This window comes from Nocardia sp. NPDC004415 (assembly GCF_053602435.1).
This window is the reverse complement of the sequence record NZ_JBSGDP010000029.1, coordinates 1-55748: the sequence shown is the minus strand read 5'-3', so window position 1 is coordinate 55748 and position 55748 is coordinate 1. Positions and strand designations below refer to the sequence as shown.

Annotated in this window: 54 protein-coding genes, 1 tRNA gene and 1 riboswitch (1 of these 56 running past the window's edge); of the genes, 38 read left to right on the top strand and 17 right to left on the bottom strand. The window is 69.8% G+C overall.

All coding sequences use genetic code 11. The features are described 5' to 3' along the window. Positions 1 to 1316 carry the 5' portion of a DEAD/DEAH box helicase gene (locus ACWEMY_RS16005; protein ID WP_452390616.1) on the bottom strand. The gene continues 1075 nt to the left of window position 1, outside the view, so only the first 1316 of its 2391 coding nucleotides appear in the window; the start codon lies at positions 1314 to 1316; the stop codon falls past the left edge of the window. A gap of 433 nt (positions 1317 to 1749) precedes the next feature. On the opposite strand from ACWEMY_RS16005, the gene ACWEMY_RS16000 reads away from it, so the two are divergent. The 6 genes from ACWEMY_RS16000 (at position 1750) to ACWEMY_RS15975 (ending at position 7995) form a co-directional block, all read left to right on the top strand. After that, positions 1750 to 1956: a cold-shock protein gene (locus ACWEMY_RS16000; RefSeq protein WP_019044597.1), complete on the top strand. Its 207-nt coding sequence runs from the start codon at positions 1750 to 1752 to the stop codon at positions 1954 to 1956. Positions 1957 to 2193: 237 nt separating this feature from the next. After that, positions 2194 to 5118 carry a type I DNA topoisomerase gene (gene topA / locus ACWEMY_RS15995; RefSeq protein ID WP_452390615.1) on the top strand — a complete coding sequence of 975 codons (2925 nt, stop codon included), beginning with the start codon at positions 2194 to 2196 and terminating at the stop codon, positions 5116 to 5118. 160 nt (positions 5119 to 5278) lie between these two features. Continuing rightward, a complete protein-coding gene (locus ACWEMY_RS15990) occupies positions 5279 to 6478 on the top strand; it encodes a DNA polymerase III subunit delta' (RefSeq protein ID WP_452390614.1) in 1200 nt (399 codons plus the stop codon). Between the two features lie 57 nt (positions 6479 to 6535). Beyond that, positions 6536 to 6611 (top strand) — tRNA-Thr (locus ACWEMY_RS15985). A gap of 156 nt (positions 6612 to 6767) precedes the next feature. Beyond that, complete coding sequence (locus ACWEMY_RS15980; RefSeq protein ID WP_452390613.1) at positions 6768 to 7205, top strand: DUF6228 family protein; 438 nt, start codon at positions 6768 to 6770, stop codon at positions 7203 to 7205. Beyond that, positions 7192 to 7995: a HEAT repeat domain-containing protein gene (locus ACWEMY_RS15975; protein ID WP_452390612.1), complete on the top strand. Its 804-nt coding sequence runs from the start codon at positions 7192 to 7194 to the stop codon at positions 7993 to 7995. The genes ACWEMY_RS15980 and ACWEMY_RS15975 overlap by 14 nt, the downstream gene beginning before the upstream one ends. 55 nt (positions 7996 to 8050) lie before the next feature. Here ACWEMY_RS15975 and ACWEMY_RS15970 read toward each other — a convergent pair whose 3' ends face one another. The 3 genes from ACWEMY_RS15970 to ACWEMY_RS15960 all read right to left on the bottom strand — a co-directional run bounded on the left by ACWEMY_RS15970 (position 8051) and on the right by ACWEMY_RS15960 (position 10706). After that, complete coding sequence (locus ACWEMY_RS15970) at positions 8051 to 8572, bottom strand: hypothetical protein (RefSeq protein WP_452390611.1); 522 nt, start codon at positions 8570 to 8572, stop codon at positions 8051 to 8053. Positions 8573 to 8669: 97 nt separating this feature from the next. Beyond that, the gene (locus ACWEMY_RS15965; protein WP_452390610.1) at positions 8670 to 9515 is read right to left on the bottom strand and encodes an alpha/beta fold hydrolase; all 846 of its coding nucleotides are present in this window, start codon (positions 9513 to 9515) and stop codon (positions 8670 to 8672) included. A 102-nt stretch (positions 9516 to 9617) separates the two neighbouring features. Beyond that, positions 9618 to 10706: an alpha/beta fold hydrolase gene (locus ACWEMY_RS15960; protein ID WP_452390609.1), complete on the bottom strand. Its 1089-nt coding sequence runs from the start codon at positions 10704 to 10706 to the stop codon at positions 9618 to 9620. A 216-nt stretch (positions 10707 to 10922) separates the two neighbouring features. Here ACWEMY_RS15960 and ACWEMY_RS15955 point away from each other — a divergent pair, with 216 nt between their 5' ends. Beyond that, the gene (locus ACWEMY_RS15955) at positions 10923 to 11384 is read left to right on the top strand and encodes a DUF2752 domain-containing protein (protein ID WP_452390608.1); all 462 of its coding nucleotides are present in this window, start codon (positions 10923 to 10925) and stop codon (positions 11382 to 11384) included. Between the two features lie 38 nt (positions 11385 to 11422). Further along, positions 11423 to 11608 carry a hypothetical protein gene (locus tag ACWEMY_RS15950; protein WP_452390607.1) on the top strand — a complete coding sequence of 62 codons (186 nt, stop codon included), beginning with the start codon at positions 11423 to 11425 and terminating at the stop codon, positions 11606 to 11608. Here ACWEMY_RS15950 and ACWEMY_RS15945 read toward each other — a convergent pair. From ACWEMY_RS15945 to ACWEMY_RS15935, 3 genes are all read right to left on the bottom strand, one after another. Then, positions 11593 to 12948: a M1 family metallopeptidase gene (locus ACWEMY_RS15945; RefSeq protein WP_452390632.1), complete on the bottom strand. Its 1356-nt coding sequence runs from the start codon at positions 12946 to 12948 to the stop codon at positions 11593 to 11595. The two genes, ACWEMY_RS15950 and ACWEMY_RS15945, sit on opposite strands and share 16 nt — an antisense overlap. Beyond that, complete coding sequence (locus tag ACWEMY_RS15940; protein ID WP_452390606.1) at positions 12948 to 16829, bottom strand: Pls/PosA family non-ribosomal peptide synthetase; 3882 nt, start codon at positions 16827 to 16829, stop codon at positions 12948 to 12950. The genes ACWEMY_RS15945 and ACWEMY_RS15940 overlap by 1 nt, the downstream gene beginning before the upstream one ends. A 151-nt stretch (positions 16830 to 16980) precedes the next feature. Next, complete coding sequence (locus ACWEMY_RS15935) at positions 16981 to 17415, bottom strand: MarR family winged helix-turn-helix transcriptional regulator (protein ID WP_452390605.1); 435 nt, start codon at positions 17413 to 17415, stop codon at positions 16981 to 16983. A gap of 183 nt (positions 17416 to 17598) precedes the next feature. Continuing rightward, positions 17599 to 17713: riboswitch (SAM riboswitch) on the top strand. 48 nt (positions 17714 to 17761) lie between these two features. On the opposite strand from ACWEMY_RS15935, the gene ACWEMY_RS15930 reads away from it, so the two are divergent. Continuing rightward, positions 17762 to 19078 (top strand): aminotransferase class V-fold PLP-dependent enzyme, encoded by a 1317-nt coding sequence (locus tag ACWEMY_RS15930; protein ID WP_452390604.1) that lies wholly within the window; start codon positions 17762 to 17764, stop codon positions 19076 to 19078. 66 nt (positions 19079 to 19144) lie between these two features. On the opposite strand, the gene ACWEMY_RS15925 is transcribed toward ACWEMY_RS15930, so the two are convergent. The 4 genes from ACWEMY_RS15925 to ACWEMY_RS15910 all read right to left on the bottom strand — a co-directional run bounded on the left by ACWEMY_RS15925 (position 19145) and on the right by ACWEMY_RS15910 (position 20816). Further along, complete coding sequence (locus ACWEMY_RS15925) at positions 19145 to 19414, bottom strand: Txe/YoeB family addiction module toxin (protein WP_452390603.1); 270 nt, start codon at positions 19412 to 19414, stop codon at positions 19145 to 19147. Continuing rightward, on the bottom strand, positions 19407 to 19664 hold the full coding sequence (locus tag ACWEMY_RS15920) for a type II toxin-antitoxin system Phd/YefM family antitoxin (RefSeq protein ID WP_452390602.1): 258 nt from the start codon (positions 19662 to 19664) through the stop codon (positions 19407 to 19409). The genes ACWEMY_RS15925 and ACWEMY_RS15920 overlap by 8 nt, the downstream gene beginning before the upstream one ends. A 48-nt stretch (positions 19665 to 19712) precedes the next feature. Beyond that, entirely contained in the window at positions 19713 to 20180 is a 468-nt protein-coding gene (locus ACWEMY_RS15915; protein WP_452390631.1) for a flavin reductase family protein, read from the bottom strand. A gap of 159 nt (positions 20181 to 20339) precedes the next feature. Beyond that, a complete protein-coding gene (locus ACWEMY_RS15910) occupies positions 20340 to 20816 on the bottom strand; it encodes a YbaK/EbsC family protein (protein WP_452390601.1) in 477 nt (158 codons plus the stop codon). Between the two features lie 105 nt (positions 20817 to 20921). Here ACWEMY_RS15910 and ACWEMY_RS15905 point away from each other — a divergent pair, with 105 nt between their 5' ends. From ACWEMY_RS15905 to ACWEMY_RS15890, 4 genes are all read left to right on the top strand, one after another. Next, the gene (locus tag ACWEMY_RS15905; RefSeq protein ID WP_452390600.1) at positions 20922 to 21743 is read left to right on the top strand and encodes a crotonase/enoyl-CoA hydratase family protein; all 822 of its coding nucleotides are present in this window, start codon (positions 20922 to 20924) and stop codon (positions 21741 to 21743) included. A gap of 88 nt (positions 21744 to 21831) precedes the next feature. Beyond that, positions 21832 to 22329, top strand: coding sequence for a MarR family winged helix-turn-helix transcriptional regulator (locus ACWEMY_RS15900; RefSeq protein ID WP_375933001.1), 498 nt, complete (start codon positions 21832 to 21834; stop codon positions 22327 to 22329). Beyond that, positions 22326 to 24029, top strand: a complete 1704-nt coding sequence (locus ACWEMY_RS15895) for an MDR family MFS transporter (RefSeq protein WP_452390599.1) — start codon at positions 22326 to 22328, stop codon at positions 24027 to 24029. Before ACWEMY_RS15900 ends, ACWEMY_RS15895 begins: the two co-directional genes overlap by 4 nt. 113 nt (positions 24030 to 24142) lie before the next feature. Next, positions 24143 to 24370 carry a hypothetical protein gene (locus ACWEMY_RS15890; protein ID WP_452390598.1) on the top strand — a complete coding sequence of 76 codons (228 nt, stop codon included), beginning with the start codon at positions 24143 to 24145 and terminating at the stop codon, positions 24368 to 24370. 62 nt (positions 24371 to 24432) lie between these two features. On the opposite strand, the gene ACWEMY_RS15885 is transcribed toward ACWEMY_RS15890, so the two are convergent. Continuing rightward, complete coding sequence (locus tag ACWEMY_RS15885; RefSeq protein ID WP_278260571.1) at positions 24433 to 24921, bottom strand: inorganic diphosphatase; 489 nt, start codon at positions 24919 to 24921, stop codon at positions 24433 to 24435. A 207-nt stretch (positions 24922 to 25128) separates the two neighbouring features. Between ACWEMY_RS15885 and ACWEMY_RS15880 the strand changes: the two genes are divergently transcribed. The 4 genes from ACWEMY_RS15880 (at position 25129) to hpt (ending at position 29496) form a co-directional block, all read left to right on the top strand. Next, positions 25129 to 26625, top strand: coding sequence for a D-alanyl-D-alanine carboxypeptidase/D-alanyl-D-alanine-endopeptidase (locus ACWEMY_RS15880; protein WP_452390597.1), 1497 nt, complete (start codon positions 25129 to 25131; stop codon positions 26623 to 26625). A 14-nt stretch (positions 26626 to 26639) separates the two neighbouring features. Then, positions 26640 to 27704, top strand: coding sequence for a zinc-dependent metalloprotease (locus tag ACWEMY_RS15875; RefSeq protein WP_452390596.1), 1065 nt, complete (start codon positions 26640 to 26642; stop codon positions 27702 to 27704). Between the two features lie 71 nt (positions 27705 to 27775). Beyond that, positions 27776 to 28897 carry a tRNA lysidine(34) synthetase TilS gene (tilS, locus tag ACWEMY_RS15870; RefSeq protein WP_452390595.1) on the top strand — a complete coding sequence of 374 codons (1122 nt, stop codon included), beginning with the start codon at positions 27776 to 27778 and terminating at the stop codon, positions 28895 to 28897. A gap of 47 nt (positions 28898 to 28944) precedes the next feature. Continuing rightward, positions 28945 to 29496 carry a hypoxanthine phosphoribosyltransferase gene (gene hpt, locus ACWEMY_RS15865; protein WP_278260567.1) on the top strand — a complete coding sequence of 184 codons (552 nt, stop codon included), beginning with the start codon at positions 28945 to 28947 and terminating at the stop codon, positions 29494 to 29496. On the opposite strand, the gene ACWEMY_RS15860 is transcribed toward hpt, so the two are convergent. Then, complete coding sequence (locus ACWEMY_RS15860; protein WP_452390630.1) at positions 29493 to 31805, bottom strand: serine/threonine-protein kinase; 2313 nt, start codon at positions 31803 to 31805, stop codon at positions 29493 to 29495. The genes hpt and ACWEMY_RS15860 overlap by 4 nt on opposite strands. 273 nt (positions 31806 to 32078) lie before the next feature. On the opposite strand from ACWEMY_RS15860, the gene ACWEMY_RS15855 reads away from it, so the two are divergent. Further along, positions 32079 to 33428, top strand: a complete 1350-nt coding sequence (locus ACWEMY_RS15855; protein WP_452390629.1) for an amidase — start codon at positions 32079 to 32081, stop codon at positions 33426 to 33428. Here ACWEMY_RS15855 and ACWEMY_RS15850 read toward each other — a convergent pair. The 3 genes from ACWEMY_RS15850 to ACWEMY_RS15840 form a co-directional block, all read right to left on the bottom strand. After that, the gene (locus ACWEMY_RS15850; protein ID WP_452390594.1) at positions 33425 to 34321 is read right to left on the bottom strand and encodes a LysR family transcriptional regulator; all 897 of its coding nucleotides are present in this window, start codon (positions 34319 to 34321) and stop codon (positions 33425 to 33427) included. The two genes, ACWEMY_RS15855 and ACWEMY_RS15850, sit on opposite strands and share 4 nt — an antisense overlap. Positions 34322 to 34713: 392 nt before the next feature. Beyond that, positions 34714 to 36264 (bottom strand): aldehyde dehydrogenase family protein, encoded by a 1551-nt coding sequence (locus ACWEMY_RS15845; protein ID WP_452390593.1) that lies wholly within the window; start codon positions 36262 to 36264, stop codon positions 34714 to 34716. 125 nt (positions 36265 to 36389) lie between these two features. Then, complete coding sequence (locus ACWEMY_RS15840; protein ID WP_375933022.1) at positions 36390 to 36671, bottom strand: DUF2277 domain-containing protein; 282 nt, start codon at positions 36669 to 36671, stop codon at positions 36390 to 36392. Positions 36672 to 36795: 124 nt separating this feature from the next. Between ACWEMY_RS15840 and ACWEMY_RS15835 the strand changes: the two genes are divergently transcribed. Then, entirely contained in the window at positions 36796 to 37653 is an 858-nt protein-coding gene (locus ACWEMY_RS15835; protein WP_278260563.1) for a DUF1266 domain-containing protein, read from the top strand. 3 nt (positions 37654 to 37656) lie between these two features. On the opposite strand, the gene ACWEMY_RS15830 is transcribed toward ACWEMY_RS15835, so the two are convergent. After that, on the bottom strand, positions 37657 to 38655 hold the full coding sequence (locus ACWEMY_RS15830; protein WP_452390592.1) for a hypothetical protein: 999 nt from the start codon (positions 38653 to 38655) through the stop codon (positions 37657 to 37659). A gap of 214 nt (positions 38656 to 38869) precedes the next feature. Between ACWEMY_RS15830 and ftsH the strand changes: the two genes are divergently transcribed. The 19 genes from ftsH to ACWEMY_RS15735 form a co-directional block, all read left to right on the top strand. Next, the gene (gene ftsH, locus ACWEMY_RS15825) at positions 38870 to 41197 is read left to right on the top strand and encodes an ATP-dependent zinc metalloprotease FtsH (RefSeq protein ID WP_375933028.1); all 2328 of its coding nucleotides are present in this window, start codon (positions 38870 to 38872) and stop codon (positions 41195 to 41197) included. Positions 41198 to 41225: 28 nt separating this feature from the next. Then, positions 41226 to 41924, top strand: coding sequence for a GTP cyclohydrolase I FolE (gene folE / locus ACWEMY_RS15820; RefSeq protein WP_452390591.1), 699 nt, complete (start codon positions 41226 to 41228; stop codon positions 41922 to 41924). Then, positions 41921 to 42790, top strand: coding sequence for a dihydropteroate synthase (gene folP / locus ACWEMY_RS15815; protein WP_452390590.1), 870 nt, complete (start codon positions 41921 to 41923; stop codon positions 42788 to 42790). Before folE ends, folP begins: the two co-directional genes overlap by 4 nt. Then, complete coding sequence (folB, locus tag ACWEMY_RS15810) at positions 42787 to 43209, top strand: dihydroneopterin aldolase (RefSeq protein ID WP_375933037.1); 423 nt, start codon at positions 42787 to 42789, stop codon at positions 43207 to 43209. The genes folP and folB overlap by 4 nt, the downstream gene beginning before the upstream one ends. Beyond that, the gene (folK, locus tag ACWEMY_RS15805; RefSeq protein ID WP_452390589.1) at positions 43206 to 43745 is read left to right on the top strand and encodes a 2-amino-4-hydroxy-6-hydroxymethyldihydropteridine diphosphokinase; all 540 of its coding nucleotides are present in this window, start codon (positions 43206 to 43208) and stop codon (positions 43743 to 43745) included. Before folB ends, folK begins: the two co-directional genes overlap by 4 nt. Next, entirely contained in the window at positions 43739 to 44212 is a 474-nt protein-coding gene (locus ACWEMY_RS15800) for a DUF3180 domain-containing protein (protein ID WP_375933042.1), read from the top strand. Before folK ends, ACWEMY_RS15800 begins: the two co-directional genes overlap by 7 nt. A 68-nt stretch (positions 44213 to 44280) precedes the next feature. Beyond that, positions 44281 to 45315 (top strand): DUF6779 domain-containing protein, encoded by a 1035-nt coding sequence (locus tag ACWEMY_RS15795; protein WP_452390588.1) that lies wholly within the window; start codon positions 44281 to 44283, stop codon positions 45313 to 45315. A 116-nt stretch (positions 45316 to 45431) separates the two neighbouring features. Next, entirely contained in the window at positions 45432 to 46385 is a 954-nt protein-coding gene (locus ACWEMY_RS15790; RefSeq protein ID WP_452390587.1) for a Rossmann-like and DUF2520 domain-containing protein, read from the top strand. Then, positions 46385 to 47341 carry a pantoate--beta-alanine ligase gene (gene panC / locus ACWEMY_RS15785; RefSeq protein WP_452390586.1) on the top strand — a complete coding sequence of 319 codons (957 nt, stop codon included), beginning with the start codon at positions 46385 to 46387 and terminating at the stop codon, positions 47339 to 47341. Before ACWEMY_RS15790 ends, panC begins: the two co-directional genes overlap by 1 nt. A 14-nt stretch (positions 47342 to 47355) precedes the next feature. Further along, the gene (gene panD / locus ACWEMY_RS15780) at positions 47356 to 47775 is read left to right on the top strand and encodes an aspartate 1-decarboxylase (RefSeq protein ID WP_375933053.1); all 420 of its coding nucleotides are present in this window, start codon (positions 47356 to 47358) and stop codon (positions 47773 to 47775) included. Positions 47776 to 47795: 20 nt separating this feature from the next. Next, the gene (locus ACWEMY_RS15775) at positions 47796 to 48578 is read left to right on the top strand and encodes a type III pantothenate kinase (RefSeq protein WP_452390585.1); all 783 of its coding nucleotides are present in this window, start codon (positions 47796 to 47798) and stop codon (positions 48576 to 48578) included. A gap of 159 nt (positions 48579 to 48737) precedes the next feature. Next, the gene (locus ACWEMY_RS15770) at positions 48738 to 49334 is read left to right on the top strand and encodes a cysteine dioxygenase (protein WP_375933059.1); all 597 of its coding nucleotides are present in this window, start codon (positions 48738 to 48740) and stop codon (positions 49332 to 49334) included. After that, the gene (locus ACWEMY_RS15765) at positions 49334 to 49765 is read left to right on the top strand and encodes a rhodanese-like domain-containing protein (RefSeq protein WP_375933062.1); all 432 of its coding nucleotides are present in this window, start codon (positions 49334 to 49336) and stop codon (positions 49763 to 49765) included. Before ACWEMY_RS15770 ends, ACWEMY_RS15765 begins: the two co-directional genes overlap by 1 nt. A 294-nt stretch (positions 49766 to 50059) precedes the next feature. Beyond that, positions 50060 to 51526, top strand: a complete 1467-nt coding sequence (gene lysS, locus ACWEMY_RS15760; RefSeq protein ID WP_375935643.1) for a lysine--tRNA ligase — start codon at positions 50060 to 50062, stop codon at positions 51524 to 51526. 115 nt (positions 51527 to 51641) lie between these two features. Next, a complete protein-coding gene (locus ACWEMY_RS15755) occupies positions 51642 to 52004 on the top strand; it encodes a histone-like nucleoid-structuring protein Lsr2 (protein WP_375933065.1) in 363 nt (120 codons plus the stop codon). A gap of 192 nt (positions 52005 to 52196) precedes the next feature. After that, complete coding sequence (locus ACWEMY_RS15750) at positions 52197 to 52820, top strand: FHA domain-containing protein (protein WP_375933068.1); 624 nt, start codon at positions 52197 to 52199, stop codon at positions 52818 to 52820. A 125-nt stretch (positions 52821 to 52945) separates the two neighbouring features. Continuing rightward, complete coding sequence (locus tag ACWEMY_RS15745; protein WP_452390584.1) at positions 52946 to 53500, top strand: anthrone oxygenase family protein; 555 nt, start codon at positions 52946 to 52948, stop codon at positions 53498 to 53500. A 64-nt stretch (positions 53501 to 53564) separates the two neighbouring features. Beyond that, the gene (locus ACWEMY_RS15740) at positions 53565 to 54506 is read left to right on the top strand and encodes an esterase/lipase family protein (RefSeq protein WP_452390583.1); all 942 of its coding nucleotides are present in this window, start codon (positions 53565 to 53567) and stop codon (positions 54504 to 54506) included. Positions 54507 to 54757: 251 nt separating this feature from the next. Continuing rightward, the coding region (locus tag ACWEMY_RS15735; protein ID WP_452390582.1) for a Clp protease N-terminal domain-containing protein at positions 54758 to 55748 on the top strand (991 nt) is incomplete at its 3' end.

Genomic DNA, 55748 nt, shown 5'->3' with positions numbered 1-55748 from the left:
GCTTCCGGGTGATTCACCAGGTAGGTGTCGAGCGGGTCGTCCGTGGCGACGAGCACCACGAGCGAGCCCTGCAGCCGTCGGCCGGCTCGTCCCGCCTGCTGCCAGAAGGAGGCCACCGTGCCGGGAAAACCGGCGATGACCACGGCGTCGAGCCCGGCGATATCGACGCCGAGCTCGAGCGCGTTGGTGCTCGCCGCGCCGAGCAGCGCGCCCTGCGACAGCGCGTTCTCCAGCTCGCGCCGGTCCTCGGCCAGATAGCCGGCCCGATACGCGGCGACCCGTTCCCGCAGTTCAGGTGCTGTTTCCGCGAGGATTCTCCGTGCGTCCAGAGCGATCAGCTCGGCCCCGCGCCGTGACCGCACGAAGGCGAGCGTGCGCGCGCCCTCGGTCACCAGGCTCGCCATGATCTTGGCTGCCTCGCTGGTCGCGGTGCGCCGGACCGGCGCGCCGTTCTCCCCGGTGATCATCGTGCTCAGCGGCGGCTCCCAGAGCGCGACGGTCCGCGCCCCGCGTGGCGAGGCGTCGTCGGTGACCGCGGTGACGGGTGCGCCGATCAGCCTGCTCGCCGAGGCGGCGGGGTCGGCGCTGGTCGCCGAGCACAGCACGACCACCGGGTCGGCGCCGTAGAAACGGGCGATACGGCGGAGTCTGCGCAACACCATCGCCACGTGCGAGCCGAACACGCCCCGGTAGGCGTGGCATTCGTCGACCACGATGTAGCGAAGATTGCGCAGCACCCGCGCCCAGCGCTGGTGTGAGCGCAGCACGCCGACGTGCAGCATGTCGGGATTGGTGAAGATCCACCGCGCATTGGCCCTGACCCACTGCCTGACCTCGGTCGGAGTGTCGCCGTCGTAGGCGGCCGGATGCACCTCACGCAGGGGATTGTCGTGGATCAGGCCGGTGACGGCCCGCAACTGATCGGCCCCGAGCGCCTTGGTGGGCGACAGGTACAGCGCGGTGGCGCGCGGGTCCGCGTGCAGGGCGGTCAGGACCGGCAGTTGGTAGCCGAGAGATTTCCCGGAGGCCGTTCCGGTGCTCACGACGACGTGGTTTCCGGCGGCCGCGAGCTCGGCGGTGCGGGTCTGGTGTTCCCACGGCAGGTCGATGCCGTTCGCGTTCAGGGCTGTGACCAGCTCCGATGGCGTCCATTCCGGCCACGGTGTGGTGCGGGCGCGCTGTGCGGGGAGCTCGGCGACGTGGGTCAGCGGGTCGGCGCCGGCGACCACGTCTGTCAGGACACGATTCAGCAACGATCGACCGTAGCTTTCGCCTGTTCCGGGCTGCCGAACCCCGGTCCGGTCTGTCGGATTCATCCCTGACCCCTCTCCCGCGACACGGGAAGTGTGAAACGTGTGTGTGCCGAGACCGCGACCTGCGATTTCGTAACCCAATAGCGACCTGGGTCACAGCTGGTTTGCTGGAAGCTCACCCGGTTATCCTGAAGCAAACAGACTGAAAGTACGGATTCACCCAATGTGTCCCTTACCTGCACATTCGCAAGATCAAGAATTTTGCAAATTGTCGGTAACTCGGCTGTTGAATTGCTCAAAGACATGGTTCACTGGGTCTCGGTCGCAAGCTTCTGTGTTCGAGGGACGGATCGAAGGTCCAACCATCAGCAGGATCGATGTTGCGAACGCCGTGCTCAGGATTTCCTTGCAGGGGGACCAACAGTACAGCGGTCGGAACGGGCCCGGTGGACGAACCCAGTTGTCCGCCGTTCCGGTAAGAAAGAGAAGGAACAGAATGGCACAGGGAACTGTGAAGTGGTTCAACGCGGAGAAGGGGTTCGGCTTCATCGCGCCCGAGGACGGCTCCGCTGACGTCTTCGTCCACTACTCGGAGATCCAGGGCACGGGCTTCCGTACCCTCGAAGAGAACCAGAAGGTCGAGTTCGAGGTCGGCCAGGGCACCAAGGGCCCGCAGGCCACCGGCGTTCGCGCGCTCTCCTGAGCTGCGAAACCCATCAACGCCCGTCCCCCACCTCCGTCTTCGGAGGTGGGGGACGAGCCGTTTCCGGGCCCCGATCCGTATGACTTTCGGGTGTCTTCGTAGCCTGGTCGACGCGGCTACCCAGGCGCGCAGGGTATAAACGTCACTGGTGGCGATGTCCGAACGTCGCGCCGTCTGCCCCAGTCGCGCACCGAGCGGACCACCCGACGCGCGGATCTAGAAGGAAGGTGTTCGCCGGTGGCAACACGAGACCGCAGTTCAGCCGACCAGGGGCGTCCCCTGCGTCGTCTCGTGATCGTCGAGTCCCCGACGAAGGCCCGCAAGATCGCGCCCTACCTGGGCCGCAACTACACCGTCGAGGCCTCGGTCGGCCACATCCGCGACCTTCCGCGCGGCGCCGCCGACGTGCCCGCCAAGTACAAGGGCCAGTCCTGGGCCCGCCTCGGTGTCGACGTCGATCACGACTTCGAGCCGATCTACGTGGTCAGCCCGGACAAGAAGGCCAAGGTCTCCGAGCTCAAGAGCCTGCTGGCCGACGCCGACGAGCTCTACCTCGCCACCGACCCCGACCGCGAGGGCGAGGCGATCGCCTGGCACCTGCTCGAGACGCTCAAGCCGAAGGTCCCGGTCCGCCGGATGGTCTTCCACGAGATCACCGAGCCGGCCATCCTCGCCGCCGCCGCCGACACGCGCGAGCTCGACAACGATCTGGTCGACGCGCAGGAGACCCGCCGCATCCTGGACCGCCTCTACGGCTACGAGGTCAGTCCGGTGCTGTGGAAGAAGGTCATGCCCCGGCTCTCGGCCGGTCGCGTGCAGTCGGTGGCCACCCGGGTGATCGTGCGGCGTGAGCGTGAGCGCATGGCGTTCCGGTCCGCCGAGTACTGGGACATCGCCGCCAAGCTCGACGCGGGCCCCGACGAGGCCACCGATTCGACCAATCCGCGCACTTTCGGCGCCCGCCTCGTGCAGGTCCAGGGTGACCGTGTGGCCTCGGGCCGCGATTTCGGTTCCGACGGGCAGCTCAAGTCGGCCTCCGGCGTCGTGGTGCTGGACGAGGCGTACGCGCGCAGGCTGGCCGAGGCGCTCGACGGCGCCGATCTGGTCGTGTCCTCCGCCGAGGCCAAGCCGTACACGCGCAAGCCGTACCCGCCGTTCATGACCTCCACGCTGCAGCAGGAGGCGGGCCGCAAGCTGCGCTTCACCTCCGAGCGCACCATGCGGGTGGCCCAGCGGCTCTACGAAAACGGCTACATCACCTACATGCGTACCGACTCGACCACGCTGTCGGAGTCGGCTATCGCGGCGGCGCGCTCGCAGGCCACCCAGCTCTACGGCGCGGAGTTCGTCTCGCCGTCGCCGCGCCAGTACACCCGCAAGGTCAAGAACGCGCAGGAAGCCCACGAGGCGATCCGCCCGTCCGGTGACACCTTCATGACGCCGGGCCAGCTGGCGTCCAAGGTCGACCAGGACGAGTTCAAGCTCTACGAGCTGATCTGGCAGCGCACCGTCGCCTCGCAGATGGCCGACGCGCGCGGCACGACGCTGACCCTGCGCATCACCGGCACCGCCCGCACCGGCGAGGAGTGTGTGTTCTCCTCCTCGGGCCGCACCATCACCTTCCCCGGGTTCCTGAAGGCCTACGTCGAGAGCGTGGACGAGGAAGCCGGCGGCCAGTCCGACGACGCCGAATCCCGTTTGCCCGCACTGGAAGAGGGCCAGGGCGTCACCGCCGTCGAGCTCACCCCCGACGGCCACAGCACCAACCCGCCCGCCCGCTACACCGAGGCGTCGCTGATCAAGACGCTCGAAGAGCTCGGCATCGGCCGGCCCTCGACGTACTCCTCGATCATCAAGACCATCCTCGACCGCGGGTACGTCTACAAGCGCGGCAGCGCGCTGGTCCCCTCGTGGGTGGCGTTCGCGGTGGTCGGGCTGCTCGAGGCGTATTTCGGCCGGCTGGTCGACTTCGACTTCACCGCCGCGATGGAAGACGACCTCGACGCGATCGCCGGTGGCCGCGAGCAGCGCGGAAACTGGCTGACCAGCTTCTATTTCGGTGGCGACCACGGCGCCGAGGGTTCGGTCGCGCGCTCGGGCGGGCTCAAGAAGATGGTCGGCGAGCAGCTCGACGACATCGACGCCCGCGAAGTGAACTCGATCAAGATGTTCGTCGACGAAGAGGGCCGCGACGTCGTGGTCCGGGTCGGCCGGTTCGGTCCGTACCTCGAGCGGATGGTCGTCAATCCCGATGACCCGCAAGGTGATCCGATCTCGCAGCGGGCCAACCTGCCCGACGATCTGCCGCCCGACGAGCTGACCCCCGAGGTCGCCGAGAAGCTGTTCTCCACGCCGCAGGAAGGCCGTTCACTCGGCGTCGACCCGGTGTCGGGGCACGAAATCGTCGCCAAGGAAGGACGTTTCGGCCCGTACGTCACCGAGGTGCTGCCCGATCCGCCCGCACCCGACCCGGCCGCTGCCCCGGCGAAGAAGACCACCAAGAAGGCCGCCGAGGTCAAGCCGCGCACGGGCTCGCTGTTCAAGTCGATGGACCTGGCCACGATCACCCTCGACGACGCGCTGAAACTGCTGTCGTTGCCGCGCGTGGTCGGCGCCGACCCCACCTCCGGTGAGGAGATCACCGCCCAGAACGGCCGCTACGGCCCGTATCTGAAGAAGGGCACCGACTCCCGCTCGCTGGCGACCGAGGAGCAGCTGTTCACCGTCACCCTGGACGAGGCGCTCAAGCTCTACGCCGAGCCCAAGCGCCGGGGTCGTCAGGCCGCTGCCGCCGCACCGCTGCGTGAGCTGGGCAAGGACTCGGCCACCGACAAGCCGATGGTGATCAAGGACGGCCGGTTCGGTCCGTACGTCACCGACGGCGAGACCAACGCGAGCCTGCGCAAGGGCGACGAGGTCGAGTCGATCACCGACGCGCGCGCCTCCGAGCTGCTGGCCGACCGCCGCGCGCGGGGGCCGGTGAAGAAGGCCGCCAAGAAGACCACCGCGAAGAAGGCGGCCAAGAAGGCGCCCGCGAAGAAGACGGCGGCCAAGTCGACCGCCACCAAGACGGCGACCAAGACCGCTGCCAAGAAGACGGCGGCCAAGAAGACCGCGGCGAAGAAGGCTCCGGCGAAACCCGCCGCTTCGGACGAGGACTGACCAGGGGTGATTCGGCCCGCCGTCCTGTATCCGGCGGGCACGGAGCAGCATCCGCAACCCGGTGCCGCTGTCCATCGTGGCGTCGAGCCTCGGTCGCTGAGACCGGTCGCGGTGGGCCCGTTCGCCGAACCTGTCGTAGCCCGCGACTAGGGTGTCTGGCGTGGCAGGTGTCTTCGATCGACTGGTCGGCCAGGACGTGGTCGAGGCGGAGCTGACCGCTGCCGCGACGGCGGCGCGGGCCGGTGTCGTCACCGGGGCGATGACGCATTCGTGGCTGTTCACCGGCCCACCCGGCTCGGGTCGGTCGGTGGCCGCGCTGTGCTTCGCGGCAGCCTTGCAGTGCACCGATCCCGAGGTGGTCGGGTGCGGGAAGTGCCACGCCTGCACCACGACGATGGCCGGGACGCACGGTGACGTGCGCAGGGTGGTGCCCGAAGGGCTCAGCATCAGCACCAAGGAGATGCGCGAGATCGTGCAGGTCGCCTCGCGGCGGCCGAGCACCGGGCGCTGGCAGGTGGTGGTCGTCGAGGACGCCGACCGGCTCACCGAGGCGGCGGGCAATGTGCTGCTGAAGGTCGTCGAGGAGCCGCCGGATCGCACGGTGTTCCTGCTGTGCGCGCCCTCGGTCGACCCCGAGGACATCTCGGTGACCTTGCGTTCGCGGTGCAGGCACGTCCACCTCGTCACGCCGTCGGTGCCCGCCATCGCGCATGTACTGCGCGAGCGCGATCAGCTCGACGCGAAGACCGCCGAATGGGCTGCCTCGGTCAGCGGCGGCCACGTCGGCCGGGCCCGCCGTCTGGCCACCGATGACGACGCCCGCAAGCGTCGCAAGCGCGCCCTCGCCCTGGTCACCGCCACCGAACGCCCCGGCGCCGCCTACGCCGCCGCCGACGAACTGGTGAAATCGGCCGACGACGAAGCCAAGCAGATGAGTGCCGAGCGCGACGACCGCGAACGCGACGAACTCGCCACCGCCCTCGGCGCGGGCGGCACCGGCAAGGGCGCCGCGTCAGCCACCCGCGGTTCGGCCGGCGTGCTCAAAGACCTCGAACGCCGCCAGAAGTCCCGCGCCACCCGGACCGGCCGCGACGCCCTCGACCGCGCCCTCATCGACGTCGCCGGCATGTACCGCGACGCCCTGGCCATGCGCTTCGCCGGTCGCGGCACCCCCATCACCCTCACCCACCCCGACATGGCCACCGAGATCACCGACCTCGCCACCGCCGTCCGCCCCGAAGGCCTGCTCCGCAGCATCGACGCCGTCCTCGCCTGCCGCGAAGCCCTCGACCTCAACGTCAAACCCCGCTTCGCCGTCGCCGCCATGGTCGCCACCCTCATCTCCGCCCGCACCACCTGACCACCCGTTTTCGCATTCACCCCCTCCCCGCGATAGACTCGCGTCGCCGAAAGGCACGCCGCCTTAGCTCAGTCGGTAGAGCGCTTCACTCGTAATGAAAAGGTCGGGGGTTCGATTCCCCCAGGCGGCTCCAGGTCAGAGGCCCTTTCCGGTTTGCCGGGGAGGGCCTTTCTCGTTTCGGCTCGCCCGGAACCGGCTGATGGATTGGTCCATGCGGCCGGGTGCGAGTTGGGCCGCTTGATCGGCGTGTCGATTCGAGGGGGACGTAGTGATCGACTGTGACTGTTGCGTGGATGAGGACGCGTGGACGTCCATGGGGGATCCAGGTTTCGGCACGTGGGTTCGGCTGGGGAATCGGGTCGATCCTTGGGACGATGGATCGGTTCAGGTTTGTGTCGAGGTCGGCGGGCCCGGGCTGCGCGCGGCCCTGCATCGAGTGACGTTGGCTGTGATGGGCGAGTGTGATCTGGTCCCGTTCTTCGATGGTTTGTGCGCCGACTTCGCCGGCTGGGACGGCGTTCGGGAATGGTCGAGCGTGGACCGGGATCTGCGGATCGAGGCGGTTTTCGGGTCCGGGGGTCATATCGGGTTGACCTGGACCGTCCGGCCGTGGCGGCATGCGGACGGGAATTGGTCGGCGTCCACGACGGTGGTGGTCGAGGTGGGGGAGCAGATGGTGCGGTGGGTCGGGGAGCTCGCCGTATCGTTGCGGGGTGGACTCAGCTGATGTGCGACTTCTTCGGGATGGCGATCTCGAGACCCGGGAGGAGAACCTGCGGGTTCTGCTCGAGCGGGCGGGTGCGGGGGACGGGTCGGCGAAGGAAACGCTGCGGGTGCTCGTTCGTGACTATCCGGCCTACCATCGGGCGCTCTACAGCCGGGCGTTGAATCGGGCGGCGGTGTTCGGGGACGCGTCGTTGGCGCCGTCGCTGCTCGACGCGCTCGCCGACACTCGGTACAACTGCCAGGCGTGGGCCGCGATGGGATGTGCGGCGCTGGGGGTGCGGGCGGCGGTTCCCGGGTTGGTGGCGATGTTGGAGCATCCGCAACAGATCGCGCGGGAGCAGGCGGTGATCGCGTTGGGGGAGTTGGGGGACGAGTCGGTGGTTGCGTCGGTGGCGCCGCTGCTGCGGGATTCGGATACCTGGATGCGGGAGCGGGCTGCCGAGGCGCTCGGGCTGATCGGTGGGGAGGCGGCGTTGGCCGCGCTGTGGGAGGAGTTCGAGAACCGGCGGTACTTCCGGATCGGCTACATCGCCAGTGCGCTGGCCAGGTTCGCGCCGGACATCATCCCCCGGTTGTGCGCGGCGGCGCGCAGCGATGATCCGGACCAGCGGTATTGGGCGGCGGTCGCGCTCGGGTCGACCGGGGACGATCGCGCGGTGCCGACCCTGGAGCGGCTGATGGCCGAGGACAGAGGGTCGACGGTGTTCGACGGGATGGTGAGTGTGGCCGCGAAGAAGGGGCTGCGCACACTGCGGCGGATCCAGGCCGCCATCGCGGCGCGCGAATCCTGACTCTGCTCCGTACAGGCGTAACACGCTGTGGGAGAACAGGAGTCGGGATCGCGGTCTATCCGAGGGTGGAGCGGAACAGGTCGACAGCGAATTCTGTGGCGGGAGTGATGAGTTCGGGGTCGTCGTAGAAGTCGATCTGGCCGGTTGACTCGAGCCAGAGTTCGGACTTCGGCGTGGCCACGTTCGCGAAGAACTTGCGGGCCAGCATCGGGGCCAAGGCGTGTTCGGAGTGGATCATCGCGAAGGGGACGGTGAGGCGGGGCGCGGCGGACTGGGCATCGAAAAGGCTGGTGTAGGCCAGGGATTGGACGGCGAAGGCGTTGGTGTAGTTGGCTACGGCGCCGCGTCGGGTGCCGTAGTACTCGTAGGCTTCGGTCAGGGGCACGGCCACGTCGCCGTTGTCGGGGGACACGGCGAGGATGGTCGCGGCGGTACCGGTGTCGTTCCAGTGGCTCTCGGCGGTGCGGCCGCGGGCGAGAGCGTAGGCGTCGGCGGGGAACTGGGTGGTGTCGGAGTAATAGCCCGCGACGGCGGTGAAGGCGCGTAGGCGGGGGTCGTCGGCGACGGCTCTGGCCATGTAGCCCGCGCCCGCGCAGATGCCGAGGGCGAGGACGGGCAGGGCGCGGGCATAGGCGCCGGTGGCCTGTTCCTTGACCGAGGTCAGTGGGAGGTGATTACGGGGTGAGGGTCGCGCGCAGGATGTCGTCGATTTCTTCCGGGGGTGTTTCCAGCATCGCGAGGTGGCCCGCGGTGGGAAGGCCGAGGTAGGGGATGCCGAGGCGGTGGGCGAGTTCGCGGCCCGCTTTCGCGGAGAGCACTCTGTTGCGTTCGCCCCAGATCATCTGGACATTGATGTCGGCGAACACATCCGGTGACATCCGGTCGATGCGCTCGAACGGCACGGCCACGGCGGCGGCGATGCCCGCCATGGGCAGGATGCGCCCCTTGTCGGTCCACAGGTCTCGTAACCGCTCCCTGGTCCCCGCGTTCGACGTCGCGACCCGGCCGGTGCCGGTTTGGGCCCACACGATCGCGTCGGCGATCGGCTTCGGCAATGTGAGCGCGCGAAGCAGGCGGTGGGGGAAGACATTTCGTGCCGCCAGCCGGGCGAGCACGCCCAGCGGGGTCGGTGCGAGGGTGGCGGCGGTGGCGGGGTTGAACAGGACCATCGACCCGACGGTCGACGGGTTGCGCTCGGCGAACAGCAGCGAGACGGCGCTGCCCACGCAGTTGCCGACCAGATCGATGCGCTCGGCACCGATCTCGGCGACGAGGCCCTCGAGGATCTCGACGAGGCGGTCGATGCTCGGCTCGGTCGTCAGCGGGGAGTCGCCGTAGCCGGGGAAGTCCAGGGCGTACGCGGTGAAACGGTCGTCGAGTCCGGCGATCGCCGGTTCCCAGATGAGCCGACTCGAACCCAGGTTGTGGAGGAAGATGACCACCCGCGAACCGGAGCCGCGCTGGGCGTAGTGGATCGACTCGCCGCCGTACTCGAACACCGCCATGTGCCGAAGAGTCACCTTTTCAAGCCTAACGGAAAAGGCCCCCGACATGGTCGAGGGCCCTTCACGGGGTGCTCCTGAGCGAATCGCCGTTGACCGGCTCAGGAGACCTGACTCGGGTCAGCGGGCGGCGACGTTGCGGCGGGTGGCCCGAGAGTTCGTGGCGGAGAGCAGGATCTGGCGGAGGACGGCGTCGAAGGCGGCGGTGTCTTCGATATTGCCGAGGTGGCCGTGCGGGAGGATGTGGAAATCCGCGAGGTGGCCGGTGCGGCGCAGGGTGTCGATGAGGGGGCGCGAGAGGCGCTGGGGGAGCAGGCGGTCCTGGGCGCCGGCGATCACCGTGGTGGGGACGTTGAGGTTGGCGGTGCCCTCGGACAGGTCCATGTCGGCCATGGCGGCGGCGTGGCGGCCGCGGGCCAGCGGGCGACAGGAACGGATGATGCCGATCGCGAAGTCGACCTCGTCGGCGGTGGCCTCGGGGGTGACGATGCGGTAGCGGAAGACCTGTTCGGTGAGCCAGCCCGCGGGGATCGGCAGCGGCGCGAACAGCAGCGACTCGCTGATCGGCTGCGGCATGCGCACGGGCGCGCCGAGCACGGTGACCGGGTACTCGCCGAAGGTGAGCTGCTTGTTCAGCACCGGCAGCATGTCGGTTTCCCAGCGGATGTCGGCATTGGCGGTGTTGGCCAGCAGCACGGCGGCGGCCCGCTCGGCGACCTGCTCGGGGTGGTGCTTGGCCCAGGCCTGGATGGTGAGGCCGCCCATGCTGTGACCGACGAGGACTGCGCGCTCGTCGGGGCGCAGGGTGGCGTCCAGGACGGCGGTGAGGTCGTCGGCGAGGGTGTGCTCGCTGGGGGCGACGGTGCCCAGGGTCGAATCGCCGTGGCCGCGCTGGTCGTAGCTGACCACGCGGTATTCGCCGGCGAAGGCGCTGATCTGCGGGTTCCAGTACTCGATGCTGCACGCCCAGCCGTGGATCAGGACCAGGGTGGGGGCGGTCTCGGGGCCGTAGACGTGAACCCGCAGGTTCGCGCCGTCGGCGGTGGTGACCGGAACGACCTCGTGCGCGACGGTGGGGGCGTTGAGCCTCTCCGTCGCGAAGCTGCGGTTACGCAGCGCGGCACGGTACTGGGCGGTCAGGGCGCCGGTCTCTACGTGCGAGACCAGGTTTCGCGCTGCCGCGAGCGTCTTCATCGACTTCGCAAGCATGTCGGCACTCCTTTGTGTCGTAGGCCACCGTACAGTGCAAGCACGCGCGCTAGCTAGTGTTAGCGGGTCACAGTGTCCCATTTGTTGTCGACTGGGTCACAGCGGGCGAAGACACTGTGAAATCGCACGAAAACACCGGAAAGTTACGGCGTGGCGGGAACTGTCACGACGGTGGCGTGCTGGCGGTGCGCAACGGCCGCCGCTACCGTGTTCAGGGTGGACATCTCGCACGTCACCGCAGGTTTTTCCGGCGCAGGTCAGGGGCCTGCCCCGCGCCCGCTGTGGCGTCGGCTGGCTCCGCCGCTGCTCGCCGCCGGGGCGGGGATCGCCACGCTCGTGGTGCTGCACGTGCGCGACCCGCACGTGGAGGGTTCCTACGGGCTGTGCCCGGTCTACGCGCTGACCGGGGTGTATTGCCCGGGCTGCGGCGGCATGCGCTCGATCCACAATCTGACCGACGGCCGGGTCGTCGACGCGTTGCAGAGCAATCTGCTGGCGGTGGCGCTGGTGGTCGCGTTCGCGGTGTTCGTCGTCGACTGGCTGATCCGGGCCCGGCGCGGTCTGGGGTGGCGGCTACCGCGCCTGAGCGCGGTGACGGTCTGGACGTTCTTCGGCCTGCTCGCGGTCTACTCCGTGTTGCGCAACACGCCGTGGGGGACTTGGCTCGCCCCGGTCTGATACTGGAAACCGCGCCGTCGGCCAGGCACTGTGGAGATATGCGCGATTCACTGAAGGATCGAGTCCGGCAGAAGTTGTTGCGCCAGCTGGCCGAGGACGGCCCCGACCCCGAGCGCGACGATTCCCGCAGCATCTCGGTGTCCGACGATCTCGAGGCACTGGAGATGGTGCCCGCCGACGATCCGCTCATCGAGGAACTGGCCCAGCGCTATCTGGTGTTCTGATGCGCCTGTCCGCCGAGCGGGGGTAGCTGCGGCAGTGGTTTGGTGCCGAGCCACAGCGCGAACAGCGAGCGCAGCGGCGCCACGCTGTAGTGACCGGCCAGGTCGACGAATTCCTCGGTGGTGACCGTGGCGTGCCGGTAGCGCGCGGTCCACTCGCGGATGAGTTCGAAGAACAGGTGGTCGCGCAGTTCCAGGCGCAGGGCGTGCAGGGTGAGGGCGCCGCGCTTGTAGACGCGGTCGTCGAACATGTCCTTGGGGCCCGGATCGCCGACGACGATGTCCTGCGGCTGACGGGCCAGATTGGCGCGCGCGGCCCTGGCCAGCTGATCGGCGCTCGGCCCGCCCGCGGCCTCCGACCAGATCCATTCCGCGTAACAGGCGAAGCCCTCGTGCAGCCAGATATCGCTCCAGCGCTTCAGGGTGAGGCTGTTGCCGAACCACTGGTGGGCCAGTTCGTGGGCGACCAGGCGTTCGGAGCCGCGGCGGCCGTCGCAGTGGTTGGCGCCGAAGATGGAGATGCCCTGCGCCTCGATCGGGATGTCGAGTTCGTCCTCGGTGACGACCACGCTGTAGTTCTCGAACGGATACGGCCCGAACCGCTCGGTGAACAGCGCCATCATCTCCGGCTGACGCGCGAAATCGTGCTCGAAGTTCGCGCGCAGCCGGGGCGGCACCACGGCCTGCATCGGCACCGGTTCGCCGGGCGTGCCCACCCGGTACTTGCGGTAGTTGCCGATCTGGATGGTGGCCAGGTAGGTCGCCATCGGCTCGGCCATCTCGTAGACCCAGGTGGTCTGGCTGGCCTTGGCCTGCTTGCTGATCAGGGTGCCGTTGGCCAGCGCGTGGAAGGGGCTGTCGGTGGTGATCGAGATCCGGTAGGACGCTTTGGAACTCGGGTGGTCGTCGCACGGGAACCAGGAGGCGGCGCCGTTGGGCTGACTGGCGACCAGCGCGCCCTCGGTGAGCTCCTCCCAGCCGACCTCGCCCCACGGCCCGCGCACCGGCTTGGGCGTGCCCGCGTAGCCGACGGTGATCTCGAGGACCCCGCCCGCCGGGATCTTCTGCTGCGGGGTGATCGCCAGCTTGCCCTGCTGGTGCGCGAACTTGGCCACCTTCGACCCGTTGACCAGCACCTTCGACACCGTCAGCGCCTGCGACAGATCCAGCGTGAACCAGGTCCGCGCCGCGGTCGTGACCGCGACGACCACCGCGCGCCCGGCCAGCCGGTTGCTGGCGGGCCGGTAGCTCAGCTCCAGCTCGTAGCGCGAGACCCGGTAGCCGCGATTGCCGTTCTGCGGCAGGTAGGGGTCGATCGGGTCCTCGTAGAACTTGCCGCGCATCAGACGGGGCCGGTCCACGGCGCGATGGGGTTGCCCCACCAGCGGGTCGAGGGCGGGACGACATCGCCGCGCATGACCAGCGACGCGGGACCGATGGTGGCGCCCGCGCCGATGTGGGCGGCGGGCAGGGCGACGCAGTGCGGGCCGAGGGTGGCGCCCGCGTCGAGGGTGACAGTGTCCATGGACATGATCCGGTCGTGGAACAGGTGGGTCTGCACCACGCAGCCGCGTTCCACCGTCGCGCCGTCGCCGAGTGTCACCAGGTCCGCCTCCGGTAGCCAATAGGATTCGCACCATACCCCGCGCCCGATCCTGGCGCCGAGTCCGCGAAGCCACAGATTCATCACGGGAGTACCCGTGGCGGCGCGCGCGAACCAGGGCGCGGCGACGGTCTCGACGAAGGCGTCGGAGACCTCGTTGCGCCACACGAACGAGCTCCACAGCGGATGCTCCACCGCGCGAATCCGCCCGACCAGCAACCACTTCGCGGCCACCGCGAGCGCACCGGCCAGCGCGCCCGCCGCCATCAGCACCAGGCCGGAGGCCAGCGCGGCGACGAGGTAGTCGGAGTGCTGGGCGATCAGCGCGAGGACGAACAGCACACCGAGGCCGATCGCGAAGGTGACCATCACCGGGATCAGCCGGCAGGTCTCCACCACGGCGCGGGCCAGCTTGAGCCGCAGCGGCGGATCGAAGGTGCGCGAGGTGTCGCTGGACTCGGCGGCCCGGCGCAGGCGCACCGGCGGGCTGCCCAGCCAGGACGAGCCCGCCTTGGCCTTGCTCGGCGCGGCCGAGAGCACCGCGACCAGACCGTTCTTGGGGACCCGCCGCCCGACCGCGGTCATGCCGGAATTGCCGAGGAAGGCCCGCTTGCCGACCTTGGCCTCGCCGATGCGCAGCCAGCCACCGCCGAGTTCGTAGCTGGCGATCATGGTGTCGTCGGCCAGGAAGGCGCCGTCGGCGACCACGGTGAACTTGGGCAGCAGCAGCACCGTCGACGCCTCGACGTTCTTGCCGATCCGCGCGCCCAGCAGGCGCAGCCACAGCGGGGTGAGCAGGCTGGCGTAGAGCGGGAACAGGAAGGTGCGGGCGGAGTCGAGCAGGCGTTCGGTGGCCCAGACCTGCCAGCCGGTGCGGCTGCGCACGGGGTGGTAGCCCTCGCGCAGGCCGAGGCCGAGCAGGCGCACGGCGAGCACGGTGGCCGCGGCGTAGACGAACAGGCTCAGCAGTGTGGCCACCGGCAGGATGGCGAAACCGTGCAGGGCGGCCGCGCCGATGGTGGTCTCCTCGCGCACCCACCAGGCGATGAAGGTGCCGCCGACGGCCAGGCCGAACACGGGCATGGCGGCCAGCACCATCGAGGACACCCCGAAGACCAGCAGCCAGTGCCGGGCGCGCTCGGGTGCGTGATCGGGCCAGCGCCGCGGTGCCTTGCCGGTCTTGGCCGCGGGCGAGCCCGCCCACTCCTGCTCGGCCTTGACCTTGCCCGAGACCGCCGAGCCGGGCGCGATCTCGGCCTTCTTACCGATCTTGCTGCCGGGCAGCAGGATCGAGCGCGCGCCGATCACCGCGCCCTCACCGACCGTGATGCCGCCGATGTGCACGCGGTCGCCGTCGACCCAGTAGCCGGACAGGTCGACTTCGGGTTCGACGCTGGCGCCGTCACCGAGTTCGAGCATGCCGGTGACCGGGGGCAGGGTGTGCAGGTCGACGCCCTTGCCGATCTTGGCGCCGAGCGCGCGGGCGAACGGGACCATCAGCGGTGCGCCGGACAGGCTTTCGGCGCCGCTGGCCTCCGAGAGCCGTACCGCTGCCCACAGCCGCAGATGCACCCCCGAGCCGCGCAGGTAGGTGCCGGGGCGCAGCCCGGCCAGCAGCACGCGCGCACCGGCCACGCACAGTGCCATCCGGCCCAATGGCGAGATGAACAGGATGAACGCGAGCGCGATCCACCACCACGACAGGCGCGGCAGCCACGGCAGCGAACCCGACCAGCCCGCGATGGCGGAGACGACGGTGAGCCAGGTGACCCATTGCAGGCCGGTCAGGGTGGTCAGCGGGATGGTGGCCAGCACCTGGGTGATCTGCGCGCGCAGCGGCGTGGGGGTGACGACGCGTTCGTCGACCGCGTCGACCGGGGCGCTGCCGTCGAGCAGCTCGACCAGCGAACCGAGGCGCGGATGGTCGTAGAGGTCGGCCACGGTGACGTGCGGATACCGTTCGCGCAGCGCGCCGACCAGCTGGGCCGCCGCGAGCGACCCGCCGCCGACATCGAAGAAATCGGTGTCCAGGCCGGTCACCTCGGCGCCGAGGATGGCGTCCCAGAGTCCGGCGACCCAGGCGGCGGTGCCGTGCAGGCCGTGTTCGGCGGCGTCCTCGGCGCTGGGGAGCGGCCAGGGCAGGGCGTCGCGGTCGACCTTGCCCGAGGTGCGCGTCGGCAGGTCGGCGACGATCGCCAGGCGCGGGACCAGCGGGGCCGGAAGTTGTTCGGCCAGAATCGCTCTGGCCTTCTTCAGGTCGTAGTCGGGGCTAGCGCCGGTGAGGTAGCCGACGAGGATCTTGTTGCCCGCCTTGGTGGTCCGGATGGCCGCGGCCGCGCCGCTCACGCCGGGCAGGTGTTGCAGGGCGTTGTCGAGTTCGCCGAGTTCGATGCGGCGGCCGCCGATCTTGATCTGGTCGTCGGCGCGGCCGAGGAAGATCAGGCCCTGGTCGTCGTTGCGCACCAGATCGCCACTGCGATAGGCGCGTTCCCAGCCGAGCGAGGGCATAGGCGCGTACTTCTCGGCGTCCTTGGCGGGGTCGAGGTAGCGGGCCAGGCCGACGCCGCCGATGACGAGCTCACCGGTCTCGCCTTCGGGGACGGGGTTGCCCTGCGGATCGACCACCGCGAGGTCCCAGCCGTCCAGCGGCAGACCGATGCGCACGGGCATGGTGCCGTCGAGCCGGGCCGCGCACGCGACGACGGTGGCCTCGGTGGGGCCGTAGGTGTTCCACACCTCGCGTTCGGGACCGGCCAGGCGTTCGGCCAGTTCCGGCGGCACCGCCTCGCCGCCGAAGATCAACAGCCGCACCGATTCCAGCGCCTCGGCGGGCCAGGTCGCGGCGAGCGTGGGCACGGTGGAGACGATGCTGATGCCGCGGCGCATGAGCCACGGGCCCAGATCGGCGCCGGTGCGGACCAGGTCGCGCGGGGCGGGGACCAGGCAGGCGCCGTGGCGCCAGGCCAGCCACATCTCCTCGCAGGAGGCGTCGAAGGCCACCGACAGGCCCGCCAGGACACGGTCGCCGGGGCCGATCGGCTTGCGCTGCAAGAACAGCCGGGCCTCGGCGTCGACGAAGGCGGCGGCGTTGCGGTGGGTCACCGCGACGCCCTTGGGGGTGCCGGTGGAACCGGAGGTGAAGATGATCCAGGCGTCGTCGGCGGGGGTGGGCAGGGTGTCCCAGTGCGCGTCACCGGTGGCGGTGGTGGCCGACTCGATGCCCTCGCCGGTGGCGATCGCGCTGACGCGGGCCTCGCCGAAGACCAGCTTGGCGCGTTCCTCGGGGTCGTCGGCGTCGACGGGGACGTAGGCGGCCCCGCAGTAGAGCACCGCCAGGATGGTGACGTAGAGCGCGGCCGAACCCGAAGGCATCCGCACGCCGACCCGGTCGCCGGGGCGCACGCCCGCGTCGGTGAGCTCGGCCATCCTGGCCTCGACGGCGGCGACCAGTTCCAGGTAGCTCAGGACCACGGTGCCGTCGTCGATCGCGGGCGCGTCGGGGTGGGCCTGGGCGGTGCTGGTCAGGATGTCGACCAGGGTGCGCGGCGCGGCGGCCAGATCGGCGCGCAGCAGCGGGTCGCGGAGCAGCTCTGCCCCGAATTCGGTGTGTGGCTCGAGCATCGCGCTGCGTCCACCTCTCATCGGTTGACCCCCATCGGTGTCTGTTGTTTCACGGTCGGGTTACCGGAGGGCAAACGGGATGGTCACCAGATGCCAACGGTACTCGCCGGACGGTGTTTCCGACTCGGTGCGCGGCGTGCCGCGCCGGTGCTCAGGTGGACGGCTCCGCCTCGTCGCCGAGTGCGGTGAGGACGAGCCGGTGCAGGGTGGCCTGCTCGTCGGCGTCGAGGCGGGCCAGCACACGGGCGGTGGCCTCGGCGATGAGCTTGTCGGTGCGCTTACAGCGTTTGCGGCCCGCGTCGGTGATGCGCAGCCGGTATTTGCGGCGGTCGGTGCCGTCGCGGGTGCGCTCCACCAGGCCCGCACCCTCGAGGGTGTCGACCAGCCGGACCACTTCGCTGCGGTCGATACCGAGCGCCTCGCCGACCTTCTTCTGCGTCAGATCGGCGTTCTCGGCGATGAAAGTGAGCACCCAGTGGTCGCGCAGCGGGAGGTCGATCTCGGCGTGCAGGGCCTTGGTGAGTCGTGCGAGCGCGTACACCGGGTAGCGCGGCAGGCCGCGGACGGCGTTCGGGTTCGAGGACATGGCGGCCACTCTAACAAATAGTGGGGGAACTCAATCATTTGGCTGTTCCATCGTGGAGTCGTCCGATGGTTGCGGAGATTCGCGCGCGAGGGCAATCCGGGGGCAATCGCGTGCGGGGCCGTCGGGCGGTGATTCCGCGGCGGTGGTTGACAGCCGCGGGGATCGTCTGCCACTCTCGGAACAGGTCACGAGTACCAGCGACAAGCCCCGGCTAGCTGGTCGGCAACCCTCCTCCGCGGTGGGGTGCTCCGGGTGACGACCTGGCCGCCGTCCGCAGTGGGCGCGGCAAGCGCGGACTCGGAGCATCCCCCTCGGGAACGAGTCCCTGAGCCGACGGGATTTCGTCATGACCGCAGTAATCGACCCCACCTGTGCCCTGGCCGCCGTCTCCGGTGCCGACCTCCAGGTGCCGCTCGTGCAGGGCGGTACCAGCACCTACGCGAACTTCGACTACGCGGCGAGCGCGCCGGCACTGAAGCAGGTCACCGACCGGATCTCGCAGCTGCTGCCGTACTACGCCAGCGTGCACCGCGGTGCCGGTTACGCCTCGCGGATCTCCACCGAGTGCTACGAGGCCGCGCGCGGCGCCGTCTCCCGGTTCCTCGACGCCGACGACGACCAGGTGGTGGTGTTCACCCGCAACACCACCGACTCGCTGAACCTGCTGGCCGGGTGCGTGCCCGGCGAGACCGTGGTGCTCGACATCGAACACCACGCCAACTTCCTGCCGTGGACCGCGCACGGGCGACGGGTCGTGCAGGCCGCCGACGCGGTCGAGGAGACCATCCGGCGCGTCGTCGCCGAACTGTGCAGCAAGCCCGCCGCGCTGCTCGCCATCACCGGGGCCTCCAATGTCACCGGGGAGGTGCTGCCGCTGGAGCGGCTGGCCACCATCGCGCACCTGTGCGGGGCGCGCATCCTCGTCGACGCGGCCCAGCTCGCGCCACATCGCCGGATCTCGTTGCGCGAGAACGGCATCGACTACCTCGCCTTCTCCGGGCACAAGCTCTACGCGCCCTTCGGCGCCGGCGTGCTGGTCGGGCGCCGGGACTGGCTGGACGCGGGGGAGCCGTATCTGGCCGGTGGTGGCGCGGTGCGCTCGGTGGGTGTGGACGCGGTGCAATGGGCTCCCGCGCCGCAGCGGCACGAGGCCGGATCGCCGAATGTGCTCGGCGCGGCCGCCATCGCCGCCGCCTGTGACGCGCTGGCCGCCATCGATCCCGCCGAACTCGTTGCGCACGAACGCTTCCTGGCCGACCGGCTGTGTGACGGGCTGAGTGCTCTTCCCGGTGTCTCGCTGGTCAGCATCTGGTCCGACAGCTCCGACTCTGTCGGCATCGTCGCCTTCACCGTCGACGGGTACGCCCCCGGCCAGGTCGCCGCCTACCTCTCCGCCGAACACGCCATCGGCGTCCGCGACGGCCGCTTCTGCGCCCACCCCCTGCTCGCCCGCCTCGGCCTCGACGCCGCCCTGCGCGCCAGCATCGGCCTCGGCACCACCCCCGCCGACGTCGACCGCCTGATCACCGCCGTCGCCACCCTCGTCACCCAGGGCCCCACCTGGTCCTACGCCGCCACGGACGGCCTCTGGAACCCCACCCCCGAAACCCGCCCCCTGACTCCCGACGCCTCGGCCGGTGCCGCCCCCTGCCTGATCGGTTGATTCCGGGTCGTCCCGGCCCGACTCGGCCGGGACGTTCGTCGGCCCGTTGAGCGGAGCGTCGGCGGACTACTCCTCGTAATGTCCGCCGACGGCGGTGATCACGATCTCGGAATCGGTGACGTAGTAGATCATTCGATGTTCGCGGGTTATCCGGCGCGACCAGTTGCCTGCGAGGTGGTGCTTTAGCGGCTCAGGCTTACCGATGCCGGTGAAAGGATCGGCAAGCGCGGCGGCGATCACCTTGTTCGCGGCCTTCAGGACCGTCCGGTCTCTGGTGAGCCACGATGTATAGGTCTCCCAGCCGTAGGCGCTGAAGACCAGCTTGCGGTCAGGCATCGGGATCTATCAACTCGTGCGCCTCGAACTTTCCCTCGCGCGCGTCTCGAGCAGATTCGAGTAGCCGCACTCCGCCGTGTGTGGCGAGCACGTACAGCGTCTCCTGGATGGAGTTCCAGTCCGATTCGGCGACGAGCACGGCATTCTCACCGGATTTGGTGACGACGGTGACGGTGTCGTGGTCGTCGTTGACCTGCTGAACCAGCTGGAAGAGGTTTTGGCGGGCGGTGGAGATCGGAAGTGCAGTCATGCGAGCCTCATAGGGTAGTTGTACGAGATATCGTACAACTATGACCGCTCAGGTGTCGAGGGCGGTGGGGCGGTGGTATCTGCCGTTGTAGTAGAGGAGGGGGGCGGCGGAGGGGGATTCGTGGGTTTCGTCGTGGACTCGGGTGACCAGGGCGATGGCGATGGTGTGGTCGCCGATGTCGATGAGTTGGTGGACGGTGGCGCGGAGCCAGATGGGGGTGCCGTGCAGGACGGGCTCGCCGGTGTCGAGGGGGGTCCACAGGGAGCGGTCGGTGAAGCGGTCGGCGGCGGTGCGGGAGAAGCGGTGGGCCAGGTGGTGCTGGTGTTCGCCGAGGAAGTGGATGACCACCGAGCCCGCCTCGCGCAGGGCCGCGATGCTCGAGGAGGTGTGGGCGATGTTGAACGAGACCAGCGGGGGCTCGAGCGACAGGGAGGCGAAGGAGGTGGCGGTGAAGCCGACGGGGCCGTGGTCGGCGCCGAGGGTCACCACGGTGACACCGGCCGGATAGTGGCGCATCGACGCCCGGTACTGCTCGGCGGTGATCCCGCTCAGATCGTCGGGAATCACCAATTCGCCGGGATTCGGTCGCACATCACCCACCGCCCCAAACTACGCCCGGCCATCCGGCGCGCCTACGGCCACGCCGGGTATTTGATCGATATCACCCCGGCGGGCTCAGTCGATGTCGAGGGGCAGGCCTGCGGTGATGCGGACCAGTTCGCGGAAGTTGGTGCGGAACACCGTGTTCGGGTGACCGCCCGCCGCCCAGATCTCCGGATGCGCGGCCAGGGCGGTGTCCACCCAGGTGGGGAGGTTGGTGGGGTGGCCGACGGGGGCGGTGCCGTCGATGGGCTGGCCGGTGATGCGCTCCACCAGGGCGGCGGGGGCGGGGGTGAGGGTGCCGTCGAGGCGTTTGCCGGTGCGTTTCAGGTCGACCTGGTGGTGGCCCGCGACCAGCAGCAGGACGGGATCGTCGTCGAGGAGGAAGACCTGGCAGGTGGTGATGGCGGTCGGGTCGGCGCCCAGGGCGCGGGCGGCATCGGCCGCGGTGGGGGTCGGCGTCTCGGGCGAAACGATGACGCCGTGGTGCCCGCGGGCGATGAGCGTGTCGGCGACGCGGCATGCGACCGCCGGAAGAGACGACCTGCGCATGATTCCAGAGTAGGGCGATTGCGGGAAATATGCCGGGGGAGCGGGATTTTGGGGTTCGGCCAGGGGGCCCGGAGGAACTTGGCCCGGCGCCAATAGACTCGACCCATGACTGAATGGCAAGCCTTCACCGTCGAGACCACCGACCATGTCGCGCAGGTCACCCTGATCGGGCCGGGCAAGGGTAATGCGATGGGACCGGATTTCTGGCGCGAGCTGCCGGAGATCTTCCGCGCGCTCGACGCCGACCCGCAGGTGCGCGCGGTGGTGCTCACCGGTGCGGGCAAGCACTTCTCCTTCGGCCTGGACCTGGCGGCCATGGGCGGCATGCTCGCGCCGGTGCTGGCCGACGACGCCAAGGCCGCGCCGCGCACCGAATTCCTCAAGGTCATCCGCAGCATGCAGGCCTCGGTGACGGCGGTGGCCGAGTGCACCAAGCCGGTGATCGCGGCGGTGTCGGGCTGGTGCATCGGCGGTGGCCTCGACCTGATCGCGGCCGCCGATATCCGCCTGGCCAGCGAAGACGCCAAGTTCAGCCTGCGGGAGGCCAAGGTCGCCATCGTGGCCGACATCGGTTCGCTGCAGCGCCTGCCGGGCATCATCGGCGAGGGCAACCTGCGCGAACTGGCCTACACCGCCAAGGACATCGACGCCGCGCGCGCCGAGCGCATCGGCCTGGTGAACGAGGTGTTCGCCGATCAGGACGCGGTGGTCGCGGCCGCGCACACGATGGCGCGCGAGATCGCCGAGAACCCGCCGCTGGTGGTGCAGGGCATCAAGGACGTGCTCGAGCAGCGGACCGGCCCGGCGGTGGCCGAGGGCCTGCGGTACGTGTCGACCTGGAACGCGGCGTTCCTGCCGTCGAAGGACCTCACCGAGGCCATCACGGCGGTGTTCCAGAAGCGCGCCCCCGAGTTCAAGGGCGAGTAAAGGCAGTTCAAACGGTTGCCCCGGTGACCGTTCTGTCTACATACTTGCATCACACAACTAATTGATTGATGCAAGTAAAGGTGAGGTAGTGAGTCGGAGCGAACCGGCGATCGATGTGATCGCCACCCAGCTCGTGCGGCTGCACCGGCTGCGTGATCGCGCGCTGGCGCAGGTCAAGGACCGCTCGGGGATCGACCCGGCGGGGTTCGTCGTGCTGTTCCGGCTGGTCTGCGACGGGCCGATGCGTTCGGGTGCGCTGGCCGAGGCCGTGCACTCGGACGCGTCGACGGTCAGCAGACAGGTCGCCCAGCTCGTCGATCGGGGGCTGGTCATCCGGACCGCCGATCCCGACGACGGACGCGCGACCGTCCTCGAGGTGACGACCAAGGGCCGCGAAGTGGCCGATCGGATCAGGGCGCGGCGCCAGGAGAGCGTCGCCATCGTCACCGAGGACTGGTCGGACGAGGACCGCGCGAGCTTCGCCGCGCTGCTGACCCGCTTCGTCGCGGACTACGACCGCGCCCGCCTCACCCTGCTCGCCCGCCCGGCGGAACCGAGCGCGACCTGTACGGAGAACAATTCGTGACCACGACGGCGCCCCCGCTGGAATCACCCGCCGGCTTCACCCACCGCCAGATCCTGACCATCCTGTCCGGGCTCATGCTCGGCATGCTGCTGGCCTCGCTGGACCAGACGATCGTGTCGACCTCGATCCGCACCATCGCCGACGACCTGCACGGCTACTCGATGCAGGCCTGGGCCACCACGGCCTACCTGATCACCGCCACGATCAGCACCCCGCTCTACGGCAAGCTCTCGGACATGTTCGGCCGCAAGCCGTTCTTCCTGGCCGCGATCGGGCTGTTCATCATCGGCTCGCTGCTGTGCACGCTGGCCACCTCGATGTATCAGCTGGCCGCGTTCCGCGCGTTCCAGGGCCTGGGCGCGGGCGGTCTGATGTCGCTGGCGCTGGCCATCATGGGTGACATCATCAGCCCCCGCGAAAGGGCCCGCTACCAGGGCTATTTCCTGGCGGTGTTCGGTATCTCGAGCGTGCTCGGGCCGGTGCTGGGCGGCCTGCTGGCCGGGCAGGACTCCATTCTGGGCATCACCGGCTGGCGCTGGGTGTTCCTGGTGAACGTGCCGCTGGGCCTGCTGGCCCTCGCGGTGGTGACCAAGGTGCTGCACCTGCCGCGCAAGCCGCACGCCACCCACCGCATCGACTTCGGCGGCGCGCTGGTGCTGGCCGTCGGGCTGGTGCCGCTGCTGATCGTGGCCGAACAGGGCCGCGAATGGGGCTGGGGCAGCACCGCGTCGGTGGTCTGCTACGTGATCGGCGCGCTCGGACTGGTCGGGTTCGTCGCGGTGGAGAACCGGATGGGTGACGCCGCGCTGATCCCGCTGCGGATCTTCGCCAACACCACCTTCGCGCTGGGCGTGGTGATCTCGTTCGTGGTCGGCGCGGCCATGTTCGGCGGCATGCTGCTGCTGCCGCAGTACCTGCAGGTGGTGCGGGGTGCCGGGCCGACCGAGGCGGGGCTGCAGATGCTGCCGCTGGTGCTCGGGCTGATGATCGGCTCGATCGTGTCGGGCAGGCTGATCTCCAAGACCGGCCGCTACCGGGCCTTCCCGGTGATCGGCGCGGTCATGCTGACCGCCGGGCTGTTCCTGCTGCACCTGCTCGACGCCGACAGCCCGCTGTGGCTGGCGATGATCTTCATGGCCTTCACCGGCTTCGGCCTCGGCAACCTGATGCAGCCGCTCACGCTGGCCCTGCAGAACGCGCTGCCGCCCAAGGACATGGGTGTCTCGACCGCGTCGGCGACGTTCTTCCGCCAGATCGGCGGCACGCTGGGCGCGGCGGTGTTCCTGTCGATCCTGTTCTCGCTGCTCACCCCCAACATCACCACCGAGATGCAGCAGGCGGCCACCGATCCGGCCTACCAGCAGGCCGTGGTCGCGGGCGCGCACAGCGACAACCCCGCCGACGCCGCGCTGGCCAAGGGTCTGCTCGCGCACGACACCTCGGCGGCCGGGCACGTGCTCGAGGACAGCTCGATCATCCAGCAGCTCGACCCGCAGCTGGCCAAGCCGTTCCAGGTGGGCTTCGCCGACTCGATGTCGACGGTGTTCCTGGTCGCCGCGGCGGTCGCGGCACTGGCCCTGCTGCTGGTGCTGTTCTGGAAGGAGGTCCCGCTGCGGATGCAGGGCGGCATCCAGGCCGCCGGTGACACCAAGGCGGCCGACGGCGCGGGCGCGCTGGCCGACACGGCGGCCCGAGGGTAGGCAAGGTGAAGCGCCCTGGGTGGGGCCGGATGTCCCCCTAGGGGTGGCTGTTTCGGTGCGCTGTCGCCCATAACGTTCCTCTCGTCGAGAACGAACGCACAGGAGACAACGACATGCGCATCAAAACCACCATCGCCGCCGGACTGCTGGCCGCCGCTACCGTCGCCGGGGTGTCGACGGTAGCGGCGGGCAACGCCGTCGCCGGTCCGTACGGCACGTACTACGGCACCTACGCCACCCTCGCCGCCTGTAGCGCCGACGGCGAGTCGCCCTACACCGGCGGCTACTACTGGGAGTGCACCGAGAGCTGGGACGGCTGGGAGCTCTACATCTGGTACTGAGCCACCGAACGAAAAGGGAGGTCCGAATACTCGGACCTCCCTTTTCGCGTGGAGCCAGCGGCTCAGTGGCCGGATTCCTTCAGGCGGGTGAAGGACTCGTCGATGACCTTCTCGGCCTCGGCGCGGTCGAGCCACTCCGAACCCTGCACGAACTTGCCGGGCTCGAGGTCCTTGTAGCGCTCGAAGAAGTGCTTGATCGCCGACAGCTCGAACTCCGAGACGTCGCCGAGCTCCTGCACGTGGTCCCAGCGCGGGTCGCCCGCGGGCACGCACAGCACCTTGTCGTCGCCGCCTGCCTCGTCGGTCATGCGGTACACGCCGATCGGACGGGCCTCGACGATCACGCCGGGGAACACCGACTCGGGCAGCAGCACCAGCGCGTCCAGCGGATCGCCGTCCTCACCGAGGGTGTTCTCGATGAAGCCGTAGTCGGCCGGGTAGCCCATGGAGGTGTACAGGTACCGGTCCAGCTTGACCCGGCCGGTCTCGTGATCGACCTCGTACTTGTTCCGAGAACCCTTGGGGATCTCGATGGTGACGTCGAACTCCACGCCATCTCCTTGCTCGTTCGAGTGCATCTGTGCCGAATCGCCAGATCGTTCTGGGGAACCGTTGCGCAACGAGGATAGTGTGGTGTGCTGGAACACCGGTGCGGCAGGCGGCTCAGCGCGCGCAGTCGAGGCGTGTCGGGCGAGACAGTCGAGGATCGGTGAGGCGTTCATGTCGAGGTTCGTGATTCCGGCCGGCCGGGTGGCCTGATGGATCAGCGCGGAGGGGGACAGCCGCCCTACGGCAGTGAGGCGCCGACCGTGGTCATCCAGCGCGAGAGCGCGCGGCCGCGGGGGCGTCGTTCGTTGTGGATCTGGCTGGCGGCGGTGTTCGTCGCGGTGCTGGTGATCGCGGGTGGGTTCGCGGCCATCGCGAAGCCGTGGTCACCGGAATTCCGGCACGGGGGCTTGACGGTGGCCGCGCCGCCGACCGGCGAGCCCGCGCCCGCACAGGTGACCCCCGCCGGGTCGAACGCGCCCGCGCCGACTCCGGCCGGGCTCGCCGCCGCGCTGGCGCCGGTGGTCGGCAGCCCCGATCTCGGGTCGTTCGCCGGGCAGGTGACCGATCCGGCCAGCGGGACGGTGCTGTGGAGCCAGGACCCGGTCAAGGCGATGATCCCGTCCTCGACGGCCAAGATCATGCTGGTCGCGGCCGCGCTGCTCACCCTGCCCGACGAACAGCGGGTGACCACCAAGGTCACCGCCGGAGCCCCGGGTGAGCTGGTGCTGGTGGCGGGCGGCGACCCGACCCTGACCACGCGCGCCGACGGCGGCTACTACACCGACGGCGCGCGCGTCGCCGACCTGGCCGCGAAGGTGAAAGCGGCCGGGACGAAGGTGAGCTCGATCGTTGTCGACAACTCCGTCTACGCGGGGCCGACCATGGCCTCGGGCTGGGACCCCATCGACATCCCCGAGGGCTCCATCGCGCCGATCGAGCCGATCATGCTCGACGGCGGCCGCTTCGATCCCTCGGCCGACTACTCCCCGCGCAGCGCGAACCCCGCCCTGGACGCGGGCCGCGCGCTGGCCGCCGAACTCGGGGTCGACCCGGCCGCGGTGCGGGTCGGTCAGGCCGCGCAGCGTGGCGCCGAGATCGCCAGGGTGGAATCGGCGCCGCTGCGAGTCCGGCTGCACGACATGATGATCCACTCCGACAATGTGCTGGCCGAGGCGATCGGGCGCGAACTGGCCATGGCGACGGGGCAGGAGGCGTCCTTCGCCGGTGCCGTCGCCGCGACCACCGCCGTGCTGAGTACCTCCGGATTCGATGTCAGCGGACTGCATCTGGCCGACAACAGCGGCCTCTCGGTGGACGACCGGGTGCCGCCGCGACTGCTCGACTCGATCATCGCCATCGCCGCCCGGCCCACCGGCGACGCGGCCGTGATCCCCGCGGGCACCCAGGCCAGGCCCGAAACCGACCCGCGCGCAGCGGCTCTCGCGCCGCTGCTCGACGACCTGCCCGTGGCGGGTGGCACCGGCACGCTGGCGCCGCGTTTCGTCACCCAGAACCGGCAGGGCGCGGGCTGGGTGCGGGCCAAGACCGGAACTCTGAGCGTGGCCAGCGCGTTGGTGGGGTATGTGCTCGACCGTGACGGACGGGTGCTCACTTTCGCACTGATGTCCAACGACAGGCTGCCGGAGGTGAGCAGGCCCGCCCTCGACGCGGTGGCGGGCGCCCTGCGCAACTGCGGTTGCTCCTGAGAGAGCGGGTGGCGATGAGCGAGGACAAGACCGGCAAGCCGTCGGGATTCAACGCAGCGGTGGACTGGCGTCTCGCCGCGCGGACCGGTGGCGCACTCGCGCCCGCCGGACCCAGGATCTCCCGGGAGGCGGCCGAACAGGCCGTCACCGAGCTGGCGGCCGCCTCGGTGCGGGCCGAGGGGCCGGTGCGCGAGGTCAGCGGGTTGCTCGACGACCGGCCGGTGCCCGAGGCCAGGATCGTCGACCGGCCCGGCTGGATCGCCGCGGCGGCGGATTCCATGGCGGTGCTCACCGGCACCGAGTCGACCTCGCTGACCGGGCGGTTCGTCGGGAAACCGGCCGGAGTGCAGGCCGGGACCATGCTGGCCTTCCTGTCGACGGCGATTCTCGGGCAGTACGACCCGTTCACCGGGGACGACGGCACGCTGCTGCTGGTGGCGCCGAACATCGTCGGCGTGGAGAAGGCGCTGGGTGTGGACCCCTCGGACTTCCGGCTCTGGGTCTGCCTGCACGAGGTGACCCACCGGGTGCAGTTCTCCTCGGCGCCGTGGCTCGCCGACTACATGCGCACCAATGTGGACATCCTCAGCGAGGTCGGCGAGGAGCCGCTGAGCGAGATGCTCACCCGGCTGCTCGGCGAGGTGCGCGCGCGTCGCGCCGCCGACGCCGACGACGACCCGAACAGCCGCGGCATCGTCGGCCTGCTGCGCGCCGCCCAGGCCCCGCCGCAACGCGAGGCGCTCGACAAGCTGCTCATGCTGGGCACCCTGCTCGAAGGCCACGCCGATCACGTGATGGACGCCGTCGGCCCGGCCGTGGTGCCGTCCGTCGCCGAGATCCGTGCCGCGTTCGACCGGCGCAGGAAGAAGCCGTCCAACCCGATCCAGCGGATCATGCGGGCGCTGCTGGGCGTCGACGCGAAGGTGGCGCAGTACGTGCGCGGCAAGAAGTTCGTGGACGCGGTGGTGGACCGGGTCGGCGTCGCGGAGTTCAACACGGTGTGGACGAACGCCGACACCCTGCCCCTGCTCGACGAGATCGACGATCCCGACCGCTGGGTCTCGCGCGTCCTGCGCTGAACCCGTCCGGTTCGTTCTGGGTGTAGGCGAGGTGTCGCCCAGGCGTGTGATGTTTCGGAAGGACGCGGCCGATGACGGGTAGGCGGTTCGGCGGGGACGTGCGCTTGCCGGAGACCGCGGCGGTGCTGGCGGTGCGCCGGGGTGTGCGGGAGTGGGTCGCGGCGCGGGGCGGCCGGGTGCCGGTGGTCGTCGGGTTGTCCGGTGGGGCGGATTCGCTGGCACTGGTGGCGGCGGCGGTGGTCGAGGCCGGGGACGTGACGGCCGTGGTGGTGGATCACGGGTTGCAGGCGGGGTCGGGGGAGGTGGCTCGCCGGGCGGCGGACCAGGCGCTGGCGCTGGGGTGCGTGGACACGGTCGTGGTCCCGGTGGCGGTCGGGCGCGAAGGGGGCGTGGAGGCGGCGGCGCGCGCGGCTCGGTACGCGGCGCTGGAGGACGTGCGGGACGGGCGGCCGGTGCTGCTCGGGCACACCCTCGACGACCAGGCCGAGACGGTGCTGCTCGGGTTGGGACGCGGGTCCGGTGGGCGGTCGATCCAGGGGATGGCGGCGTGGAACGCGCCGTGGGGGCGGCCGCTGCTCGGGGTGCGGCGGGCCGAGACGGTGCGGATGTGCGCGGATCTGGGGATCGAGCCGTGGGACGACCCGCACAACACCGACCCCGGTTACACCCGCGTGCGGGTGCGCACCGAGGTGCTGCCGCTGCTGGAGGACGTCCTCGGCGGTGGCGTCGCGCGGGCGCTCGCCCGCACCGCTGAGCAATTGCGCGAGGACGGCACCGTACTGGACGCCCTCGCCGAGGACCTGCGACGCTCGGCGACGATTCCACCCGCCGCGCCCGTCGCGGCTCGGCCTCGGTCTGCCTCGGAGACGGCGGTGGAATGCGCGGAAGGGATGTCCACGCCGTCGGCGGGCGCCAGTGGCCTCGACGACACCGATCGCCCGCGATTGTCGATCGAGATCCTGGCCACTGCCCCCGCGGCGCTGCGGCGCAGGGCGGTGCGGGCGTGGCTGACCGGGCAGGGGATCGGGGGGCTGATGAACGCGCATCTGCAGGCGATCGACGAGCTGGTGAGCGACTGGCGCGGGCAGGGTGGGGTGGCCGTGGGCGGGGGAAGCCGGGCCCACAGGTTGGTCGTGGGGCGTGAGCATGGCACGCTGGCGGTGCGCGCACAGCCGCGTCTCGATGACACATAATGAACCGGCCCGGTCGGGATCGACATCACGAAGGGACACCCACTTCCGTGTACGGAGACGACATCGCCTCGGTGCTGATCACCGAAGACGAGATCAAGGCCAAGATCGAGGAACTGGCCGAGCTCGTCGCGAAGCGGTACCCGCCCGACAGCCCCGAGGGCGACCTGCTGCTGATCTGCGTGCTCAAGGGCGCGATCTTCTTCATGACCGACTTCGCCAGGGCGCTGCCGATCCCCACCCAGCTCGAGTTCATGGCCGTGTCGTCCTACGGCTCGTCCACCTCGTCCTCGGGCGTCGTGCGCATCATGAAGGACCTGGACAAGGACATCGCCGGCCGCAACGTGCTGATCGTCGAGGACATCATCGACTCCGGTCTCACGCTGTCCTGGCTCAAGCGCAACCTGGCCACCCGCAACCCGGCCTCGCTGGAAGTGGTCACCCTGCTGCGCAAGCCCGACGCCCTGCGCACCCCCGTCGACGTCGCCCACGTCGGCTTCGACATCCCCAACGAATTCGTCGTCGGCTACGGCCTCGACTACGCCGAGCGCTACCGCGACCTGCCCTACATCGGCACCCTCAACCCCGCTGTCTACTCCTAGCTGACCACGCGCTCGAGGGCCTGTAGGTCGGCCTCGAGGGCGCGGAACAGGACGTAGGAGCCGACGAAGGCGATGATGCCGCCGACGCACAGGACGCGGACGGCGAGGATCACCGAGGGGATGTCGGCCGGGGGCAGGAAGGTCAGGCCCGCGACGGCCAGCAGCGGGACCGAGGCGGCGACGGCGAGGTACCAGGTGCAGCGGCGGCGCAGGTCGCGCAGCCATTTGCCGTCGTCGGCGCTGATCTCGCCGTGGCGCAGGAACACCGGGTAGAGGCAGCGGACCAGGTAGTAGGTCACCAGGAAGAACGGGTAGGCCACCGCGATCGCGCCGCAGACCAGCAGGGATGCCAGGAAGTGCACCACGGCCCGGCCGGGCACGTCACCGCTGGCCAGTTGCAGCGCGATCGGGAAGGTGATCCCGGCCAGCGCCCACAGCGAGAAGGCCACCACCACCGCGCGGTCGCCGAAACGCAGCGTGTCGTGTCTGGCCCGGCGCAGCGTGTCGGAGTCGTAGCGGCGGCCCTTGCGCAGGCCGCCGGGCACCCACAGCACGAAGCGCGACAGGTAGATCAGCAGCGCGGCGCCCGCCGGGAAGAAGATCAGGTTCACCCCGGCGGTGATGAGGATGAAGGTCTGCTGGGCGGATTCGCCGAGCCTGCTCACCACCAGGGTCTCGTTGTGCTGGATGTTGTACCAGGAAGCCAGCGCGTTGGGCACGCCGATGGCCAGCACCAGCACCAGCAGCGGCCACTTGCGCAACCACAGCCGCCAGCTGTTGGGCGGCGGGTCGACCAGGTCGCGGGCGCGCTCGTCCAGGCACAGATCGAACTGCTTGGCCAGCACCGCGCCGTCGGACCAGCGCCGCGAGCGATCGGGCTCCAGACAGGTGAGCAGCACGCGGCGCAGCGCGGCCGGACAGTCCGGGGGCACGCGGTCCATGGCGCTGGGCTCGACGCCACCGGTGCGCCGTTCCAGCATTGCCTCGAGCGTGGTCTCGTCGCCGTGGCCCTCCTCGGCGGTGCTGTCGTCGAACGGTTTCGCGCCGGTCAGCAGCTCCCACAGCACCACGCCGAGGGAATAGATGTCGGAGCGGGTGTCCAGGTCGGCGGCGGTGCGGCCCAGCCCCGGATGACACGCCTCGAGCTGCTCGGGCGACATGTACGACAGCGACCCACCGAAATACGACACCGGGCTGGTCCCGGCCACGGTGCGGCTGAAACTGATGTTGAAGTCGGCCAGCTTGGGCACGCCCTCCGCGGTGAGCAGCACATTGGCCGGTTTCACGTCGCGGTGCAGCACGCCGTGGGTGGCGGCGTAGTCGAGCGCCTCGGCCAGCCTGCGGCCCAGCCAGGCCACGGTCTCCGGCCAGCTCAGCGCGGCCAGTTCGTCGCGCACGCTGGAGTCGGTGGGCCGGATCTCGCCCTTCTCCTCCATCGCCGCGTCCACCGCGTCGAGCAGCAGCTTGCCGCTGCGCTCGGCGGGCGGGGTGGCGCGCACCCAGCGCAGCAGGCCGAGCAGCGTGCCGCCGGGCAGGAACTGCATGTAGAGCAGCCGCAGCCGGCGTGAATCGGCGCGCGCGGTGCCGGTGTCGAGCAGTTGCTGGTCGAACACGCGCACGATGTAGTCGTGGTCGAGCTGGGCCAGCGTCTGCGGTTCGGTGCCGCGATCGGCGGAGATCTTCACCGCGACCAGCCGCTGCATCGAGCGCTGCCTGGCCAGGAAGACCCGCGCGAACGCCCCGGAACCGAGCCCGGTGAGCAGCTCGAAATCGCCGATCCGCTCGCCGACCTCGATCCGGTCCAGCGGCTCGAGATCCGCGGCGGCCGAGTCCGCGGCGGTGGCCGCCGAGGTCGCCGTGGCGGTGAGGTCGAGCTGCGGACTGGTCATCTCGGTAGTACGAGTGGGGTCGGGGGGATGGTTCACCGTCGGTTCGCTGCGGTGGGTGCTCTGGTCGAGGTCGTCGGTGTTGAGCAGGGCCCGCAGGCTGACCGCCTGGTGCGGGTATTCGCGCAGGCACTCGCGCGGATCGACCCGTTCACCGCTGTGCCTGCGGATCACGAACTCCTCGAACACCAGCCCGGCGGGCAGGGTGGCCGCGTCGAGTTCGGGGAACTCCGCGCAGTACTGCGCCAGCCGCTTGCGGTCGACCCCGTCACCGGCGTGATGCAGCCAGCGATGCCGCAGATCCACCCGGATCAGCTCGTGCAGGGCGTGCCTGCGCAGGGTGCGCGCGTCGGGCAGGAATTCGGCGATCTCGGGCGGGCGCGCATCGGCCTCGCCCCATGCCGCGGCGAACGCCTCGACCATGTCGGCGCGCAGATCGGCCGACCGACCGGCACTCTCGTCGGGTCGTCCGCCGCTTGCGGTGTTATCGCTCATCAACCGACCTAAAGGTTCGTGCGACACCCAACGCCATGGGCCCCTGAGCCGTACTCGAAATGATAACTTGCGCCTCGAGAGCTGATCACCCGAATTTCGACGTCCATGCGAACGGGGGCGAATCCGCAGATGCACGATGACCTCACAGCGGTAGCATGGGAGTCCGTCGACGACGACGGCGTGACGGACGCTGAGGTGACGATGGATTCGTCCCACCCACCCGCCGACCAGTACCCGATCGGCGGCCCCGCCGCGGCAGTGGCCGCACGGGTACGCGCTGGCACCATCACGCCCACCGACGTGGTGAGCGAGGCCCTGACCCGCATCGCGTCGGAGAACCGCAAGATCAACGCCTTCACCGTGGTGCGCGCCGAGCGTGCCCGGGTGGAGGCCGCGCAGCTGGCCGCCCGCGACGATCTCGACGAACTGCCGCTGGCCGGGGTGCCGGTGGCGATCAAGCAGAACATCGCGGTCACCGGAGAGGCGACCCGCGCGGGTTCGGCGGCCACCTCGACCGCGCCGGAGAACGACGATCATCCGGTGGTGGCGCGGCTGCGGGCCGCGGGCGCGATCATCGTCGGGCTGACGGCCATGCCGGAACTGGGCCTGTGGGCCTGCACCGACGAGGACGGCCGGGTGACGCGCAATCCGCGCGATGTCGGCCGCACGCCGGGTGGGTCCTCCGGTGGCGCGGCCGCCGCGGTGGCGGCGGGGCTGGTCCCGATCGCGCACGGCACCGACGGGCTCGGCTCGATCCGGGTGCCCGCCGCCGCGTGCGGGGTCTTCGGGATCAAACCCGGCAGGCAGACGGTGCCCAGCGAGATCGGCGCCGACTCCTGGGGTGGCATGGCCGAGAACGGGATTCTGGCGACCACGGTGTCGGATGCCGCGCTGGGGCTGTCGGTCATGGCGGGCAGGCCGGATCTGGCCGAGGTGCGCGCCCCGCACCGACTACGGGTCGGGCTGGCCGTGGCTCCGCCGTCGCGACTGGTCCGGATGGATCGACACTGGACGGCGGCGGCGCGCACCGCGGGTGCGCGCGCGGCGGCGGCCGGGCACCTGGTGGAGCCGGTCGAACTGCCCTACGGCGACGCGGCGCTGAGCATGCTGCTGCGCTGGCCGAGCGTGGGACTCACCGACGCGCAACGGCTGCGGGACCCGGCCGCGTTGCAGCGGCGCACCCGCCGTCATCTGGCGCTGGGCAAGCTGATCCACCGGCTCGGGCTGGTCCGCCCGCAGCAGGTCGACCGGACCGAGGCCCGCATGCTCGACTTCTTCGAGAACTTCGATGTGGTGATCACCCCGACGCTGGCCGCGCAGCCGCCCAAGGCGCGGCGCTGGAGCAGGCGCGGGTGGGGTGCCAATGTGTTCGCGGGCCTGCGCTACGCGCCCTTCACCGGGCTGTGGAATCTGGTGGGCTGGCCCGCCGCGTCGGTGCCGATGGGCACCCATCCCGAGGCGCACACGCCGCTGGCCGCGCAGCTGGCCGGTCCGCCGGGCAGCGAGGCCACCTTGCTCGGCCTCGCCGCCCAACTGGAACTGTCGAACTAGACCGCGATCGGCTGCGGCTGCGGCGCGGGCTCGGAGAACCCACCGTCGACGGCGCGACCGGCGAATTCCAGGATGGTCGGGCGGGTGTCGTCGGCCCGCCAGGCCACCGCGAGCTCGCACGGGGTGAGCCCGGCGACCGGGCGCGCGGTCAGGCCGGGCCAGCGGTACATGGGCACATTGTTCTCGGCGAGCAGGCACACGCCCAGGCCGAGGCTCACGGCCTCGAGCTTGTCCTCGGGGGTGGCCGCCTCGGCGCCGATCTTGGCCGCGCGGCCGCCACGGGCGTCGTTGCCGAGCCAGAAGTCGCGCACCGCACCGGCTTCGGTGGGCAGGGCGACGAACGGTTCGTCGAGCAGGTCGGCGAATTCGATGGTGTCCTGCTCGGCGAGCGGGTGGCTCTCCGGCAGCAGCACCCAGCGCGGCTCGGTGCGTAGCACCTGCCACCGGTAGCGGTTGGGGTCGGGCAGCGGCAGCCACACCAGGGCCAGGTCGGCCTGACGGCCGGCGAGCCCGCTGGACGGGTCGTTCCAGGAGGCGGCGTGCAGGGCCAGGCGGTGGCCGCTGGCGCTCTCCAGATCGTTGAGCAGGCCGCGGCCGAGCGCGGACTGGATGCCGACGCGCAGCACCTCGCCCGCTTCCTGGAGGGAGACGTTGGTGACCTCCCACAGCTCCAGGATCTTGCGGGCGCCTTCGAGCAGTTCCTTGCCCGCGACGGTGAGGGCGACGCTGCGCTGGTTGCGGTCGAACAGGACCACGTCGAGCTGGCGTTCGAGCTGGCGGATCTGACGCGACAACGTCGGCTGAGCGATGTGCAACCGCTGGGCGGCGTTGGTGAAATGCAGTTCCTCAGCGACGGCGACGAAATACCGCAGATCGCGCAAATGCGGGTCCATAGCACCTTGCTATCAGAATCGGTCGGGAAATTCCAGCCAAAACGGGCAAGGAAGTTCGCGGAGGTGGATCAAAACAGTCACCAGGTTGGTAACGCACAGCATATGGCCTGGCATGGTGCGTTGCACCATCGAGTCGGTTGTGGAGGGCGGGAATCGGTGCCGCCCGGGGTCATCCGGCAGAGCTGGGCGCTTGACCAGCGCAAATGCGTCGGGGTTCACACATCGTGCCTGGCTGTGGGCTGTGCCGCGCGCGTCGTGGCGGCGTCGGAAATCGCCCGTCGACCGGGGTTCAGGCCCCTGGACCGGTTAGGGGAGTGATATTCGTCACCAACAGGTTTCGAGACGCTGATTCCGGCGGCGGACGAGACCTCGGCCGCAGCCGGAATCCGTTGCTAGCTACCGTTCTTCAGGCGCAGCAAGGCGGGCAGATCGATGCGGCGCAGGCCGCGCGCACCCGCCGCGCGCATCGCGCCGAGCGAGAAGATGATCTTGTTCAGGTCGTACGGGAACCACAGCGGCTCCTTGGTCATCGTCGGCAGCTTCGGCTTGGTGATCGCCTGGGCGCGGCAGTATTTGCGCACACCGTTGGCACCACCCCAGCGGGCGCCCACACCGGACTGGCCCCAGCCACCCATCGGCATGGCGAAGTTGAACAGGTTGGCGAACACGTCGTTGATGTTCACCGCGCCCGCGTTCAGCTGCCGCGCCACCCGCTCGCCCCGGTGCTTGTCGCCGGTCCACACCGACGCGGACAGGCCGTAGATCGAGTCGTTGGCCAGCCGGATCGCCTCGGCCTCGTCGGCCACCTTCATCACCGGCAGGGTCGGGCCGAAGGTCTCCTCGGCCACGCACGACATCGAATGGTCCACGTCCACCAGCACGGTCGGCTCGAAGAACGTGCCGACGCCGGTGCGCTTGCCGCCGGTGGTCACCCGCGCGCCCGCGGCCACCGCCTCCTCGACGTGACGCTGCACGATGCGCACCTGGTTCTCGTTGGCCAGCGCGCCCACATCGTTGTTCGACTCGCGTCCGTCGGCGCCCTGGCGCAGGGCCGCCACCGCCGCGGTCAGCTTCTCGACGAACTCGTCGTAGACCGGCGCCTCCACGTACACCCGCTCCACCGAGATGCACACCTGCCCGGCGTTGAACATGCCGCCGAAGGCGATGCCGTGCGCGGCCCGGTCGATATCGGCGTCGGCCAGCACGATCGCCGGGTCCTTGCCGCCCAGCTCCAGGCTGTAGGGGACCATCCGCTCGGCGCAGGTGGCCGCGATCTTGCGGCCGGTCGCGGTGGAACCGGTGAACTGGATGTAGTCGGCGTTGGCGACCACGGCGCCACCGGTGGCGCCGGCGCCGGTGACCACCTTGAACACCGGCGGCGCGCCGATCTCGGCCCAGCCGCGCGCCAGCTCCACCGCCGAGAGCGGGGTCACCTCGGATGGCTTGAGGATCACCGCGGCGCCGGCGGCCAGCGCGGGGAACACGTCGATCGCGGGCATGGCCAGCGGGAAGTTCCACGGCGTGATCACGCCGACCACCTGGTACGGCCGGTAGGCCACGGTCAGGCTCTTCACCCGGGCCAGCGGGCTGTGCGGGGAGGGGTGGTCGTCGGACAGGAACTTCGCGGCGCGCCGGGCGTAGTAGCCGAGCAGGTCGACGGCGAAGGCCGGGTCGATGAGCGCGTCCACGCGCGGTTTGGCCGTCTCCGACTGCAGGACCGCGGCCAGGTCCTCGGTGTTGTCGATGAGCCAGTCCTGCAGCTTCAGCAGCCACTGCTTGCGGCCCTCGGGGCCGATGGCCTCCCATTCGGGCTGGTAGAGGCGCAGTTCCCGGACCGCGGCGGCCACGTCGTCGGGCGAGGTATCCGGCACGGTGCCGCTGAGGGCCCCGGTCGCGGGATTGCGGACCTCGATCACCGAGGCGGTCTGCGAAATATCGGTCACCGTCGTGCTCCCCACTTCATTGTGTGAATCAGTTCACCTTCACCCAGCGTCGCACAGTTGACGCGACGACAACAGAGCTATCCGCCCCGGTGCCGGAGCACCGAGGTCCGGGGAGCCCGCGGCGGCTATCGAGCGGCCGTACCCTCGCCCGCTTCGGCTTCCCTGGCGGCGATCCGGCGCAGGGGTGGCTCGGTGGGCGGGGGGACACGCCGGTCGGGGAGTTCGGCGAGCAGGGTCGTGGTGGCCGCGGCGATGGCGGCGACGGCTTTGTCGACAGCGGGCTTGGTGGTGCTGCTCAGCCCGGAGATGCCGCCGACTTTGCGCACGTACTGCAAGGCGGCAGCGTAGATCTCCTGCTCGGTGGCGGCAGGCTCCAGACCACGCAAGACGGTGATGTTTCTACACATGTCAGAACCATAGACCTGTGGGGCATCTCACGTCAGGGCAAGAAAGCCGGGATCTGAAAATCTCGTGACGCACGGGCCTTCGCTGTCCGCCCGCGACGGCGGATACCGCACTAGACTCGGCCGCATGCCTGCTCGGGGAGTACCAGCGCTGACCACTTTTCCCTACCCGGAACTGGACGAACGCGAGGAAGACCACTGGTCCGGCGCCGGTGTCAGCGACGACGAACTGCGCGCCCTGTCGCTGGGCGCCTTCTACTCCACCCGCTGGGACGCCTTCCACGACGCGATGCTGCTGGGCCCCGAACGCGAGCATCCCCTCGGTGACCGCCGCGAACTGGCCATCGACACCCTCACCGGCGCCTGGGGCATCACCGACGGCACCGAGGCCCGCGCCTCGATGGAACAGCTGCTCGAGGGCATGCACGCCCCGCTCTACGCGCTGGTGCACCCCCTGGTGACGGCCTCGATCAACGCCAGCGAACGCGACCGCTTCGGCGAGCGCGCCGACCGTCACCGCGCCTTCCTGCGCCAGGTCGGCTCCTTCCGCGGCATGGACAACCCCGAAGCCCTGGTGCGCGACTACGACATCTGGGCCCAGGCCATCAAGATCGGTTTCACCGACCACCTCGCCCGGCCACTGCCCAACGACATCCACGCCTGGGACCTGGCCCGCGTGGTCGCGGTGGCCCGGATGGCGTTCACCGCCGGGTACATCGACGCCGACGTGGCCTGGGAGTACGCCATGCGCGCCCTGGCCCCGGCGCAGCGCCGCTACCGCAACTGGCGCCAGTTCGGCGACGCCTACCTCACCGGCTGGACCTACTGGCAGGCCACCGAGGACCTCGCCGAACTCAAGAACGGCGGCGTCGACCGGCGCATGGAGCTGCTGCGGCTGTGGACCCGCCCGACCAGCCCGTGGCGCCGGATCGAACTCAACGAGCCCGAACAGAAGGCCGAAGCCGAAGCGCCCGAACCGAACTGAGCCCTACAGGCTGCGCAGGATGCCGCGGCCGTAGCGCTGGAACTGGGTGTCGTCGACCATGCCGAGCGAGTGCCGTTCCACCAGCAGTTCCCACTCGGCGTAGAGCTGCGACACGCCCGGATCGGCGGGCCCCGCGGCACCGTCGGCGGCCTGCCTGCGCACGGCGAAGTTCACCGCGCAGGTGACGCGCTCGGTGTCGGCCCGGTCGACTCCGGCGAAGTGCAGCGTGCGGTTGCCGTCGTTGACATCCATGCCCGACCCGCCGTGCCTGGTGTCGATCTCACCGGGCGCGGTGCGCGCGCCCTCGACCGTGCGGGCACCGAGGATCGCGGGCACCGGCAGTTCGTTGGCATAGCGCTCGCCGCCGCCCACCGAGATGAACAACAGCCGGGTGGTGGTCGCCGCGAGCAGACCGGTGCCCGAACCCGCGGGCGGGGCCGCCGCCGCGATGGCCGTCTCCAGCACGTATTCGTCCGGGGTGACGTACCGGTTGAGCGCGGTGACCGCCGAACGGGCCTCCTTGCGCGGGGCCATCCGGCGCACCGCCCGCTCCACATCGGCGCGGGTCGGGCCGGACTTGCCCCACTCGGGCGCGGGCGGGGTGAGGTCGGGGGCGGCCACGTCGATGCGCTGGGTGGCCATGATCTGGTCGTTGATCCGGTCGACGATGCCCAGCGCGGCGGGCACGTCGTGCTCGGCGATCAGGACCGGCAGCGGGGTGCGGTCGGCGGGCACGCCGGTGAGGACCGGGGTGGGATAACGCAGGTAGATCTCGATGACCACCGCGTCGTCGGCACGGCGGTTGAGCCGCACTTTGAGCAGGTCGGCGATGGGAACGTCGAGAACCCGTTCGCCGTCGGTACCCGGTCGCAGGACGGTGAGCCGCCCTCGGCCGTGGCGCAGAATCGCTGTGGGTGTTCGTAGCTCGACGATGTCCGTACCCCCTGCGCTGTAGTTGTGTCGTCGCCCACGATAGGACGGGCATGACATGATTGTGGCCACTTGCCACAACCAGCCCCGGAGCGTTCGGGAACCTCTGGCGTTCTCCGGGCGTTGACCAGTGCAACTGCACCAGCAGCCGAACTGCGCGATGTATCGAACTAGACCGTACGCGGTAACGTGGCATGTCCGCATCCGAAACCCGCCGATCTCGACGCTTCGCTAGGCACACCCGGAGAAATAACCGGAAAGGACTGGGCCGTCCGGCCGACGCTCTATGAACCGCAAGACAGTGTTTCGCACTTTGGCGATCATCTCGGGCATCCTGCTCATGATCTGGCTGTTCAGCTTTCTCAGCGATGACACGCGCGGCTGGGAGAGTGTCGACACTTCCGTGGCGCTCAGCCAGCTGAACGACAAAGCCAACGTCAAGAACGTCCAGATCGATGACAAGGAGCAGCAGCTCCGCATCGAGCTGAACAACGGCAACGAGGCGACGAACAACAACACCAAGATCGTCGCCAAGTACCCGGGCGGCGGGGAGACCTCCGCGCAGATCTTCGACGCGGTGAAGGCCTCCGGCGCCGAGTACGACACGGTCGTCAAGCAGGAGAGCTGGCTGTCGCAGCTGCTGCTGTTCATCGTCCCGATGGTGCTGCTGGTCGGCCTGTTCCTGTTCGTGATGTCGCGCATGCAGGGCGGCGGTCGCGGCGGGATGATGGGCTTCGGCAAGTCCAAGGCCAAGATGCTGTCCAAGGACATGCCCAAGACCACCTTCGCCGATGTGGCCGGTGCCGACGAGGCGGTCGAGGAGCTCTACGAGATCAAGGACTTCCTCCAGAACCCCTCGCGCTACCAGGCCCTCGGCGCCAAGATCCCCAAGGGCGTGCTGCTCTACGGCCCGCCCGGCACCGGTAAGACGCTGCTGGCCCGCGCGGTCGCCGGTGAGGCCGGGGTGCCGTTCTTCACCATCTCCGGTTCGGACTTCGTCGAGATGTTCGTCGGTGTCGGCGCCTCGCGCGTGCGCGACCTGTTCGAGCAGGCCAAGCAGAACAGTCCCTGCATCATCTTCGTCGACGAGATCGACGCCGTCGGCCGCCAGCGTGGCGCCGGTCTCGGCGGCGGTCACGACGAGCGCGAGCAGACGCTCAACCAGCTGCTCGTCGAGATGGACGGCTTCGGCGACCGCACCAACATCATCCTGATCGCGGCCACCAACCGGCCCGACATCCTGGACCCGGCGCTGCTGCGGCCCGGCCGGTTCGACCGGCAGATCCCGGTCGGCAACCCCGACCTGGCCGGTCGCCGCGCCATCCTGCGGGTGCACTCGCAGGGCAAGCCGATCTCGCCCGACGCCGATCTCGAGGGTCTGGCCAAGCGGACCGTCGGCATGTCCGGCGCCGATCTGGCCAATGTGATCAACGAGGCCGCGCTGCTCACCGCGCGCGAGAACGGTCAGCTGATCACCGGCGAATCGCTGGAGGAGTCGGTCGACCGCGTCATCGGCGGCCCGCGCCGCAAGAGCCGCATCATCAGCGAGCACGAGAAGAAGATCACCGCCTACCACGAGGGCGGCCACACCCTGGCGGCCTGGGCGATGCCCGATATCGAGCCCGTCTACAAGGTCACCATCCTGGCCCGCGGCCGCACCGGCGGTCACGCCATGACCGTGCCCGAGGACGACAAGGGCCTGATGACCCGCTCGGAGATGATCTCCCGGCTGGTGTTCGCCATGGGTGGCCGCGCGGCCGAGGAACTGGTGTTCCACGAGCCGACCACCGGCGCGTCCTCCGATATCGACCAGGCCACCAAGATCGCCCGCGGCATGGTCACCGAGTACGGCATGAGCGCGCGTCTTGGCGCGGTGCGCTACGGCCAGGAGCAGGGCGACCCGTTCCTCGGCCGCTCGATGGGCACCCAGGCCGACTACTCGCACGAGGTGGCCCGCGAGATCGACGAGGAGGTGCGCAACCTCATCGAGGCCGCGCACACCGAGGCCTGGTCGATCCTGAGCGAGTACCGCGAGCAGCTCGACGCCCTGGCCACGGCCCTGCTCGAGCGCGAGACCCTGCACCGCAAGGACCTGGAGACCATCCTGGCCGGTGTCGTGAAGCGGCCGCGGATCACCGCGTTCAACGACTTCGGTGACCGGCTGCCCTCGGACAAGCCGCCGGTGAAGACCCCGGGCGAGCTGGCCGCCGAGCGCGGCGAGCCGTGGCCGCCGGTGCAGCCCGCGCCGGTGCCCGCCGGTGCGCCGCTCGAACCGGCCAACGGTCATCCGGCGCCGCCGCAGTACCAGCCCGCACCGCCCGCGTCGGGCTACCCGCTGCCCAGCGCGCCGACCCAGGCGTTCCCGCGCCAGTCCGGCACGCACGGTTCGCGACCCGACTACGGCGCCCCGGCCGGTTGGTCGGCGCCGGGCTGGCCGCCGCGTGAGGAGCCCCAGCAGCAGCAACCCCCGCAGCCGCAGGCCCCGCCGCAGAACCAGGGCAGTGCCTGGGCCCCGCCCGAGCAGCCCCGCCACCAGGCCGGCTGGGGCGAGCAGCCCGCGCCCGGTACCGAGCCGGAGAACAACGACTGGGAAGGGCCGAACGGCCGCCGCTGACCGGTGGCCAACTACGCTCGATCGTCGGATGCCGGACGAAGTGGCGGCGTCGACATGTGGAGGTGCGGAGAAGTTGTCTAGTAACGGGTCGAGCGCCGATTCCGCTGGCGAGCTCGGCGCGACGAGCCCGTCGCAGCTGACGGCACTGGCGACCGGCCGTGCGTTCGACCAGGAACGAGCCGAGGCGGCGGTGCGGGAACTGCTGTTCGCCGTCGGCGAGAACCCCGACCGTCCCGGCCTGCTCGACACCCCGGCGCGGGTGGCCCGCGCCTACCGGGAGATGTTCGCCGGGCTCTACACCGAGCCCGACGAGGTGCTCTCCACCACCTTCGACGAAGGTCACCAGGAACTGGTGCTGGTGCGTGACATCCCGATGTACTCGACCTGTGAGCACCACCTGGTGTCCTTCCACGGTGTCGCGCACGTGGGGTACATCCCAGGCACGCACGGCCGGGTCACCGGCCTGTCCAAGCTGGCCCGCGTCGTCGACCTCTACGCCAAGCGCCCGCAGGTGCAGGAGCGCCTGACCAGCCAGATCGCCGACGCGGTGATGCGCAAGCTGGAGCCGCGCGGGGCGATCGTGGTGGTCGAGGCCGAGCATCTGTGCATGGCGATGCGCGGTATCCGCAAGCCCGGCGCGAGCACCACCACCTCGGCGGTGCGCGGCCTGTTGCAGACCAATGCCGCCTCGCGTGCCGAGGCGCTGGACCTGATCCTGCGCAAATGAGCGATTCCGGCGTGCTCGCGCGCGGTGGCCGCTCCTGTGTGGTCATGGGCGTGGTCAACGTGACCGGGGATTCCTTCTCCGACGGCGGCCGGTATCTGGACCCGGACCTGGCGATCGCGCACGGTATCGAGCTGTACGAGGCGGGCGCCGACATCGTCGATGTGGGTGGTGAGTCCACCCGGCCCGGCGCCGATCGGGTAGATCCGGCCACCGAGGCGGCCCGGGTCGCGCCGGTGATCAGCGGGCTGGTCGCCGCCGGCGTGCCGACCAGCGTCGACACCATGCGCGCCGAGGTCGCCGAGGCCGCCCTGGAGGCGGGCGTGGCGGTGATCAACGACGTCTCCGGCGGGCGGGCCGACCCGGACATGGTGAAGGTCGTCGCCACCGCCGGGGTGCCGTGGATCCTCATGCACTGGCGCGCGGGCGCCGACTACCGGCACACCGGCCCCGCCGACCACTACGACGACGTGGTCGCCGAGGTGCGCGCCGAACTGGCCGCCCAGGTCGAGCTGGCCGTGGCCGCGGGCGTGGCCGCCGACAAGCTGATCCTCGATCCCGGCCTCGGCTTCGCCAAGAACGCCGAGCACAACTGGGAACTGCTGGCCGCGCTGCCGGAATTCGTCGCCGACGGCCTGCCGATCCTGATCGGCGCCTCCCGCAAACGCTTCCTCGGCGCCCTGCTGGCCGACGCGTCCGGGCCGCGCCCGCCCGCGGGCCGCGAGACCGCCACCGCCGCGGTCTCGGCCATCGCCGCCACCCAGGGCGCGTGGGGCGTGCGCGTGCACGACGTGCGCGCCTCACTGGACGCCATCGCCGTCGTCGACACGTGGCGTCGCGCCACCGCAGCCCGAGGAGCCACCCGATGAACTCACCGCTGCTGCCCCCGCCCGCCGGTCGCGCCGCGACCTCGCGCATCGAACTGCGCGGACTGCGGGTGTTCGGCAGGCACGGCGTGTTCGATTTCGAGCGCCGCGACGGGCAGGAGTTCGTCGTCGACCTGACCGTGTGGGTCGATTTCGCCTCCGCCGCCGCCTCCGACGACCTGGCCGACACCGTCGACTACGGCGCCCTGGCCGAACGCGCGGTCCGCATCGTCGCCGGGGAACCGCGCGATCTGATCGAGACGGTGGTCTCCGAGATCGCCGACGACGTGATGACCGACCCGCGCATCGAGGCCGTGGAGGCCGTCGTGCACAAGCCCTCCGCGCCCATCCCGCACACCTTCGCCGATGTCCGCGTGGTCGCCACCCGCTACCGCACCCACGCCCCGGACCAGCGCCGATGACTCGCGCGGTGCTGTCGATCGGCGCGAATCTGGGCGATCGCCTCGCGCGTCTGCGCAGCGTGACCGACGCGCTGGGGGAGCGGCTCGTCGCGGTCTCGCCGGTGTACCGCACCGCGCCGTGGGGCGGGGTCGACCAGGACGACTACCTCAACGCGGTACTCGTGGCCGAGGACCCGGCCTTCGACGACTACGCCTGGCTGCGCTTCGGCCAGGACCTCGAACAGGCCGCGGGCCGCGTACGCGAGGTGCGCTGGGGCGCGCGCACGCTCGATGTCGACGTGATCACCTGCGCCGATGCCACCGGCGCCCCGATCGTGCGCGACACCGATCCCGCGCTGATCCTGCCGCACCCGCAGGCGCGGCACCGCGCCTTCGTGCTCGTCCCGTGGCTGGCCGCGCAGCCCGGCGCCACGCTGCCGGTGGCGGGCACCGAGACACCGATCGCCGAGCTGCTCGCCGCGCTCGATCCGGCCGAGCGGGCCGGGGTGCATCGCACCGAGCTCACGCTGACCGACGAGAGCATCCACCCGTGCTGAAACCCACCCGGCTGCTCGACCTCGCGCTGAACGTGGTGCTGGCCGCCGCGGTGGCCTGGATCGGCACCAGGGTCGCCTACTCGGCCTTCCCGCCGATCTCGGTGGCGGCGGGCGCCTCGCTGCTGCCGGTCGCCGCGATCGAGGCCGCGCTGGGGTTCGTCATCAAGGGCAAGATCGCCGAGGAGAAGGTGGGCGACGGCCCCGGCGAACTGCACCCGATCAATGTGGCGCGCCTGGCCGCGCTGGCGAAGGCATCGCTGCAGGTGGGTTCGCTGGCGGCGGGTGTGTGGCTCGGTTTCCTGCTGTGGGTATTCCCACAGCGCGACACGGTGACCGCCGCCGCGGCCGACATCCCCGGTGCCTTCGTCGGCCTGGTGGCCGGTTCTGCCCTGGTTGCTGCGGCATTCTGGCTGGAGTACTGCTGCCGCGCACCGGAGGATCCACCGGACGAACCGGCTACCACCTAGCAATTTCCGAACGGAACCACCGGCCACAACGGTGCGCCGACCAGCGATTCCCGGCTACCCTGGCCACCATGGTTTCACCCTCCCGTAGCACCACGCCCCGTCGACGGCGGGACGACGCGGGAAAGCTCTTCATCGGCGCCCTCATCCTGCTCGGCCTGACCGCCAGCGTTTTCCTGATCTTCAGCGAGAACGTGCAATACATCCGGATCGGCCTGGTAGCGGCCCTGTGGGCGGCGGTGATCGGCGCGCTCGCGGCCACCCGCTACCGCAAGGACGCGGCCGTCGACAAGGCCAAGGCGCGTGATCTGCAGACCGTCTACGAGTTGCAGCTCGAACGCGAGATCAACGCGCGCCGCGAGTACGAGATGGGGGTCGAGCAGCGGGTGCGCGCCGAGGTGGGCGCCGACGCCACCGAGATCGCCGCGCTGCGCGCCGAGCTCACGCTGCTGCGCCAGAACCTGCAGGTTCTCTTCGACGGCGCCCTGCCCGCCGAGCAGGTCGCCCTGCAAGCCGACGCCGTGCGCATCGATGCCCTGCCCGCGGGCAGTTTCGACGCCTTCGACGACATCGAGCCGGATTTCGAGGATAGCCCGGTGGATGCCAACGCCGCCTGGTTCGGCCCGTGGCAGCAACCGCCCAGCGCACTGAAGCCGGTCTTCATGCAGCCTGTGGCGGCCAATTTCGCCGACCCGTACGACGATCCGGTCACCGCCGAGACCTCGGCCGTCTCGCTGGAGGACTACGCCGAGGCCCAGCAGTCCGCCGCCACCGAATCGCCCTTCGTCGCGCCCGCCCCCGCGACCGATTCGGCGTTCGTCGCGCCAGAGTCGGCTCCGGGCAAGACACCCCCGCCGCGCCTGTCGGCCCCGCACACCCGGCAGATCAACACCGACGGCCTCGACGACACCCCGGCGCCGACCGCATCGGACTCCGAGCCCGAACCCCCGGCATCCCAGGCCGAGCAGCCCATCGGCGCCCAGCCCGCCTCCCCGACCGTCGGTACCAGCTCCCGTCGTCGCCGCCGCGCCGAATCCGAGGGCTCCACGCGCCTGTCGGTCGCCGACATCATGGCCAACCTCGAATCCGAGTCCTCCCGCTCCTGAACCCCGAGAGATAGATCACGGGGACGGCCCGTGGCGGTAGAGACCGGCCGCCCTCTATTCTCGATGCGTAACGTCCGGTACCCGCCCCGCGGGACTGGAACGCGATCGAGAGGACAATGTTGACCTCGAGAAGTGTCAATTCCGATGGCGCGAACGTGGGTCTCGACCCTGCGCCCGCACGGCTGACGGTGGGAATCGTCTCGGCGGGACGCGTGGGTTCGGCCCTGGGTGTCGCGCTCGAGCGAGCCGGCCATGTGGTCTTCGGTGTCGCCGCGATCTCCGATGCCTCCGTGCACCGGGCGCGCACGCGGCTGCCCGAATCACCCGTGCTGCCGGTGGAGGAGATCGCCCGCCGCAGCGAGTTGCTGCTGCTCGCGGTCCCCGACGCCGAACTGGCCGGGCTGGTCCGCGGCCTGGCGGGTGCCGGTGTGGTACGGCCGGGCACCATCGTGGCGCACACCTCCGGCGCCAACGGCATCGCCGTGCTGCAGCCGCTCACCGACCAGGGCGCCCTCGGCCTGGCCATCCATCCCGCGATGACCTTCACCGGCCACGACGAGGACATCGACCGCCTGGCCAACGCCTGCTTCGGTGTCACCGCCGCCGACGAGATCGGCTACGCCATCGCCCAGGCGCTGGTGATCGAGATGGGAGGCGAGCCGGTGCGCGTCGCCGAGGAGCAGCGCACGCTGTATCACGCGGCCCTCGCGCACGGCGCCAATCACCTGGTGACGGTCATCGTCGACGCCGTCGCCGCGCTGCGCGAGGCGCTGGCGGGCCCGGGACTGCTGGGTCAGCCGGTGGTCGACGATCAGCCCGGCGGCCTGTCCGAACGGCTGCTCGCCCCGCTCGTCTCGGCCGCGCTGGACAACGCGCTGCGCCGGGGCCCCGCCGCGCTGACCGGTCCGGTCGCGCGCGGCGATGTCGACGCGGTGGCCGCGCATCTGCGTGCCTTCGAGTCGGTGGACCCGCGCCTGGCGGAGGCCTACCGGGCCCTGTCACTGCGCACCGCCGAGCTCGCCGAGACCAATCCTGCCCTGCTGGACCTGCTTGCCGAGAAAGGCCACTGATGGAACCCCGAGAAGTGCATCACCACCAGGGCGGGGCCCGGGCCACCGGCGCGTACAAGCCCGGCGCGCTGACCGTGCACCACAGCCCCGAGGTCGTCGCCACCGTGACCAAGGCGCTGCGTGGGGCGGGCCGCACCATCGGTTTCGTGCCGACCATGGGCGCCCTGCACGAGGGTCACCTGCAGCTGGTGCGCCAGGCCAGGCTGGCCAACCAGGTGGTGATCGTGTCGATCTTCGTCAACCCGCTGCAGTTCGGCGCGGGCGAGGACCTCGACGCCTACCCCCGCACGCTGGACTCCGATCTGGAGCTGCTGCGCAACGAGGGCGTCGACCTGGTGTTCGCCCCCTCGGCCCATGACATGTACCCCGACGGTCCCCGCACCACCGTGCAGCCGGGCCCGCTGGGCGCCGAGCTCGAGGGCGGCAGCAGGCCGACGCACTTCGCGGGCATGCTCACCGTGGTCGCCAAGCTGCTCAACATCGCCCACGCCTCGGAGGCGTACTTCGGCGAGAAGGACTACCAGCAGCTCACGCTCATCCGCCAGATGGTGCGCGACCTGAACCTCGAGGCCAAGATCGTCGCCTACCCGACGGTCCGCGAGGCCGACGGCCTGGCGCTGTCCTCACGCAACCGCTACCTCAGCGCCGAACAGCGCGACACCGCGCTGGCTCTGTCGGCCGCCCTGGCCGCGGGCAGGCACGCCGCGGGTCTGGGTGGCGAGGCCGTGCTGGCCGCCGCGCGCGGCGTGCTCGACGCGGTCGACGGCCTCGACCTGGACTACCTCGAACTGCGCGACGCCAATCTCGGCCCAGCGCCCACCGCGGGCAATGCCCGCCTCCTCGTCGCGGCCAAGGTCGGCGACACCCGTCTGATCGACAACGCCCCGATCGTCCTCGGCGCCCAGATCGACGGACACCCCGACGCGAACTCCCTGCCTGCCGCGCAGGCGCTCTGAGAAAGGCGACGACGATGTTGCGCACCATGATGAAGTCCAAGATCCACCGCGCCACGGTGACCCACGCCGACCTGCACTACGTCGGCTCGGTGACCGTCGACCAGGACCTGCTCGACGCCGCCGACCTGCTCGAGGGCGAACAGGTCTGCATCGTCGACATCGACAACGGCGCCCGCCTGGAGACCTATGTGATCGCCGGTGAGCGCGGTTCGGGCGTGATCGGCATCAACGGCGCCGCCGCCCATCTCGTGCACCCCGGCGACCTGGTCATCCTCATCGCCTACGGCCAGATGGACGAGGCCGAGCTGCGCGCCTACGACCCCAAGGTGGTCTTCGTCGACGAGCGCAACCGCCCGGTCGAACTCGGTTCCGACCCGGCCCACGCCCCCGAGGGCTCCGGGCTCACCTCTCCGCGCTCGCTCTCGTTCGCCTGAGCGCGGACGGGGGTCGCGAGATGCTGCTGACGATCGACGTCCGCAACACCGGGATCGAACTGGGCCTGATCTCCGGCTCCGGGGACCACGCGAAGCTGGTGCGGCACTGGCGCATCCACACCAACCCGCTGCTCACCGCCGACGAGTTCGCCATGCAGGTGCGCGGCCTGGTCGGGGACGAGCTGGACCAGGTCATCGGCGTCTCGGCGCTGTCGACCGTGCCGCCGGTGCTGCGCGAGCTGCGCACCATGCTCGCCCGCTACTGGGCGCACGTGCCACACGTGCTGGTGGAACCCGGTGTGCGCACCGGCATCCCGCTGCTGGTGGACAACCCCAAGGAGGTCGGCGCCGACCGCATCGTCAACTGCCTGGCCGCCTACCGCCGGTTCGGTGGTCCGGCGATCGTGGTCGATTTCGGCACCGCCATCTGCGTGGACCTGGTCTCGGCCAAGGGCGAGTTCCTCGGCGGGGTGATCGCGCCGGGCGTGGAGATCGCCACCGAGGCCCTGGTCGAGCGCAGCGCGCTGCGCCGGGTGGAACTCACCCGCCCCCGCTCGGTGCTGGGCAAGAACAGCATGGAGTGCATGCAGTCGGGCGCGGTGTTCGGTTTCGCGGGCCTGGTCGACGGCCTGATCGACCGCATCCGCGACGAATTCGACGCCTTCGCGGGCAGCGATGTCACCGTCGTCGGCACCGGCGCGGGCGCCCCGCTCATCATCCCGGAATCCGAGACGATCGACGCCCACGAGCCGCACCTGACGCTGACCGGCCTGCGGCACGTCTACGAACGCAACAAGAAGTGAGACGCAGGTCATGATCGACTCCGCTGATCATGACCTGCTAAACTCACGCTTGTGTATTTCCGTGTGAGCACCCAGGAGTGTTGTCGAGGCTGACCTGCCTCGACCGTTCGAGGCTGACGTTTTCCCCTCGACCGATCCACACCTTCTGGAGATGCGCTCATGCGTTCCTCTGTTCTTTCCCTTTCCTCTGCGCGCGACAGCTACTCCGCGACGCCCCCGCTGGACCGCGCGATCGCTTCGGCCCTGCCGACCCGCCTGCGCCCCGCGGACCTGCTGCGCCTGACCGACGAGGGCGCCGAAGACGTCCTGGCGGGCCGCTACGACCACCTGTTACCCGCCGACGGCATCTGGCCCACCGAGCAGCGCTGGGCCACCCGCCTGCTGCACGACGACGAGGTCGACGTCTGGCTGATCAGCTGGACCCCTGGTAAGTCCACCGACCTGCACGATCACGCCGGTTCGCTCGGCGCGCTCACCGTCCTCAGCGGCGCGCTCTCGGAATTCCGCTGGAACGGTTCGGAACTGCGCAGGCGCACCCTCGCCGCCGGCGATCAGGCTTCTTTCCCGATCGGCTGGGTGCACGACGTGGTGCGCGCCCCCGCCGCGGCCGAATCCGTCGGCCCGCTCGACCCCACGCTCAGCGTGCACGCCTATTCCCCGCCCCTGTCGGCGATGTCGTATTACGAGGTGACCGGGCACGGCACCCTGCGGCGCACCAAAACCGTCCTCACCGACCAGCCCGAAGGTGACCTGTGATGAGTCGTTTGACGATTGATCAGATGCTCGAGAACGCCCGCGCGGATCTACAACGGCTCTATGTCTACGACGTGCCCGCCGCATTGGCCAGGGGCGCGATTCTGGTCGACATCCGCCCCGCCGCCCAGCGGGTCCGCGAAGGCGCGCTGCCGGGCGCGCTGGTGATCGAACGCAATGTCCTGGAATGGCGCCTGGACCCCACCTCCTCGGCCCGCTTGTCGCTGGCGGTGGATCACGACGTGGAATGGATCATCTTCTGCTCGGAGGGCTACACCTCGAGTTTGGCCGCGTCCTCGCTGCAGCAGTTGGGTCTGCACCGCGCCACCGATCTCATCGGCGGCTACCAGGCATTGAAGTCGGCCGGAATGTTGACCGTCGGCATCGGCGTCCCGCACTTCGCCCGCGAACTGGACGCACTGGCCTCGCTGTAGTCCTCTCGTTCGATCACCCCGCTCTCCGCGCACCGTCGTGGACGGCGGGGTGAGTTGTGTTGTCCGCGTGCTGTTTCAGGCCCCGTCCGCGCGGTGTTGTGTTTCGGTTGTGTGACGTGGGTTGCATCCGGCCGGGGAATGGGCGGGCCGATGCGTGGTGACCGGGGAGTTTGTGCGGGGAGCGCGCAAATCCATTTTCGGCGCAGGCTACTGTTATCGGATGTGAGTACCCCTAACCCCGCCGAGACCGGCCGCGCCGTCAGTTCCGCCGTGGACAGTGATGTCCCCGAGCAGATGCGGATTCGCCGGGAGAAGCGGGAACGGCTGCTAGCCGAGGGGGGTGAGGCCTATCCGGTGGTGGTGCCGCGCACGCACACCCTGGCCGAAATTCGGGCCGCCTACCCCGATCTCGAGCCCGACACCCAGACCGGTCTGCAGGTCGGTGTCGCGGGCCGGGTCATTTTCGTGCGCAATACCGGCAAGCTGTGCTTCGCCACGCTGCAGGAGGGCGACGGCACCAAGCTGCAGGCGATGATCAGCCTCAACGGTGTGGGGGCCGAGTCGCTGGCTGCCTGGAAGTCCGATGTGGATCTCGGCGACTTCGTCTTCGTGCAGGGTGAGGTCATCTCCTCGCGCACCGGGGAATTGAGCGTGATGGCGCAGTCCTGGTCGATGGCGGCCAAGTCGCTGCGCCCGCTGCCGGTGGCTCACAAGGAGATGAACGAGGAGTCGCGGGTCCGGCAGCGCTATGTCGACCTGATCGTGCGCCCGGAGGCCAGGGAGATGGCCCGCACCCGCGTGAACGTGGTCCGCGCGTTGCGCGCCGCGCTCGAGCGCCGCGGTTTCCTCGAGGTCGAGACCCCGATGCTGCAGACCATCCACGGTGGCGCCGCCGCGCGCCCGTTCGTCACCCACTCCAATGCCCTGGACATGGACCTTTTCCTGCGTATCGCGCCGGAACTGTTCCTCAAGCGCTGCGTGGTCGGCGGCCTGGAGAAGGTCTTCGAGATCAACCGGAACTTCCGCAACGAAGGCGCCGACTCGACGCATTCGCCCGAGTTCGCGATGCTGGAAACCTACGAGGCGTACGGCACCTACGACACCTCCGCGACGATGATCCGGGAATTGATCCAGGAAGTCGCGCAGGAGGCTTTCGGGACCCTGCTGGTGACCCTCGCGGACGGTACGGAATACGATCTCGGTGGCGAGTGGACGACGGTCGAGATGTATCCCTCGCTGTCGGAGTCGATCGGTGTGGAGGTCACTCCGGAAACCACTGTCGAAGAATTGCTCGCGCTCGCCGATCGGGTAGGTCTGGAAATTCCGACGGGCAAGGGCTACGGTCACGGCAAACTGGTCGAAGAACTGTGGGAACATGCCTATGGTGACAAGCTCTACGCGCCGACTTTCGTCCGTGACTTCCCGGTCGAGACATCACCGCTGACGCGTCAGCATCGCACCGAGTCCGGTGTTACGGAGAAGTGGGATCTGTATGTCCGCGGCTTCGAGTTGGCCACCGGCTATTCGGAGTTGGTCGACCCCGTGATCCAGCGGGAACGCTTCGTCGACCAGGCGAGGCTCGCCGCGGCTGGCGACGACGAGGCGATGGTGCTCGACGAAGACTTCCTCGCCGCGATGGAACACGGCATGCCGCCGACCACCGGAACCGGTATGGGAATCGATCGCTTGTTGATGGCACTCACCGGTTTGGGAATCCGGGAAACGATCCTGTTCCCGATTGTGCGTCCGACTAGTCGCTGACCAGTCAATTTGCGGGGCGAAGGTCTCGTGTTGGAAATTTCGCATTTCGGGGTATTCTTGCCTCGGGTATTCGGCCTGGAGGCAGGCTTGACGATTTCGAGAGGACGTTCATCTCATGGCAAAGAAGGTCACCGTTAGCCTGATCGACGATGTCGACGGTGAGTCCATCGCGGACGAGACCATCGAGTTCGCTATCGATGGGGTGTCGTACGAGATCGATCTGTCGGAGGCAAATGCGGCGCGTCTGCGTGAGGGCCTGGACGAGTGGGTCGCCAACGCCCGCCGCGTGAGTGGCCGTCGCCGGGTGAAGGCCGCCGGTGCGCCCGCGCCGCAGGGCAAGAGCCGCGTTTCCATGGACCGCGAGCAGAGCGCCGCCATTCGCGAATGGGCCCGCCGCAAGGGCCACAAGGTCTCGGCCCGCGGCCGCATCTCCGCCGACATCACCGAGGCCTACAACAAAGAGGTCGGCAAGAACTAGCAGGCCGGCGCTCGTCGCGCCACCCGTCTCCGCGCCCGAGGGGCCGATTCCACCGCAGGTCGACTGCCCGGAATCGGCCCCTCAGGCGTATCGGAAGACCCTGGTGGACAGCGTGATCCGGTGCGGGGGACCCGGGAGATAGAATGGGTGGGCTGAAGGGGGACTCCGAGGTAGGTAAGGTATCGAGACACAGTGACCGAAGCAGCCAGTTCGTTCCTGCGGTATACCGACAATACGGGTCGGCAGCACGAACTGCCGCTCGTCCCGGCCCAGCAGCGCTTCACCATCGGTCGCAATGTCCAGGCCGATCTCGTGCTCGGCTGGGATGCCGAGGTCTCACGCCTGCACGCCGCCATCGAGCACCTGGGCACCCACTGGACCATCATCGACGACGGCCTCTCGCGCAACGGCACCTTCGTCAACGGTGAACGGCTGATCGGCCGGCGCCGCCTGAGCCCCGGCGACCGCATCCGCGTCGGCACCACCCTGGTGCATTTCTTCGATTTCGGCGGCGTGGTCGACGACGCCACCCATGCCGCCGCCGCGGCCATTCCCACGATGCGCTCGCTCACCGATACCCAGCGCGCGGTCCTGGTCGCCCTGTGCCGCCCGTACAAGCACGGCACCGGTTTCGCCACCCCGGCCTCCAACCAGCAGATCGCCGAGGAATTGTTCCTCTCGATCGACGCGATCAAGACCCACCTGCGCGCTCTTTTCGCGAAGTTCGGGGTGGAGAATCTGCCGCAGAACCAGAAACGCACCCGCCTGGCCGCCCTGGCCATGCAGAGCGGAATGATCTCCGATCACGATCTGTGAGCCCGCGACGCTCGCGTAGGTGGGTGAGCGCCTGAACGATGTCGGCCACGGCCGATCCACGGTTGACTGATACCAACGCCGGAGCCGGGAACCACCGCTCCGTGATCGGTAGTCAGGAGCCCACCATGTACGCAATCCGGTTGTCCGCCATCGTTTTCGCACTGCTCAGCACCGGGCTGATCGCGGGGGTCTTCTACGCCTACGCCATCTCGGTGATGCCCGCGCTGGCCCGCACCGACGCCCGGACGCTGATCGATGTCATGCAGAAGATCAATGTGGTGATCATCAACCCCTGGTTCATGTTCGGGTTCCTCGGCACGGTCGGCTTCACCGCGCTGGCCGCCGCGCTGAGCCTCGGCCGCGAGCATCGCACCACCCTGATCTGGATCGGGATCGCCCTGGCGCTCAACGTGATCGCCTTCGCCGTCACCGCCGGGCTGAACGTCCCGCTCAACGACGCGCTGGCCGCGGCGGGCGACCCGGCGTCCATCGGTGACCTCGCCGCGGTGCGCGCGGACTTCGAGGCGAGCTGGGTGCGCTGGAACATCGTGCGCGCGGTGCTGCACACGGCGGCCTTCCTGGTGCTGTGTGGCGCGCTGTTCGCGGCGGGTGTGCAGCAGGGCCGGTCCGAGGCGGCCCCGGTGGTGTCCCAGACACAAGCGCTGGTTACCGGCCGGTAGCGCCACGAGATTACTGGAACGTGTTCCATGATGATGCAACACGTTCTAGTGATGGGGGTCGCCGATGCGACGCAGGACACGATCGTTGCTGGTCATCGCCGCTGCCGCGGTGCTGGGCTGGGTGGGTGGCGCCGGCCAGGCCGCCGCCGACTACCCGGTGGACTACAACTTCTTCGGCGGCATCGTCCCGGAGCTGACCAACCCGGGCGGCTCCCTGCCCGGCTCCAACGACTTCGGTTGCGTGCCCTCGGCCGAGCATCCGAACCCGGTGGTCCTGCTGCACGGCACCGGCGGCGCCGCCCAGACCAACTGGGGCGTCTACGCGCCGCTGCTGGCCAACGAGGGCTACTGCGTCTTCTCGCTCACCTACGGCGCCTACCCGCTGCCTTGGCCGATCTCGGCGATCGGCGGGATGCGCCCGATCGAGCAGAGCGCGGCCGAGGTCGCCGCCTTCGTCGCCAGGGTGCTCGCGAGCACGGGCGCCGAGCAGGTCGACTTCGTGGCCCATTCCCAGGGCAACATCGTGGGCAACTACTACATCAAGCGCCTCGGCGGCGGCGCGCACGTCGACAAGTTCGCCGCCATCGCCCCGCCCTGGCTGGGCACCAACGCGGCGGGCGCGGGCGACATCGCCGCCTTCAGCCGCGCGCTGGGCGCCGGTCCGGCCTTCGACGCCGTGGCCGGTTCGCTGTGCCAGGCGTGCGGGCAGATGCTCACCGGTTCGCCGTTCATGACCGCCCTCAACGCCGACGGTGTCTACGATCCGCGGGTCACCTACACCAATGTGGTCACCGTGCTCGACGAACTGGTCGTCCCGCACACCTCCGGCCTGGTTCCCGGCCCGAACGCCACCTCGCACGTGGTCCAGGACGGCTGCGCCCAGGACTGGTCGGAGCACATGGCCATCGCGGGCAGCCCCCGAGCGGCGGGTTTCGTCCTCAACGCCCTCGACCCGGCCCGGCAGGCGCCGGTCCCGTGCGAGTTCGTGCCGCCGTTCACCGGCTGAGCCCGACACCGCGCCGTCATATTTCGCTGTAGGCAAAACTCCACGGGAAACGAATGCCGCGACGTGCGCGTTATGAGTGAATGACCATGTTGCCGCCGGTCATCAATAGGATGGACCGGCGGCGGCGGAATGCCCTGCCAACTAGAGTGGATGGCGGGGGCCGCAACCCCCGGGCTTCATGGCAGGCTGACGGCGACAGTTGTCGGTCGGCGTCAGTTGCCAGAATGTCGGAGCAGGAGAGTGAGGGAGCGATGTTCGAGAGGTTCACCGACCGCGCGAGGCGTGTCGTTGTCCTGGCCCAAGAAGAGGCCCGGATGCTCAACCACAACTACATCGGCACCGAGCACATCCTGCTTGGGTTGATCCACGAGGGCGAGGGCGTGGCGGCGAAGTCGCTGGAGTCCCTTGGCATTTCGCTGGAGGGTGTGCGCAGCCAGGTCGAGGAGATCATCGGGCAGGGCCAGCAGGCTCCCTCCGGTCACATCCCCTTCACCCCGCGTGCGAAGAAGGTGCTGGAGCTGAGCCTGCGCGAGGCGCTGCAGCTCGGCCACAACTACATCGGTACCGAGCACATCCTGCTCGGTCTCATCCGCGAGGGTGAGGGCGTCGCGGCCCAGGTGCTGGTCAAGCTCGGCGCCGACCTGAACCGGGTCCGTCAGCAGGTCATCCAGCTGCTGTCCGGGTACCAGGGCAAGGAGCCCGTCGAGGGTTCCGGCTCGCGCGGTGAGGCGGGCACTCCGTCCACTTCGCTGGTGCTCGACCAGTTCGGCCGCAACCTCACCCAGGCCGCCCTCGAGGGCAAGCTCGACCCGGTCATCGGCCGCTCGAAGGAAATCGAGCGCGTCATGCAGGTGCTGAGCCGCCGCACCAAGAACAACCCGGTGCTGATCGGTGAGCCCGGTGTCGGTAAGACCGCGGTCGTCGAGGGCCTGGCGCAGGCCATCGTCAACGGCGAGGTCCCCGAGACCCTCAAGGACAAGCAGCTCTACACCCTCGACCTGGGTTCCCTGGTCGCGGGCAGCCGCTACCGCGGTGACTTCGAAGAGCGCCTGAAGAAGGTGCTCAAGGAGATCAACACCCGCGGCGACATCATCCTGTTCATCGACGAGCTGCACACGCTCGTCGGCGCGGGTGCCGCCGAGGGTGCCATCGACGCGGCCTCGATCCTGAAGCCGAAGCTGGCCCGTGGCGAGCTGCAGACCATCGGCGCGACCACCCTCGACGAGTACCGCAAGTACATCG

Excerpts from the sequence above, each read along its gene's own strand:
- ACWEMY_RS15905 (WP_452390600.1), top strand. The coding sequence starts at position 20,922 with ATGACTGAATGGCAAGCCTTCACCGTCGAGACCACCGACCATGTCGCG.
- ACWEMY_RS15745 (WP_452390584.1), top strand. The coding sequence starts at position 52,946 with ATGTACGCAATCCGGTTGTCCGCCATCGTTTTCGCACTGCTCAGCACC.
- ACWEMY_RS15890 (WP_452390598.1), top strand. The coding sequence starts at position 24,143 with ATGCGCATCAAAACCACCATCGCCGCCGGACTGCTGGCCGCCGCTACC.
- ACWEMY_RS15855 (WP_452390629.1), top strand. The coding sequence starts at position 32,079 with ATGGATTCGTCCCACCCACCCGCCGACCAGTACCCGATCGGCGGCCCC.
- lysS (WP_375935643.1), top strand. The coding sequence starts at position 50,060 with ATGCGGATTCGCCGGGAGAAGCGGGAACGGCTGCTAGCCGAGGGGGGT.
- ACWEMY_RS15930 (WP_452390604.1), top strand. The coding sequence starts at position 17,762 with ATGACCGCAGTAATCGACCCCACCTGTGCCCTGGCCGCCGTCTCCGGT.
- ACWEMY_RS15835 (WP_278260563.1), top strand. The coding sequence starts at position 36,796 with ATGCCTGCTCGGGGAGTACCAGCGCTGACCACTTTTCCCTACCCGGAA.
- ACWEMY_RS15945 (WP_452390632.1), bottom strand. The coding sequence starts at position 12,948 with ATGCGCGGCAAGTTCTACGAGGACCCGATCGACCCCTACCTGCCGCAG.
- ACWEMY_RS15765 (WP_375933062.1), top strand. The coding sequence starts at position 49,334 with ATGAGTCGTTTGACGATTGATCAGATGCTCGAGAACGCCCGCGCGGAT.
- panC (WP_452390586.1), top strand. The coding sequence starts at position 46,385 with ATGGAACCCCGAGAAGTGCATCACCACCAGGGCGGGGCCCGGGCCACC.
- ACWEMY_RS15740 (WP_452390583.1), top strand. The coding sequence starts at position 53,565 with ATGCGACGCAGGACACGATCGTTGCTGGTCATCGCCGCTGCCGCGGTG.
- folB (WP_375933037.1), top strand. The coding sequence starts at position 42,787 with ATGAACTCACCGCTGCTGCCCCCGCCCGCCGGTCGCGCCGCGACCTCG.
- ACWEMY_RS15840 (WP_375933022.1), bottom strand. The coding sequence starts at position 36,671 with ATGTGTAGAAACATCACCGTCTTGCGTGGTCTGGAGCCTGCCGCCACC.
- folP (WP_452390590.1), top strand. The coding sequence starts at position 41,921 with ATGAGCGATTCCGGCGTGCTCGCGCGCGGTGGCCGCTCCTGTGTGGTC.
- ACWEMY_RS15970 (WP_452390611.1), bottom strand. The coding sequence starts at position 8,572 with ATGGCCAGAGCCGTCGCCGACGACCCCCGCCTACGCGCCTTCACCGCC.
- folK (WP_452390589.1), top strand. The coding sequence starts at position 43,206 with ATGACTCGCGCGGTGCTGTCGATCGGCGCGAATCTGGGCGATCGCCTC.
- ACWEMY_RS15960 (WP_452390609.1), bottom strand. The coding sequence starts at position 10,706 with ATGCTTGCGAAGTCGATGAAGACGCTCGCGGCAGCGCGAAACCTGGTC.
- ACWEMY_RS15915 (WP_452390631.1), bottom strand. The coding sequence starts at position 20,180 with ATGCGCCACTATCCGGCCGGTGTCACCGTGGTGACCCTCGGCGCCGAC.
- tilS (WP_452390595.1), top strand. The coding sequence starts at position 27,776 with ATGACGGGTAGGCGGTTCGGCGGGGACGTGCGCTTGCCGGAGACCGCG.
- ACWEMY_RS16000 (WP_019044597.1), top strand. The coding sequence starts at position 1,750 with ATGGCACAGGGAACTGTGAAGTGGTTCAACGCGGAGAAGGGGTTCGGC.
- panD (WP_375933053.1), top strand. The coding sequence starts at position 47,356 with ATGTTGCGCACCATGATGAAGTCCAAGATCCACCGCGCCACGGTGACC.
- folE (WP_452390591.1), top strand. The coding sequence starts at position 41,226 with ATGCCGGACGAAGTGGCGGCGTCGACATGTGGAGGTGCGGAGAAGTTG.
- ftsH (WP_375933028.1), top strand. The coding sequence starts at position 38,870 with ATGAACCGCAAGACAGTGTTTCGCACTTTGGCGATCATCTCGGGCATC.
- ACWEMY_RS15775 (WP_452390585.1), top strand. The coding sequence starts at position 47,796 with ATGCTGCTGACGATCGACGTCCGCAACACCGGGATCGAACTGGGCCTG.
- ACWEMY_RS15920 (WP_452390602.1), bottom strand. The coding sequence starts at position 19,664 with ATGACTGCACTTCCGATCTCCACCGCCCGCCAAAACCTCTTCCAGCTG.
- ACWEMY_RS15795 (WP_452390588.1), top strand. The coding sequence starts at position 44,281 with ATGGTTTCACCCTCCCGTAGCACCACGCCCCGTCGACGGCGGGACGAC.
- ACWEMY_RS15755 (WP_375933065.1), top strand. The coding sequence starts at position 51,642 with ATGGCAAAGAAGGTCACCGTTAGCCTGATCGACGATGTCGACGGTGAG.
- ACWEMY_RS15850 (WP_452390594.1), bottom strand. The coding sequence starts at position 34,321 with ATGGACCCGCATTTGCGCGATCTGCGGTATTTCGTCGCCGTCGCTGAG.
- ACWEMY_RS15925 (WP_452390603.1), bottom strand. The coding sequence starts at position 19,414 with ATGCCTGACCGCAAGCTGGTCTTCAGCGCCTACGGCTGGGAGACCTAT.
- ACWEMY_RS15770 (WP_375933059.1), top strand. The coding sequence starts at position 48,738 with ATGCGTTCCTCTGTTCTTTCCCTTTCCTCTGCGCGCGACAGCTACTCC.
- ACWEMY_RS15940 (WP_452390606.1), bottom strand. The coding sequence starts at position 16,829 with ATGCTCGAGCCACACACCGAATTCGGGGCAGAGCTGCTCCGCGACCCG.
- ACWEMY_RS15950 (WP_452390607.1), top strand. The coding sequence starts at position 11,423 with ATGCGCGATTCACTGAAGGATCGAGTCCGGCAGAAGTTGTTGCGCCAG.
- ACWEMY_RS15910 (WP_452390601.1), bottom strand. The coding sequence starts at position 20,816 with ATGCGCAGGTCGTCTCTTCCGGCGGTCGCATGCCGCGTCGCCGACACG.
- ACWEMY_RS15860 (WP_452390630.1), bottom strand. The coding sequence starts at position 31,805 with ATGGTCGAGGCGTTCGCCGCGGCATGGGGCGAGGCCGATGCGCGCCCG.
- ACWEMY_RS15875 (WP_452390596.1), top strand. The coding sequence starts at position 26,640 with ATGAGCGAGGACAAGACCGGCAAGCCGTCGGGATTCAACGCAGCGGTG.
- ACWEMY_RS15935 (WP_452390605.1), bottom strand. The coding sequence starts at position 17,415 with ATGTCCTCGAACCCGAACGCCGTCCGCGGCCTGCCGCGCTACCCGGTG.
- ACWEMY_RS15790 (WP_452390587.1), top strand. The coding sequence starts at position 45,432 with ATGTTGACCTCGAGAAGTGTCAATTCCGATGGCGCGAACGTGGGTCTC.
- ACWEMY_RS15880 (WP_452390597.1), top strand. The coding sequence starts at position 25,129 with ATGGATCAGCGCGGAGGGGGACAGCCGCCCTACGGCAGTGAGGCGCCG.